This is a genomic window from Spiroplasma endosymbiont of Danaus chrysippus (genome assembly GCF_902809815.1).
In the GTDB taxonomy this organism is placed as follows: Bacteria; Bacillota_I; Bacilli_A; order Mycoplasmatales; family VBWQ01; genus Spiroplasma_E.
Map to the genome: position 1 here is coordinate 57,672 of NZ_CADDIL010000004.1, position 57,671 is coordinate 115,342.

Annotated in this window: 71 protein-coding genes and 1 pseudogene (2 of these 72 cut by a window edge); 14 read left to right on the top strand and 58 right to left on the bottom strand. The window is 26.1% G+C overall.

Features of this window, described 5'->3' with window-relative positions:
- The 27 genes and pseudogenes from rpsK to rpsJ form a co-directional block, all read right to left on the bottom strand.
- Nucleotides 1-254, bottom strand: partial view of a 30S ribosomal protein S11 gene (rpsK, locus tag SPIRDC1_RS05465; RefSeq protein WP_174480909.1) — the 5' portion only. Its footprint begins 139 nt before the window's first position; the window shows 254 of its 393 coding nt (coding positions 1-254); the start codon lies at nt 252-254; its stop codon lies beyond the left edge, outside the window.
- A gap of 17 nt (nt 255-271) precedes the next feature.
- Nucleotides 272-670 carry a 30S ribosomal protein S13 gene (gene rpsM, locus SPIRDC1_RS05470; protein WP_174480910.1) on the bottom strand — a complete coding sequence of 133 codons (399 nt, stop codon included), beginning with the start codon at nt 668-670 and terminating at the stop codon, nt 272-274.
- A 24-nt stretch (nt 671-694) separates the two neighbouring features.
- Nucleotides 695-808, bottom strand: coding sequence for a 50S ribosomal protein L36 (gene rpmJ, locus SPIRDC1_RS05475; RefSeq protein WP_174480911.1), 114 nt, complete (start codon nt 806-808; stop codon nt 695-697).
- 21 nt (nt 809-829) lie between these two features.
- The gene (gene infA / locus SPIRDC1_RS10510) at nt 830-1,150 is read right to left on the bottom strand and encodes a translation initiation factor IF-1 (RefSeq protein ID WP_174480912.1); all 321 of its coding nucleotides are present in this window, start codon (nt 1,148-1,150) and stop codon (nt 830-832) included.
- Nucleotides 1,150-1,932 (bottom strand): type I methionyl aminopeptidase, encoded by a 783-nt coding sequence (map, locus tag SPIRDC1_RS05485; RefSeq protein ID WP_174480913.1) that lies wholly within the window; start codon nt 1,930-1,932, stop codon nt 1,150-1,152. The genes infA and map overlap by 1 nt, the downstream gene beginning before the upstream one ends.
- Nucleotides 1,925-2,590, bottom strand: a complete 666-nt coding sequence (locus SPIRDC1_RS05490) for an adenylate kinase (RefSeq protein WP_174480914.1) — start codon at nt 2,588-2,590, stop codon at nt 1,925-1,927. The genes map and SPIRDC1_RS05490 overlap by 8 nt, the downstream gene beginning before the upstream one ends.
- Nucleotides 2,591-2,599: 9 nt before the next feature.
- Nucleotides 2,600-3,958, bottom strand: coding sequence for a preprotein translocase subunit SecY (secY, locus tag SPIRDC1_RS05495; protein ID WP_174480915.1), 1,359 nt, complete (start codon nt 3,956-3,958; stop codon nt 2,600-2,602).
- A complete protein-coding gene (gene rplO / locus SPIRDC1_RS05500; RefSeq protein WP_174480916.1) occupies nt 3,959-4,402 on the bottom strand; it encodes a 50S ribosomal protein L15 in 444 nt (147 codons plus the stop codon).
- Between the two features lie 9 nt (nt 4,403-4,411).
- On the bottom strand, nt 4,412-5,116 hold the full coding sequence (rpsE, locus tag SPIRDC1_RS05505; protein ID WP_174480917.1) for a 30S ribosomal protein S5: 705 nt from the start codon (nt 5,114-5,116) through the stop codon (nt 4,412-4,414).
- 18 nt (nt 5,117-5,134) lie between these two features.
- Nucleotides 5,135-5,485, bottom strand: a complete 351-nt coding sequence (rplR, locus tag SPIRDC1_RS05510; RefSeq protein ID WP_174480918.1) for a 50S ribosomal protein L18 — start codon at nt 5,483-5,485, stop codon at nt 5,135-5,137.
- A gap of 30 nt (nt 5,486-5,515) precedes the next feature.
- A complete protein-coding gene (gene rplF / locus SPIRDC1_RS05515; protein WP_174480919.1) occupies nt 5,516-6,070 on the bottom strand; it encodes a 50S ribosomal protein L6 in 555 nt (184 codons plus the stop codon).
- Nucleotides 6,071-6,082: 12 nt separating this feature from the next.
- Nucleotides 6,083-6,487 (bottom strand): 30S ribosomal protein S8, encoded by a 405-nt coding sequence (rpsH, locus tag SPIRDC1_RS05520; protein ID WP_174480920.1) that lies wholly within the window; start codon nt 6,485-6,487, stop codon nt 6,083-6,085.
- A 13-nt stretch (nt 6,488-6,500) separates the two neighbouring features.
- Nucleotides 6,501-6,686, bottom strand: a complete 186-nt coding sequence (locus tag SPIRDC1_RS05525) for a type Z 30S ribosomal protein S14 (RefSeq protein ID WP_174480921.1) — start codon at nt 6,684-6,686, stop codon at nt 6,501-6,503.
- Nucleotide 6,687: 1 nt separating this feature from the next.
- Nucleotides 6,688-7,245: a 50S ribosomal protein L5 gene (gene rplE, locus SPIRDC1_RS05530; RefSeq protein ID WP_174480922.1), complete on the bottom strand. Its 558-nt coding sequence runs from the start codon at nt 7,243-7,245 to the stop codon at nt 6,688-6,690.
- A gap of 21 nt (nt 7,246-7,266) precedes the next feature.
- Nucleotides 7,267-7,614 (bottom strand): 50S ribosomal protein L24, encoded by a 348-nt coding sequence (gene rplX, locus SPIRDC1_RS05535; RefSeq protein WP_174480923.1) that lies wholly within the window; start codon nt 7,612-7,614, stop codon nt 7,267-7,269.
- A gap of 13 nt (nt 7,615-7,627) precedes the next feature.
- On the bottom strand, nt 7,628-7,996 hold the full coding sequence (rplN, locus tag SPIRDC1_RS05540; RefSeq protein WP_174480924.1) for a 50S ribosomal protein L14: 369 nt from the start codon (nt 7,994-7,996) through the stop codon (nt 7,628-7,630).
- A gap of 21 nt (nt 7,997-8,017) precedes the next feature.
- A complete protein-coding gene (gene rpsQ / locus SPIRDC1_RS05545; protein ID WP_174480925.1) occupies nt 8,018-8,296 on the bottom strand; it encodes a 30S ribosomal protein S17 in 279 nt (92 codons plus the stop codon).
- Entirely contained in the window at nt 8,296-8,790 is a 495-nt protein-coding gene (gene rpmC, locus SPIRDC1_RS05550; RefSeq protein ID WP_174480926.1) for a 50S ribosomal protein L29, read from the bottom strand. Before rpmC ends, rpsQ begins: the two co-directional genes overlap by 1 nt.
- Nucleotides 8,771-9,256 carry a 50S ribosomal protein L16 gene (gene rplP / locus SPIRDC1_RS05555; RefSeq protein ID WP_174480927.1) on the bottom strand — a complete coding sequence of 162 codons (486 nt, stop codon included), beginning with the start codon at nt 9,254-9,256 and terminating at the stop codon, nt 8,771-8,773. The genes rpmC and rplP overlap by 20 nt, the downstream gene beginning before the upstream one ends.
- A 1-nt stretch (nt 9,257) precedes the next feature.
- On the bottom strand, nt 9,258-10,001 hold the full coding sequence (gene rpsC, locus SPIRDC1_RS05560) for a 30S ribosomal protein S3 (protein ID WP_174480928.1): 744 nt from the start codon (nt 9,999-10,001) through the stop codon (nt 9,258-9,260).
- 16 nt (nt 10,002-10,017) lie between these two features.
- Entirely contained in the window at nt 10,018-10,350 is a 333-nt protein-coding gene (rplV, locus tag SPIRDC1_RS05565; protein ID WP_174480929.1) for a 50S ribosomal protein L22, read from the bottom strand.
- Between the two features lie 12 nt (nt 10,351-10,362).
- Nucleotides 10,363-10,635 (bottom strand): 30S ribosomal protein S19, encoded by a 273-nt coding sequence (gene rpsS, locus SPIRDC1_RS05570; RefSeq protein ID WP_174480930.1) that lies wholly within the window; start codon nt 10,633-10,635, stop codon nt 10,363-10,365.
- A gap of 14 nt (nt 10,636-10,649) precedes the next feature.
- The gene (rplB, locus tag SPIRDC1_RS05575) at nt 10,650-11,513 is read right to left on the bottom strand and encodes a 50S ribosomal protein L2 (protein WP_174480931.1); all 864 of its coding nucleotides are present in this window, start codon (nt 11,511-11,513) and stop codon (nt 10,650-10,652) included.
- A 24-nt stretch (nt 11,514-11,537) separates the two neighbouring features.
- Complete coding sequence (gene rplW, locus SPIRDC1_RS05580) at nt 11,538-11,831, bottom strand: 50S ribosomal protein L23 (RefSeq protein ID WP_174480932.1); 294 nt, start codon at nt 11,829-11,831, stop codon at nt 11,538-11,540.
- Between the two features lies 1 nt (nt 11,832).
- Complete coding sequence (gene rplD, locus SPIRDC1_RS05585; protein ID WP_174480933.1) at nt 11,833-12,462, bottom strand: 50S ribosomal protein L4; 630 nt, start codon at nt 12,460-12,462, stop codon at nt 11,833-11,835.
- A gap of 23 nt (nt 12,463-12,485) precedes the next feature.
- Nucleotides 12,486-13,178: a 50S ribosomal protein L3 gene (gene rplC, locus SPIRDC1_RS05590; protein WP_174480934.1), complete on the bottom strand. Its 693-nt coding sequence runs from the start codon at nt 13,176-13,178 to the stop codon at nt 12,486-12,488.
- A gap of 115 nt (nt 13,179-13,293) precedes the next feature.
- A pseudogene (gene rpsJ, locus SPIRDC1_RS05595) lies at nt 13,294-13,596 on the bottom strand (30S ribosomal protein S10); the annotation flags it as partial.
- Nucleotides 13,597-14,073: 477 nt separating this feature from the next.
- Between rpsJ and trmB the strand changes: the two are divergent.
- A complete protein-coding gene (trmB, locus tag SPIRDC1_RS05600; RefSeq protein ID WP_174480935.1) occupies nt 14,074-14,760 on the top strand; it encodes a tRNA (guanosine(46)-N7)-methyltransferase TrmB in 687 nt (228 codons plus the stop codon).
- 108 nt (nt 14,761-14,868) lie between these two features.
- On the opposite strand, the gene SPIRDC1_RS05605 is transcribed toward trmB, so the two are convergent.
- The gene (locus SPIRDC1_RS05605) at nt 14,869-15,747 is read right to left on the bottom strand and encodes an ETX/MTX2 family pore-forming toxin (protein ID WP_174480936.1); all 879 of its coding nucleotides are present in this window, start codon (nt 15,745-15,747) and stop codon (nt 14,869-14,871) included.
- Between the two features lie 388 nt (nt 15,748-16,135).
- On the opposite strand from SPIRDC1_RS05605, the gene SPIRDC1_RS05610 reads away from it, so the two are divergent.
- On the top strand, nt 16,136-17,287 hold the full coding sequence (locus SPIRDC1_RS05610) for a hypothetical protein (protein ID WP_174480937.1): 1,152 nt from the start codon (nt 16,136-16,138) through the stop codon (nt 17,285-17,287).
- A gap of 503 nt (nt 17,288-17,790) precedes the next feature.
- Here the strand turns inward: SPIRDC1_RS05610 and SPIRDC1_RS05615 are convergent.
- On the bottom strand, nt 17,791-19,185 hold the full coding sequence (locus SPIRDC1_RS05615) for a M17 family metallopeptidase (RefSeq protein ID WP_174480938.1): 1,395 nt from the start codon (nt 19,183-19,185) through the stop codon (nt 17,791-17,793).
- A 147-nt stretch (nt 19,186-19,332) separates the two neighbouring features.
- On the opposite strand from SPIRDC1_RS05615, the gene pepF reads away from it, so the two are divergent.
- The 3 genes from pepF to SPIRDC1_RS05630 all read left to right on the top strand — a co-directional run bounded on the left by pepF (nt 19,333) and on the right by SPIRDC1_RS05630 (nt 24,142).
- Complete coding sequence (gene pepF, locus SPIRDC1_RS05620; protein WP_174480939.1) at nt 19,333-21,171, top strand: oligoendopeptidase F; 1,839 nt, start codon at nt 19,333-19,335, stop codon at nt 21,169-21,171.
- 129 nt (nt 21,172-21,300) lie between these two features.
- On the top strand, nt 21,301-22,290 hold the full coding sequence (locus SPIRDC1_RS05625) for a GMP reductase (RefSeq protein ID WP_174480940.1): 990 nt from the start codon (nt 21,301-21,303) through the stop codon (nt 22,288-22,290).
- A gap of 457 nt (nt 22,291-22,747) precedes the next feature.
- Nucleotides 22,748-24,142, top strand: coding sequence for a hypothetical protein (locus tag SPIRDC1_RS05630; protein ID WP_174480941.1), 1,395 nt, complete (start codon nt 22,748-22,750; stop codon nt 24,140-24,142).
- 273 nt (nt 24,143-24,415) lie between these two features.
- On the opposite strand, the gene SPIRDC1_RS05635 is transcribed toward SPIRDC1_RS05630, so the two are convergent.
- Nucleotides 24,416-25,558, bottom strand: a complete 1,143-nt coding sequence (locus tag SPIRDC1_RS05635) for a coiled-coil domain-containing protein (protein WP_174480942.1) — start codon at nt 25,556-25,558, stop codon at nt 24,416-24,418.
- A gap of 291 nt (nt 25,559-25,849) precedes the next feature.
- Here SPIRDC1_RS05635 and SPIRDC1_RS05640 point away from each other — a divergent pair, with 291 nt between their 5' ends.
- The 3 genes from SPIRDC1_RS05640 to SPIRDC1_RS05650 are packed head-to-tail and all read left to right on the top strand — an operon-like array spanning nt 25,850 to nt 27,483.
- On the top strand, nt 25,850-26,053 hold the full coding sequence (locus tag SPIRDC1_RS05640; protein WP_174480943.1) for a hypothetical protein: 204 nt from the start codon (nt 25,850-25,852) through the stop codon (nt 26,051-26,053).
- A 32-nt stretch (nt 26,054-26,085) separates the two neighbouring features.
- A complete protein-coding gene (locus SPIRDC1_RS05645; protein ID WP_368668562.1) occupies nt 26,086-27,171 on the top strand; it encodes an SNF2-related protein in 1,086 nt (361 codons plus the stop codon).
- A 12-nt stretch (nt 27,172-27,183) separates the two neighbouring features.
- Entirely contained in the window at nt 27,184-27,483 is a 300-nt protein-coding gene (locus SPIRDC1_RS05650; RefSeq protein ID WP_368668563.1) for a hypothetical protein, read from the top strand.
- Nucleotides 27,484-27,494: 11 nt separating this feature from the next.
- Here SPIRDC1_RS05650 and SPIRDC1_RS05655 read toward each other — a convergent pair whose 3' ends face one another.
- Nucleotides 27,495-27,824, bottom strand: coding sequence for a hypothetical protein (locus tag SPIRDC1_RS05655; protein ID WP_174480946.1), 330 nt, complete (start codon nt 27,822-27,824; stop codon nt 27,495-27,497).
- Between the two features lie 143 nt (nt 27,825-27,967).
- Here SPIRDC1_RS05655 and SPIRDC1_RS05660 point away from each other — a divergent pair, with 143 nt between their 5' ends.
- Nucleotides 27,968-29,206, top strand: coding sequence for an IS256 family transposase (locus SPIRDC1_RS05660; RefSeq protein WP_174479940.1), 1,239 nt, complete (start codon nt 27,968-27,970; stop codon nt 29,204-29,206).
- Between the two features lie 81 nt (nt 29,207-29,287).
- Here the strand turns inward: SPIRDC1_RS05660 and SPIRDC1_RS05665 are convergent, their stop codons facing one another.
- Nucleotides 29,288-29,908 carry a ribonuclease H1 domain-containing protein gene (locus SPIRDC1_RS05665; RefSeq protein WP_174480947.1) on the bottom strand — a complete coding sequence of 207 codons (621 nt, stop codon included), beginning with the start codon at nt 29,906-29,908 and terminating at the stop codon, nt 29,288-29,290.
- A 159-nt stretch (nt 29,909-30,067) separates the two neighbouring features.
- Complete coding sequence (locus SPIRDC1_RS05670) at nt 30,068-31,111, bottom strand: BspA family leucine-rich repeat surface protein (RefSeq protein WP_174480948.1); 1,044 nt, start codon at nt 31,109-31,111, stop codon at nt 30,068-30,070.
- 534 nt (nt 31,112-31,645) lie between these two features.
- Here SPIRDC1_RS05670 and SPIRDC1_RS05675 point away from each other — a divergent pair.
- Together SPIRDC1_RS05675 and SPIRDC1_RS05680 are read left to right on the top strand one after the other, a co-directional pair.
- A complete protein-coding gene (locus SPIRDC1_RS05675) occupies nt 31,646-31,795 on the top strand; it encodes a hypothetical protein (protein ID WP_174480949.1) in 150 nt (49 codons plus the stop codon).
- 82 nt (nt 31,796-31,877) lie between these two features.
- Entirely contained in the window at nt 31,878-32,876 is a 999-nt protein-coding gene (locus SPIRDC1_RS05680) for a transporter permease (RefSeq protein WP_174480950.1), read from the top strand.
- A 140-nt stretch (nt 32,877-33,016) separates the two neighbouring features.
- On the opposite strand, the gene SPIRDC1_RS05685 is transcribed toward SPIRDC1_RS05680, so the two are convergent.
- Nucleotides 33,017-34,012 (bottom strand): IS3 family transposase, encoded by a 996-nt coding sequence (locus SPIRDC1_RS05685; RefSeq protein WP_174479968.1) that lies wholly within the window; start codon nt 34,010-34,012, stop codon nt 33,017-33,019.
- 206 nt (nt 34,013-34,218) lie between these two features.
- Here SPIRDC1_RS05685 and SPIRDC1_RS10305 point away from each other — a divergent pair, with 206 nt between their 5' ends.
- Both SPIRDC1_RS10305 and SPIRDC1_RS05690 read left to right on the top strand, forming a co-directional pair.
- Nucleotides 34,219-34,350 (top strand): hypothetical protein, encoded by a 132-nt coding sequence (locus SPIRDC1_RS10305; RefSeq protein WP_255495890.1) that lies wholly within the window; start codon nt 34,219-34,221, stop codon nt 34,348-34,350.
- Nucleotides 34,351-34,513: 163 nt separating this feature from the next.
- Nucleotides 34,514-35,509, top strand: coding sequence for an IS3 family transposase (locus SPIRDC1_RS05690; RefSeq protein WP_174479968.1), 996 nt, complete (start codon nt 34,514-34,516; stop codon nt 35,507-35,509).
- A 72-nt stretch (nt 35,510-35,581) separates the two neighbouring features.
- Here the strand turns inward: SPIRDC1_RS05690 and secA are convergent, their stop codons facing one another.
- From secA to upp, 18 genes are all read right to left on the bottom strand, one after another.
- The gene (gene secA, locus SPIRDC1_RS05695; protein WP_199188863.1) at nt 35,582-37,966 is read right to left on the bottom strand and encodes a preprotein translocase subunit SecA; all 2,385 of its coding nucleotides are present in this window, start codon (nt 37,964-37,966) and stop codon (nt 35,582-35,584) included.
- Between the two features lie 434 nt (nt 37,967-38,400).
- Complete coding sequence (locus SPIRDC1_RS05700; RefSeq protein WP_174479968.1) at nt 38,401-39,396, bottom strand: IS3 family transposase; 996 nt, start codon at nt 39,394-39,396, stop codon at nt 38,401-38,403.
- A 267-nt stretch (nt 39,397-39,663) separates the two neighbouring features.
- A complete protein-coding gene (locus tag SPIRDC1_RS05705) occupies nt 39,664-39,867 on the bottom strand; it encodes a hypothetical protein (RefSeq protein ID WP_174480952.1) in 204 nt (67 codons plus the stop codon).
- A 110-nt stretch (nt 39,868-39,977) separates the two neighbouring features.
- Entirely contained in the window at nt 39,978-40,874 is an 897-nt protein-coding gene (locus tag SPIRDC1_RS05710; protein ID WP_174480953.1) for a hypothetical protein, read from the bottom strand.
- A 158-nt stretch (nt 40,875-41,032) separates the two neighbouring features.
- On the bottom strand, nt 41,033-41,713 hold the full coding sequence (locus SPIRDC1_RS05715) for a DNA alkylation repair protein (RefSeq protein WP_174480954.1): 681 nt from the start codon (nt 41,711-41,713) through the stop codon (nt 41,033-41,035).
- Nucleotides 41,714-41,741: 28 nt separating this feature from the next.
- Nucleotides 41,742-42,455: a hypothetical protein gene (locus SPIRDC1_RS05720; RefSeq protein ID WP_174480955.1), complete on the bottom strand. Its 714-nt coding sequence runs from the start codon at nt 42,453-42,455 to the stop codon at nt 41,742-41,744.
- Nucleotides 42,456-42,558: 103 nt separating this feature from the next.
- Complete coding sequence (locus SPIRDC1_RS05725) at nt 42,559-44,616, bottom strand: PTS transporter subunit EIIC (RefSeq protein ID WP_174480956.1); 2,058 nt, start codon at nt 44,614-44,616, stop codon at nt 42,559-42,561.
- Between the two features lie 243 nt (nt 44,617-44,859).
- On the bottom strand, nt 44,860-45,090 hold the full coding sequence (locus SPIRDC1_RS05730) for a hypothetical protein (RefSeq protein ID WP_174480957.1): 231 nt from the start codon (nt 45,088-45,090) through the stop codon (nt 44,860-44,862).
- Nucleotides 45,091-45,095: 5 nt separating this feature from the next.
- On the bottom strand, nt 45,096-45,413 hold the full coding sequence (locus tag SPIRDC1_RS05735; protein ID WP_174480958.1) for a F0F1 ATP synthase subunit epsilon: 318 nt from the start codon (nt 45,411-45,413) through the stop codon (nt 45,096-45,098).
- Nucleotides 45,414-45,427: 14 nt separating this feature from the next.
- Complete coding sequence (gene atpD, locus SPIRDC1_RS05740) at nt 45,428-46,990, bottom strand: F0F1 ATP synthase subunit beta (protein ID WP_174480959.1); 1,563 nt, start codon at nt 46,988-46,990, stop codon at nt 45,428-45,430.
- Nucleotides 46,991-47,007: 17 nt separating this feature from the next.
- Entirely contained in the window at nt 47,008-47,859 is an 852-nt protein-coding gene (gene atpG, locus SPIRDC1_RS05745) for an ATP synthase F1 subunit gamma (RefSeq protein ID WP_233214990.1), read from the bottom strand.
- Between the two features lie 28 nt (nt 47,860-47,887).
- Entirely contained in the window at nt 47,888-49,471 is a 1,584-nt protein-coding gene (atpA, locus tag SPIRDC1_RS05750; protein WP_174480960.1) for a F0F1 ATP synthase subunit alpha, read from the bottom strand.
- A gap of 11 nt (nt 49,472-49,482) precedes the next feature.
- Nucleotides 49,483-50,025, bottom strand: coding sequence for a F0F1 ATP synthase subunit delta (locus SPIRDC1_RS05755; RefSeq protein WP_174480961.1), 543 nt, complete (start codon nt 50,023-50,025; stop codon nt 49,483-49,485).
- A 12-nt stretch (nt 50,026-50,037) separates the two neighbouring features.
- On the bottom strand, nt 50,038-50,565 hold the full coding sequence (atpF, locus tag SPIRDC1_RS05760; protein WP_174480962.1) for a F0F1 ATP synthase subunit B: 528 nt from the start codon (nt 50,563-50,565) through the stop codon (nt 50,038-50,040).
- Nucleotides 50,566-50,597: 32 nt separating this feature from the next.
- Nucleotides 50,598-50,873: an ATP synthase F0 subunit C gene (gene atpE, locus SPIRDC1_RS05765; RefSeq protein WP_199188864.1), complete on the bottom strand. Its 276-nt coding sequence runs from the start codon at nt 50,871-50,873 to the stop codon at nt 50,598-50,600.
- Between the two features lie 47 nt (nt 50,874-50,920).
- On the bottom strand, nt 50,921-51,727 hold the full coding sequence (locus tag SPIRDC1_RS05770) for a F0F1 ATP synthase subunit A (protein WP_174480964.1): 807 nt from the start codon (nt 51,725-51,727) through the stop codon (nt 50,921-50,923).
- Entirely contained in the window at nt 51,728-52,084 is a 357-nt protein-coding gene (locus tag SPIRDC1_RS05775; RefSeq protein WP_174480965.1) for a hypothetical protein, read from the bottom strand.
- Between the two features lie 53 nt (nt 52,085-52,137).
- Complete coding sequence (gene upp / locus SPIRDC1_RS05780; protein ID WP_304625648.1) at nt 52,138-52,782, bottom strand: uracil phosphoribosyltransferase; 645 nt, start codon at nt 52,780-52,782, stop codon at nt 52,138-52,140.
- A gap of 449 nt (nt 52,783-53,231) precedes the next feature.
- On the opposite strand from upp, the gene SPIRDC1_RS05785 reads away from it, so the two are divergent.
- A complete protein-coding gene (locus SPIRDC1_RS05785) occupies nt 53,232-53,639 on the top strand; it encodes a hypothetical protein (RefSeq protein WP_174480966.1) in 408 nt (135 codons plus the stop codon).
- Nucleotides 53,640-53,708: 69 nt separating this feature from the next.
- On the opposite strand, the gene SPIRDC1_RS05790 is transcribed toward SPIRDC1_RS05785, so the two are convergent.
- The 6 genes from SPIRDC1_RS05790 to SPIRDC1_RS05815 form a co-directional block, all read right to left on the bottom strand.
- Nucleotides 53,709-54,305 carry an SAV1803-related protein gene (locus tag SPIRDC1_RS05790; protein ID WP_174480967.1) on the bottom strand — a complete coding sequence of 199 codons (597 nt, stop codon included), beginning with the start codon at nt 54,303-54,305 and terminating at the stop codon, nt 53,709-53,711.
- Between the two features lie 82 nt (nt 54,306-54,387).
- Nucleotides 54,388-55,086: a hypothetical protein gene (locus SPIRDC1_RS05795; RefSeq protein ID WP_174480968.1), complete on the bottom strand. Its 699-nt coding sequence runs from the start codon at nt 55,084-55,086 to the stop codon at nt 54,388-54,390.
- Nucleotides 55,087-55,146: 60 nt separating this feature from the next.
- Nucleotides 55,147-55,395 (bottom strand): hypothetical protein, encoded by a 249-nt coding sequence (locus SPIRDC1_RS05800; protein WP_174480969.1) that lies wholly within the window; start codon nt 55,393-55,395, stop codon nt 55,147-55,149.
- 83 nt (nt 55,396-55,478) lie between these two features.
- Nucleotides 55,479-56,087 carry a hypothetical protein gene (locus tag SPIRDC1_RS05805; RefSeq protein WP_174480970.1) on the bottom strand — a complete coding sequence of 203 codons (609 nt, stop codon included), beginning with the start codon at nt 56,085-56,087 and terminating at the stop codon, nt 55,479-55,481.
- 36 nt (nt 56,088-56,123) lie between these two features.
- Entirely contained in the window at nt 56,124-56,669 is a 546-nt protein-coding gene (locus tag SPIRDC1_RS05810) for an L-threonylcarbamoyladenylate synthase (RefSeq protein WP_174480971.1), read from the bottom strand.
- A gap of 316 nt (nt 56,670-56,985) precedes the next feature.
- Nucleotides 56,986-57,671: the 3' portion of an IS3 family transposase gene (locus SPIRDC1_RS05815; protein WP_174480972.1), read on the bottom strand. 310 nt of this gene lie beyond the right edge of the window; only the last 686 of its 996 coding nucleotides appear in the window; its start codon lies off the right edge, out of view; the stop codon is at nt 56,986-56,988.

Sequence of the window (57,671 nt, forward strand, 5' to 3'; positions counted from 1 at the left end):
ACACTTAAAATTTTAACTCCGTGTTCCATAGCAGTTTTACCTGCAGCTTCAGCTGCTAACTGTGCTGAGTGAGGAGTTGATTTACGAGTTCCTTTAAAACCTACTGCTCCAGCACTTGATCAAGCAATAACATTACCATTAAGATCACTAATAGTAACAATAGTATTATTAAAACTTGCTTTAATAAATGCTTTTGCTTTAATAAAATTAGGATTAACTTTAATTTTTTTCTTTACTGTTGTTTTTATATTCATTATTTTTTTCCTCCTAATTAACTTGCTTTTTTCTTGTTAGCAACCGTTTTACGTGGTCCCTTGCAAGTTCTTGCATTAGTTTTTGTTGATTGTCCTCTGGCTGGTAATCCTTTACGATGACGAATACCACGATAACATCCAATTTCCATTAATCTCTTAATATTTAAAGACACTTCACGTCTTAATTCACCTTCAGTTTTATATTTCTTTTCAATTAATTGACTAATTGAACTTAATTCTTTTTCTGTTAATTCATTAATTTTTTTAGTTTCTTCAATTTTTAGTTCTTTTAATATTTCTGAAGATTTGCTGCGACCAATTCCATAAATTCTTGTTAAACCAATTACTGTATGTTGATTTCCAGGAATATTTACTTGCGCAATTCTTCGACTTGCATTGTTAGTATTTGATGTCATATTTATTTTTCCTCCTTAATATTTCTATCCTTGACGTTGCTTATGTTTAGGATTTTCACAAATGATTACATTACGTTTTTTACGTTTGATTGGTTGACATTTGTCACAAATTTTTTTAACTGATGCTTGTACTTTCATCATTTTCCTCCTGTTAAAATATTAGTTTTCTTTGTTTTCATCATCTTTATTTATCGGTAAATGTGTAGTAGCCATTCTGTTACGAAAAGTAATTCGTCCTTCAGTTAAATTATAAGTTGATAATTCAACTTTTACATTATCACCTTTGATAATTTTAATTTTATGTGTTTGCATACGACCCGATGGTCTTACAATAGGAGTAAAGTCATATTCATTCAACTTTACTTTAAATCTAGCATTAGGTAAGACTTCTATTACTATACCTTCACATTCAATAGTACTATCATTAGTTTTTTTTACTTTTTGAACTTTGGGTTTAACTACTTGTTTTGGTTTAGCCATTAATTACATTCCTCATTATTTTTTTGATTTTCATTAAGTATTGTTAGTACTTCACATCCATCATTAGTTACTAGGATAGTGTGTTCAAAGTGAGCAGTTTGCTGTTTATCAGCAGCAACTACTGTTCACTTATCACTTAAAACCAGAATTTTATCAGTTGTTGTTTGAATCATTGGTTCAATACAAATTGTCATTCCTGACTGCAATTTTATTCCAGTGTTGGGCTTACCAACATTAGGAATAGCTGGGTCTTCGTGGAGTTTTTTACCAATACCATGCCCAGTATATGATGTTGGTAAATAAAAGCCTTCGCTTTCTACATAAGTTTGAATGGCATTACTAATATCACCAATTCTAACTCCTGGTGCAATAATTGCTATTGCTTTATTTAATGATTCTTTAGTCACATTAATAAGTTTTGCTTGTTCTGGTGTTGGTTTCCCACCAACACACATTGTAAAGGAAGCATCTGCATGATAACCATTAACAGCAGCACCAGCATCAATTTTCACAATATCATTCATTTTAAAAGGTTTATCATTAGGAATGCCATGAATTAATTGTTCATTAACTGAAACACAAATTGTGGCAGGAAACCCATGATAATTTAAAAAAGAAGGTACAGCATTATTTTCTTTAATAATTTGTGCTGCCACTTTATCAAGTATTTTACCCGTTATCCCAACTTTTATTATCTTTGCTAACTCTTTATGAATAAGTGCTACAACTTGACTAGCGGCTTTGATATTTTGAATTTCACTTTGACTTTTAATGCTAACCATTATTTTTATTTCCTTTTAATGATGATAAATATGATTTAATTTGTTCTTTAATATCACTATTATCTTGGTTGGCATCCACTGTTCTTAACAGTCCACGTTCTTGATAAGAATCTACCAATGGTGCCGTTGCTACTTTGTAAGTTTTTAAACGATTGATAATTGTCTTTTCATCACTATCATCAATTCGCTTAATTAATTTTACCCCATCATTATCACAAATACCAGTAATCTTTGGTGGTAGGAAATTAAGATTATAAATTGCTTTACATTGAGGACAAGTAACTCTTGAAGACAAACGTTTAATAACTGTTTCTTCATTAATATCTAGATACAATACCATTGAAAGCGTTTTATTCAAACTTGTTAATACTTTATCTAATGATGCTACTTGTGAGATTGTTCTTGGATAACCATCAAGAATAAAATTATGTTTAATATTTTTTAAAGTATTACTAATAATCTCATTTGTAATCTCATCAGGAACATATTGACCCTTATTAACATAAGTTTGAGCTTTTTTACCTACTGGTGATTGTTTTGTGATTTCATCACGAAACAAATCACCAGTTGATAAATGCATTAAATTATATTGTTCTTTCAGAAACTGTGACTGTGTCCCTTTCCCTGATCCTGGTGGACCTAAAATAATTAAATTCATCGTTACCCCCTAATACCATAAGTGTTCTTTAGCATCTTTGTTGTCCTTATAATTTAAGAATGAATGTTGAGTAATTCGTCCCTTAATTTGTTTTGTTGTATCTAATGCTACTCCAACCATAATTATTAATCCAGTTCCACCAACTGCTAATGAAGAAGGTAGATTAGTAAATTTAGAAATCAAAAATGGAGTTACTGCAACAGCAGTTAAGAAAAAGGAACCAATCGTACTTAAACGATTTAACATTCTTTTAATATAAATTTCTGTTTCCTTTCCTGGCTGAACACCAGGAATATAAGTTCCTGATTTTTGAAAATTCTTAGCCATTTGTTCGGGATTAATTTGCACTTGTGCATATAAGAAAGTAAACATAATCGTCATTATAGCAAAAATACTAATTCCCGGCCACGACTGTAAAGATAAATAATTTTTAGCAAAATTAGCAAAACCACTATTTTGATCAACAATTTGTGCCACTGTCATTGGAGCAGTAATTAGTGCCGAAGAAAAAATAACAGGAATTACTCCGGCTGAGTTAACTTTTAAAGGTAAATAAGAACTTTTATCACCCTTTAAAGTTAAACCACTACCAGTTTGTTGAATTGGTAAGTGTCGCTCTGATTCACTAAAGAATACAACAACAAGAATAATCAGTAGGAAGGCTGCAAAATAAAGAGCAAATTTTAAAGCCCCTTGAAAAATAACACCGTTATTAGTATCTGGTCCTACTCAATACTTAAAAGTTGAAGCTAAGTTAAATGGTAAATTAGCAGCAATTCCACCAAAAATAATTAGTGAAATTCCATTACCAATACCATGATTAGTAATCTGATCAGCGATTCATAATGATAACATTGTCCCTGCTAGTAAAATAGCTGGAATTAATACATAATAGAAAACTTCTGGTCCGGCTGCTCCCGATCCCGAACTTCAATAAACACTAATAATATGTTGAGATTGTAAGCCAAAGATAGTGGCAAAACCTTGCATAATAGCAAAGGGAACAGTTAATACTCGATTCATTAACTCTAATTTTTTCTTACCTTTTTCGCCTGATTTAGCCCATCTTGTTAAAGTAGGAACAACATCAGTTGATAATAACTGCACAATAATTGATGCAGTAATGTAAGGTGATACTCCAAGTGCAAAAACAGAAAATCTGCTAATAGCACCACCACCTAACATTGAAATTAAATTAAAGAATTCAATACCACTACTATTACTGCTACTTAAATCTTCATTCAAAGTTACTCCTGGAACTGTAATAAATGCTCCAACACGAAAGATAAATAAAATAAAAATGGTAAATAAAATTCTAATTATAACTTCTTTATACTTTTTTATTAATTCACGGGTTGTTGTGAACACTTAGATCACCTGCGCTTTTCCTCCGGCTTGTTCAATAGCAGTAATTGCTGATTTTGAAAATTTATGAGCTTTAATTGTTTTTGGTGTTGTTAATTTACCTTTACCAAGAACTTTAATACCATCTTTTTTACTTCTAATCAATTTTAATTGAAATAAAAGTTCAGGTGTTATTTCATGCTCTTTAATTAAATCAATTTGTTCTAAGTTAATAATACTATAATTGGTTGTAGTAAAGTTAGTAAACCCTCGTTTTGAAATACGACGGTACAGTGGTGTTTGTCCTCCTTCAAATCCGGGTCTTGTTCCACCACCGGTACGGGCATTTTGTCCTTTTGTCCCTTTACCAGCCGTTTTACCTTTTCCAGATGAAGTTCCTCTACCTAAACGTTTAATGTCTTTACGAGAACCTGGTGTTGGTTTTAAGTTATGTAATGTTGTTTCCATAATCCACCTCTAACCATTACTACGCTTAGTAGTAAGATTTTTATTTTTTATAAAATATTCTGCTGGTTTAACATTGCCAAGACCTGCAATTGTTGCTCTAGCTAAATTAATTTTATTTCTAGATCTAAATGCTTTTGAATAAATATTATGAATACCAGCTAATTCTAAAATATCACGAGCAGATCCACCAGCTTTAATTCCGATTCCTTCTTTAGCTGGTTTTAATAAAATTTCACTTCCACAATATTTACCTTTAACTTCATGAACAATAGAATTATTGTTTTTAGTTATCGTAATTGTTGTTAAATTTTTGTGAGCAGCTTCAATTGCCTTTTTAATTGCATCAGGAACTTCATTGGCTTTAGATATACCAAAACCAACTACTCCTTTACCATTACCAATAGCAACAGCAGCAGAGAAACGCAATCTTCTTCCCCCAGTTGTTACTTTGTTAATTTTTCTGATTCAAATCACTTTTTCAATAAATTCACTTGGAGTTTTTGGTTTACGTTCAAAATTTTTACGTGGTTCACGAACTTTATTTTCTTTTTTATCGTGGCTATTTCTTGGTTGTGATGAATTAGTATGTCTAATTTTATTTTCATTACCAGCAGGATTTTTTACTTCTGCTTTAACAGAAGGTTTTGCTACTGATTTTTGAACTTCAGTATTTTCTTTATCATCAATAATTATTTTTTTATTTTCTAAACTCATACTTTTAATTCTCCTTTTTTAGAATTCTAATCCAGCACTACGCGCCGCTTCTGCGAATGCTTTCACTTTACCATGATATAAATATCCACCACGATCAAAAACCACTTTTTTAATTTTTTTCTTAATAGCTAAATTAGCAATTGTTTCTCCAAGTTTAGTAGCAGCATCTATATTGCTTTTTGATGCTAAATCTTTAAATGTTAATGTTGATACACCAATAATTGTATTTGAAGCAGTATCGTCAATAATTTGAGCATAAAAACTATTATTAGATTTAAAGATATTTAAGCGTGGTCTTTCACTAGTACCCATAATTTTACTACGAATACGATAATGACGAACTTTACGAGCTTGTTGTTTATTAATCATTTTCTATTCTCCTTAAGTGCCAGTATAAGATTATTTACCTTTACCAGCAGCTTTTCCTTCCTTACGACGAATGTGTTCATTTTTATATTTAATTCCTTTACCTTTATATGGTTCTGGTTTACGGAATTTACGAATTTTGGCTGCAACTTCTCCAATTAATTGTTTATCAATACCACTAATTTGTAATACTGTTGGTTTAGGAGCAACAATGCTAATTCCTTGCGGAATTTCAAACTTAATAGGATGAGAATATCCTAATGTTAAATTTAAGACATTAGCTTGAACAGCAGCACGATATCCAACACCATTTATTTCTAATTCTTTCATGAAACCTGTTGATACACCAACTAACATTCCATTAATTAATGAATTAGTTGTTCCGTGAAGTTGTTTATTTTTTTTGTTATCATCAGGTCTTGTTGTAGTAATTGTTTTTTTCTCTTCATCAAGGTTAATTTTAATAACATTTGGCAATAGTTTTTTTAAAGAACCTTTTGCTCCTGTAACAGTTAACAAGTTACTTGCATCTAGCGTTATTGAAGTATTTACTGGAATGGTAAGAATACGGTTACCAATACGTGACATATAGTTTCCTCCTTATCATACATAAGCAAGAACTTCGCCACCAAGACCAAGTTTTTTTGCTTGTTTATTTGTCATAATACCTTTTGATGTAGAAATGATTGCAATTCCATAACCATTTAACACACTTGGTAAGTCTTCACATTTTGCATACATTCTTAATCCTGGTTTAGATATTCTTTTTAAACCAAGAATTGGACTTTTACCAGTATGAACTAATAAAAGTTCTAATTTAGGTTTGCTAGGATTTTCTTTAGTAACACGATATTTTTCAATATAACCATTTTTTTGCAAGATATCGGCTATCTTAACTAGTTGTTTTGAAGAAGGTACACTAACTACTCGATGTTTACTGCTATCCGCAGCGCTAATAGCATTACGAATAACTGTTAAAATATTACTTATTGGATCTGTCATCATAATTATATACCTCCTATCATGATGCTTTTCTAATACCAGGAATTTGTCCTTGGTATACTAAACCGCGAAAACAAATACGGCATAACATAAATTTACGAATAACCGCATGAGGACGGCCACACTTTTGACAGCGTGTATATGCTTGCGTACTAAACTTTGATTTACGGGCTTGTCTTACTTTTAATGAAGTTTTTGCCATCTTATGCCACCTGCTTTCCTTGTTTTTTAAACGGTAATCCTATTTTTTTTAATAACAATAATGCTGTTGCATTATTTGATGTTGTGGTAATAATTGAGATTTCCATACCACGAACTTTATCTACTTCTTCATAATTAATTTCAGGGAAAATAATTTGTTCTTTAATACCAACAGTGTAATTACCATTTTGATCAAATGCTTTAACTGATAAGCCTTGAAAATCACGAATTCTTGGTAAAGAAATTGAGATAAATTTATCAAGGAAATCATACATTTTTTCGCCACGTAATGTAACTTTACAACCAATTGGCATTCCTGCTCTTAATTTAAAGCCGGCAATTGATTTTTTTGCTTTAGTGATAATTGGTTTTTGACCAGTAATTTTTGATAATTCAGATACTGATTTATCAATGGCTTTTGGATTACTACTTGCATCTCCAACGCCAATATTAATAACAACTTTTTCAATTTTGGGTACTTGCATTATTGATGTAAAATTTAATTCTTTTTGCAATTGGGGAATAATAGTTTTATTATATTTTTCTTGTAAACGATTCATTTTTATGCTGTTACTCCTTTATTATCGTAATTCTGTTTCAGATCTTCGTGCAATACGAATTTTTTTGCCATCTTTATCAATTTTGTACCCAATTTTTGTTACTTTTTTATCTTTTTTACCATCAAGGATCATTACATTAGAAATGTGAACACTAGTTTTTACTTCCACAATTCCACCTTCTTTATCATTTTGGGTAGGTTTTTTATTTTTCTTAGCAGTAATACCTTCAATAATAACACGATTTTTTTCACGAAGTACTTGGATAATTGGTCCGGTATGACCTTTATGCTTTCCTGCAATGATTTTAATTTGGTCGCCTCTTTTTAATTTAGTATCAAGACTAATAACTGGTTTCTTTTTGCTTGCCATTTATTTCATCCTCCTAAACAATTTCTTCTGCTAAAGAAGCAATTTTATTATAACCACGCTCTTTAACTTCACGAGCCAAGACACCAAATACTCTAGTACCACGTGGCGTTTTATCTTCTTTAATAATTACTACTGCATTATCATCAAATTTTACACAAGAACCATCATTACGTTTTACACCAAATTTACTACGTACGACAACTGCTTTAACAACTTGTCCTTTTTTCATTGCACTATTAGGTGTTACTGATTTTGCTGAACAAACAACAATATCACCGATTTTAGCAAATTTTTTAGTACTACCACCCAAAACTCTAATAACCATAACTTCTTTAATACCAGTGTTGTCAGCCACATTGGCTCACGATAGATTTTGTAACATCTTTCTTATCCTCCTGGTTAATTAAGCTTTTTTATTTGTTTTAGATTCAATAATCTTTAACAAACGGAAGCGTTTTAGAGCTGAAAGTGGACGAGTTGAAATGATTTCAACCTTGTCACCAATTTTAGCTTGGTTAGTTTCATCATGGGCATGATACTTTTTAGTTGACTTAAAACTTTTATGGTACATTGGATGTCGTTTTGAAGTTTCAACAACAACAGTAATTGTTTTATCATTTTTGTCAGAACTTACAATTCCAACAAAAGTTTTACGTTGTTTGCTTGGAATAATATTTGTCATTATTCTTTGTCCTCCTTAGCTGGTGTCACAGTTTTCTTAACTGTAGGTTTTTTAGATGGTTTTTCTACTTTAGTAGTAGTAACTTTTTTAACTTCTTTGTTTGATGATTTTGCTTTAGTTGTTTTTTCAGTAACTTCTTTTTTAGCAATTTTATCTCATTCTTTAATAACTTCTGATTTAGTTATTGTTTTAACTTTAATATCTTTTTTATCATCAACTTTAGCAACTTTTTTAGTTTTTTTGCTTTCTTTATTTTCTTCTGGTAATACCATTTTATTAATATGTAATGGTTTGATTTTTTCACCATTATTAATTCTGATAGTTAATTCAGTTTTAATACGAGCAATATCCTTACGAAGATTATTTATCATATGCGCAGTTTCTAGTTTACCTAACGAACTTTGAATTCGTAAAGCAAACAATTGCGCACGAAGAGTTTCTTCATGTTGTTGTAATTCTAAAGTTGATTTATTTTTAATTACTTGCATTTCCATTTGCTTCACCCAATTCTGTTGTTAAATTTTTAGCAACCTTTACTTCTTCTGTTGGTTTTATTTCTCTAGTAACAATTTTACATTTGATTGGCAACTTGTGCATTGCAAGACGCAATGCTTCACGTGCTGTTGCTTCATTAGGATATGATACTTCAAACATAACTGTTTTTGCTTTTACTACTGAAACTCAATGATCAATTGAACCTTTTCCTGAACCCATACGTACTTCCGCTGGTTTTCTACTAATTGGTAAATGTGGAAAGATTCTAATTCAAACTTTTCCACCACGTTTCATGTAACGTGTCATTGCTACTCTGGCTGCTTCAATTTGTCTTTCAGTAATGTAAGAACCTTCTTCAGCACGAAGTCCGTAAGTTCCAAAAGCAACTGTTTTACAACCTTTTGCAGTTCCTTCATAACTTAAACGGTGGACGCAAGAGTGTTTATATCTCTTAGGTATAGCCATCTTACTTTACCTCCTTACGTGGTTGTTGTGAGTAATTATTTCGGCGATTGTTATTATTTCTTTGATTATATTTTGAAATAATTTCAGGTTGAGTTGAGTCAGTTCCTGATAAAATTTCACCTTTATATACTCAAACTTTAATACCAATTTGACCAAAAGTTGTTTTTGCCTCAGCAGTAGCATAATCAATATTACTACGTAATGTTGCTAAAGGAACACTACTTTCTGAATAACCTTCAACACGTGCCATATCCGCTTCACCAAGTCTTCCTGAAACACGAGTTTTAATTCCCTTTGCTCCAGCACGAAGTGCTTTACGAATTGCTAATTTTTGTGTTGTACGATGTGACATACGATTGCTTATTTGTTGTGCTAATGTATTAGCAATTGTTTGCGCATCAATATCAGGATTTTTAATTTCAACAACATTAATTCTAATACCTATTTTACGATTTTTAATTGTTTTACGAACTAGTGTTGTTAATACTTCAATCTTTGAACCGCCTTGCCCTAAAACTGAACCAACACGAACACAGTGGATAAATAAGGTAATTTGTGATTTAGTTCTTTCAATTTCAATTTTAGAAACACCAGAAGTTTTTAAATGTGCAAATAGTGCTTTTCTAATTTTGTGGTCTTCTAAAATTCATTTTGCTAAATCTTCGTTACTAGTTGCATATCAACGTGATTGTCAATCTTTATTGATACCATATCTTAATCCATTTGGACTAACTTTGTGACCCATATTACTTATTTACCTCCTAATTATCGCTAACCACGATAGTGATTTTGCTTGTTCTTTTTAAGATTTGATATGCTCTACCATGAGCACGGGGCATAAATCTTTTCATAGTTGGACCTTCATTTACAAATATTTCCTTAATACGTAATTTGTTGGCTTCCATTCCATAGTTATTAGCAGCATTAGCAACTGCTGAATTAATTAATTTTATAATTGGCTGTGCTGCGCGTTTTTTTTCATGAGCTAGAATTACTAGAGCTTTGGCAACAGCATTATCACGAACTAAATCGGCTACTAAACGCACTTTTCTTGGACTAATGCGTAATTTATCTAAATGAGCTTTTGCTTCCATAATTTCTATCTCCTAACGCTTTTTCTTGTCAGAACCGTGACCACCAAACTTACGTGTGGGTGCGAATTCTCCTAATTTATGACCAACCATATCTTCTGTTACATATACAGGTAAATGTGTTTTGCCATTATGTACACCGAATGTATGTCCAACAAATTGTGGGAAAATTGTTGAACGACGAGATCAAGTTTGAATAATTTTTTTTGATTTATTTTTATTTTGAGTTTCCACTTTGTTTAATAAATGACTATCAGCAAAGGGTCCTTTTTTTAAAGATCTTGACATATATTACTTTCCTCCTACTTTGTTGCATTTCTTCTTCGTACAATTAATTTATTTGATGCTTTTTTACTATCACGAGTTTTTAAACCTAATGTTTTTTTACCTCATGGTGTTACTGGAGCTTTTCTTCCGATTGGAGCTTTACCTTCTCCTCCACCATGTGGGTGATCATTTGGATTCATAACACTACCACGAACAGTAGGTCTAATTCCTTTTCAACGATTTCTTCCCGCTTTACCAATGTTTACTAAATTATGATCATCATTTCCAACTGTACCAATTGTAGCTCGACAATTACTTAATACTTTTCTAACTTCACCTGATGTTAATTTTAATAATGTATACTTAGCTGTTTCATCACGACCAAGAATTTGAACACTACCACCAGCACTTCGTGCCATTTGTCCACCTTTACCTGGTTTTAATTCAACATTATGAACAACTGTTCCTTGTGGAATCTGTGATAATGGTAAACAGTTACCAACAGTAATATCAATTTTAACAGTATCACTGTTTTCACCACTTAATAACTTATCTCCTACTTTGATTCCTTTTGGTGCTAAGATATAACGCTTTTCACCATCAAGATAAAAAATAAGACAAATGTTAGCATTACGATTTGGATCGTATTCAATTGTTTTAACTGTTCCAACTACATTGTCTTTGTTACGTTTAAAATCAATAATACGGTATTTAACCTTATGACCATTACCTTGATGTCTTACTGTAATTTTACCTTGATTATTTCTACCAGCTTGTTTAACTAAATTTACTAATAAAGATTTTTCAGGGCTATTACCAATAGTTAAGTTCTGTTTGTAATCCAGAACGGTCATATTACGTCTTCCTGCAGTAGTGGGATTAATTTTTCTAATTGCCATTGTTTTTTTCTCCTTCCAATCTCATTAGCTTTGTTCTTCAGAACTAAACAAACTTAATTGTTCACCAGGAGCTAATTTAATAAGAACTTTTTTTACTGCCGATGTTTTTCCAACAAATCTACCAACAGTTTTAGTTTTTGGTTTACTATTAATAATATTAACGTCTGCTACTTTAACTTCAAAAATCTGTTCAAAGGCTTTTTTAACGTGACTTTTATTAGCTTTACGGTTAACAGTAAATGTATAAATACCTTCAGCCATTTGTTTATAAGTTTTCTCAGTTAATACTGGTTTTACTATAACTTCACTTAAATGCATATTAAATTAAAGCCTCCTCAACGATTTTAATTGCCTCAGTAGTAAACAATACTTTTTTAGCATTTAATAAATCGTAAATATTAATACTATTAGCAGCGATTGTTGTTGTTCTAGGTAAATTACGACCTGATTTAATAACTGTTTCTTTATTGCTAATTCCTGAAACAATTAGTGTTTTATTGTTTGCTAATTCTAAAACTTTTAAAGTTTCTAACATAATTTTAGTTGAAGGTTTTTCAAAGTTTAATTCATCAATTACAACTATGTTTTTATTTTGGAATTTGGCAGCCAATGCTGATTTTATTGCCAATCTTCTTACTTTTTTTGGTAATCTAATTAAATAATTACGATCAGTATTTGGTCCAAAAACAATCCCGCCACCTTTTCATTGTGGTGAACGAATTGAGCCTTGACGCGCATTCCCTGTTCCTTTTTGTTTTCATGGTTTTCTACCACCGCCAGCAACTTCAGCACGACTTTTAACAGCGTGTGTTCCTTGACGTTTTGTAGCATTATAACTTAATAAACTATCAAACTGCGCTTGCTTGTGGGGTTCAATTCCTCAAATTTTTTCGTTTAAAGTTAATTCGCTAACTTTTGTTCCAGCGTTGTTAACAACATTAATTTTCATTTCGCTATCCTCCATAATTAACTTTATTGACCATCAGTAACTTCGGTTGTAGTATTTTGATTTCTAACAACTAATGATACTGGGGTTTTGAGAATTGGTTTTTTAACTGCTTGTTTAATAACAAGAAAGCCTTGTTTTGGTCCTGGAACTGAACCTTTTACTAAAAGATAATTATTTTCTTTATCTACTTTAATAACTTCTAAGTTAGCAACACTACGTTTAACATTTCCCATTTGCCCTGGCATTGGTTGTGATTTAAACACACGGTTAGCATTAATAGAACCTGTTGAACCCATTTGACGATGTAAACCTGATCCATGACCCATTGGACCACGTGATTGATTATGACGTTTAATACGTCCTGTAAATCCTTTACCTTTAGAAGTTCCTTGGACATCAACGAATTCACCTGCTGTGAATACGTCAGCAACATTAATAAGATCTTTATGATTAAATCCGTTCATGTTACGAATTTCTTTCACGAAGCGCTTAGGTTGACTATCGGCTTTTTTAAAGTGTCCGATTGTTGGTTTGTTTGATAAAGTAACGCGAAGATCGAACGTTGCAAGTTGTAAACTACTATATTTGTCTTTTACATTTGTTTTAACTTGACTTACTACATTTGGTTGTACTTCTATAATTGTTACTGGAACTAGTTGTCCGTTGTTTAAGAAAACTTGTGACATTCCTAGTTTCTTACCTAAGATTCCTTTCATAATTTCCTCCTTGGAATATGTTGTAAATAATTAATATTTATCGATTTTAATAATTTTTTTTATTAATCTTTTTTGATACTTGATTTAAAGTTGATTTTTTTTCATCTTTAGATTCGATTATCAAAGAGATACTAACACTATTAGGGATAGTAAGTCCACTTAGAGCATTTAAAGATTTTGGTGATAATTGAGCACCAATAATTCTTTTGTGAGTTCTCTTTTCAAATTGTTCACGTGAATCTTTATGTTTATGCGGTGAACGAAGAATAGTGAAAATTTCTTTATGAGTTGGTAATGGAATTGGACCTACCACTTCAGCACCTTCTTTTTTTAACACATCTTTAATTTTCTGTGCTATTTGGTCAATAGCTGAGTGATCATAACTTTCTAAACGAATTTTTACTTTGTCTCCTATGATTGCCATTGGCTATATCCTCCTTAGAACGATTTTTAATAAAATAAAGAACAAAACATGTGATATAATGACAACTGATATCAGTGTATCAGCATTTATACATAACAATCACGCCTTGTAAGTATAACATAGTGTAATGGTAAAAGGGAATAGCAAAATACAAAAAATACAAAAAAAATAATGGGTTTTTTGTTCATAATCTTTTAACTATTAATTTAGTTGTAAAAAATAAAGATTTTTATTAAAAAAATAATAAAATACCATTATTTTTTTATTATTTTCTTACTTTAAAAAAGTAAAAGGTAATATATAATTATAATATTGACAAAATTTATTTAAATAAAAATATTACATGATATAAATATAATAATGAAATTCTTTTAGCAAAAGATATTTAAACTTCAATTTTGATATAATTCTAAAATTAGTAAGTTACACTTTTATAACAACTATGTTGATTAAATTAGAAAAGGAATTACAATGAGAGTAAGAAATAAACCATGAGCAAAAGAATTTATTTTAACACATAATAATTTATGTATTAATGATCCCTATAATTACAAAGGGAAATGAAATAAGAAAATATTTCAAAATAAAAATCCAATCAATATTGAAATTGGAAGTGGCAAAGGAAATTTCATTATAAATCTTGCTAAACAAAATTCAAATCAAAATTATATTGCTATTGAAAAAAACATTTCTATTGTAACTATACTATTAAAAAAATTAATTGAAAATAAATTATGTAATTTAAAAATAATTATAGAAGATGCCATAAATTTAAAAGAACTTTTTGTCAATAATGAAATTAATAAAATTTATTTAAATTTTTCTGATCCATGACCTAAAAAAAGACATTTTAAAAGAAGATTAACATACCAAAAATTTTTAGAAATATACAAAAAAATTTTAATAAAAAATGGACAACTTTACTTTAAAACAGATAATAATAATTTATTTAATTATTCACTTTTGGAATTTCAAAAAAATAAATGAAATTTATTAGAATATACAATTAATCTACATCAAGATAATAATATAATAAAAAATGATGAAGCATTTATTAAAACTGAATATGAAGAAAAATTCATTAAACAAAATAAAAATATTAATTATTTATTAATACAAAAAAAAATAAAATTGAAGTTTAAACTTCAATTTTATTAAAAAAAAGTTAATGATTAAGTAAGATTATATTCATATTAAACTATAAAGATTTTTCATCAAATGTTACATTTAATTTTCCACCCTGTGAATCTCAAGAAATAGGTAAATTTAAAAAAAGAGTTTTTGGATTATCAGGATTATCTGTTGAAATAATTGAATAAGTGTTAGAACCAATTTTTGTTGTTCTTTATAGCCATTATCAACTAAAAGTTTAATCAAATCTTTAATAGTATAGTCACTTTTACTTCATTGACCGGTTTGTGATCAATAATATGAAGAACTAATAGTATCAGTTAAATTTACTGGATAACTAATTTTTCCTTCATTATGATATGTTCCTTGCTTAATAGCATATAAAACTGTTCCTATTGAATGTGATTTTAATTTAAATGATTGACTTGGATTAGTTAATGTTTCACTATCAGTAGTAGTTTTAGTTCCTTGTTGCTCTGAACCAAATTCAGCACTAGTTTCAACATCACTTTTACCAACTCAAGGAATTTTAAATTCAGCTTTAACTTTAACTCCAATTTTTTCTAATGTTTTTCAAGAAAAAGTATTAGTATTAGTAATAGTTTTAGATTGTGATTGAGTTTGATAAATTTGTTCGGTATTAGAACTATTAGTATAAATGTCTTGAAAAGAATCTACTATATTTTCATCTTTAGCAAAAGTCTTTATTGGTTTTAAAGTACCTTCTTTGCCAGTAAAATATTTATCATATTCTTTTTGAATCAAATCCTTCATGGAAATTGGTATTTCATAATTACCATCTGCTACTCATCCATTTTTTGGAATAATTGTATTATTAATATCTTTAATAATATTTTCCATATTATCTGGTTGATATCAAGTAAGTCCATTCTTTTTTGTTTCATGTTTTATAGAAGTATCAGCAAAAGTACAAGCAACTACATTTGTTACTGTTACTGTTGAAAATCCTAAAATAGACATTAATGATAATAATTTCCTCATATTTTTGATCATATATTATTTTCCTCCTAAATATTTATACACACATGTTTTGTGTAACCATCTTAATTAGCAGGACAAATAATGATTTAAAGATAAATGAATCATATACAATAAAATAGTTAAAGTCAAAAAAATTAATGAAATTATTGAAAATTAACATTATATTCAATAAATTTTATTTTTTATTCTTATATAAATAAGTAATAATTAATTATTTAATTTATACAAAAACTTATAATATTGATAATAGTAATCTTATAAATAACATTAAAAGTAAATATTGTATAAAATATTTTATTAGAAATATTACTTTTCTAATAAAATATTATTGATTTTATTTGAATTTATTATAAAGATTAAAAAGAAAAAGAAATATTTTAAGTAATTAAGGAGAATACTAATGCCATTATCATTAATAACTGAAACCACACCTTTATTACCACTATCAAATAATACTAGCACATGAAGACAAACTATTAAAAATTGAACTAATGGATTTTACCAAGAAATTAAAAATTTAGTTTCGGGGTCACTATGAATATCATCAGCTATTATTATAATTGCTAGTTTAAACATTATTAGCACTCAAGTAAATAATGAGAATATAGATTTTAAAAAGGCATTTACTACTTTAATTAAATGAGAAGTACTTGGCAATACTACTGTTTCACTCTTTGTTTCATTTCTAAAGAAATGTTTAACAAATTTCGGTAATAGTCAATTAGAAAAAACTTTATTTTATAAAATATGAAATAAAATAAAAGATAAAGTATTTACTAATACTATTGAAACACCTAACCTTAATTTTGAGGAAATAAAAACTAAAATTAATGTTCTTGAAGCAAATAAAAATACATTAGTAACACAAATAAAAGAGTTTTCAAACTTATGTCAACAATTAGTTACAAAGTTTAAAACTCTTTTAAATAATAATACTGAAAATGATATTATATTAACCATTGAAGAAAACATTAATAACAATCTTAAAGCATATTCAATAATTACTAATGAATTAATAAAAATTATTGCTACTTTCGCAGTTTTTACTAGCGGAGTAGCTTTTGCTAGTTCTATAAGTATTATAAAAAACGATATAGCCAATGATTTACCTTTAAATCCAACATCCTTTGTTAAAACTTTTACTGCTCTTGAAACTATTATTGTGTCCTTTTTAGCATTAATAATTTTTAAATTAAAATTTAATCTATTTGAAAATGGATTAAAAAATATTAAACGCTCATTATTATGACAATGCATTAAAAAAGTTATTAATAAACCTACTATTAGTGAAACTGATATTGAATTAAAATATGAAAAAATAACTGCTTTAAAAAGATGATATGATTTAAATTTTATTAAACTAGAATTTAATTTAAATGAAATACAAAATATTTTAGAAATACAAACTTTAAATCCTAATAATAACTACAATAGCAATATTTGTAAAAATATTAAATATTTATTTACTTGATTAATATCAATAGTATCTTCAATGACACTTGATAGTTATTTTGGTATTATTACTGCTCAAATAAGTGCTAACAAAAAATAGATTTTATAAAAGATTTAAAACTACTAATAACTAAAGAAAATATAATAGTTGCAATAATAGCCCAAATTGGTTTTTCATTTAAACTTAATATTACTGATTTTTGTTGAGAAAAATTTAAAAATATATATACTTGTCAAGCATTAAGTTATATATGTAATTTTCCTAAAAAATATTATCAGTCTGTTTACTCAAACAATTCAATTTTCCAATTAAATTCAAATATTACTGAAGAAAATTTAGAAAAATTAGTCAAAAATTATTATGAAAAATTTGATAAAAATATTAAAATCTTAGAAAAAATAAATATTAAATTAAATGATACTATTGATACAAGTAATCGACTAAATATTAATAAAATTAATAATTCTCAACTACCACCATTATTAAAAACACTACAAAAAATAGAATCAAATATTTTAAAAAAAGGTGGTGAATATTATGTTAGGTAGATTTTTTAGAAAATAAAAAAGGAATAATTGTTATGATTATTCCTTTTTATAACTTTATTTACTTGTACTATAATTTTTCATATATTGAACTAATGTTTTAATTAATACACCCATACCACGATCATTTTTATAAGCAGTTCCCGCAATATCTAAATGTAAAAATGGTTTATCTTCGCTAAATTCTTTTAAAAATGCAGCAGCATTTGATGAACCACCATATGGATCTTTAGAAAGATTACTTAAATCAGCTATTTTAGATGAACGCATATTTAAAATATTTTGTTGATGAATTGGCATTCTTCAAATTTCTTCATTAGTTTGTTGTGATGATAAATCAAAATCATTAAATAATTTATCATCAGTAGCAAAAGCACCAGTCATATAACTACCTAATGCAACTAGCATTGCACCAGTTAAAGTTGATAATTCAATAATACGATTTGCTTTTCCTTTACGTAAAGCATATGTCATACCATCTGCTAATACCAACCTTCCTTCGGCATCGGTATTATTAATTTCTACAGTTTTACCATTCATTGAAGTAAAGACTGTTTCTACTAAAGTAGCATGACTACCAATCTTATTTTCTGTTAAACAAGCAACAGCTACAAAGTTTATTTTTAATTGTAATTTAGCAGCAGCAATGGCAGCATTACATACACTAGCTGCACCCGACATATCAAATTTCATACCTTTCATTGCTGAAGAAGGTTTTAGTGAATAACCACCACTATCAAAAGTAATTCCTTTACCAACTAATCCTAAAATATCATCGGCATGCTGTGGATCACCTTTATATTCTAAAACAACAACACGAGCATCAAAATTACTTCCGGCATTAACTGCTAATAATAAATTCATATTTAGTTCTGTTATTTCTTTTTGCCCTAAAACCTTTATTGATAAATTTTTAATACCTTTTGCTGCATCTTGAATTTTTTTTGCAAAAACTTCGGGATATAACAAATTAGGTGGCATATCTTGCAAATTACGTGCTAAATTAATACTTTCTCCTTGAATTTCGATTTGTTGTTGTGAAGTATAGTTAGGGAATTTTGCTGTTGAAACAACATTATATTTAACTTTTTTTTCTTCATTGTTTTTACTTTTTAAAGTATATTCTTTAAAAGTACCGAATCATAATGCTTCATATATAGTTTGTAAAAGTATACTTTCATCTAAATTACTCGTAACAAAAGATTTGACATCAATATCCAAATCTTGACTATTATTACTACTAAAATTTACAAAAAAATTATAAACATCATTACGAGTTAAGCCTTTACTATCACCTAAATATAGGTAATAAGTTTTATCTTCAGAAATTAATGTTAATTTATTTTTTTCTTTAGCAATCAATTCATGAGGAACTTTATCAGCAAATACCGCTGTTAATTTTAATTTTAATTCAAGTTTACTACTAACATTAAGTAGAATATTTTTATCCATATTTTCACTCCTAAATGGTAATATTAAAATAATTACAATATATCTGAATTAATATTTTCGAAAATTACAACAAAAATAGATAAGTTAAACAATATTATTGTATTATTATTGTATTGTAATATTATACCATAGAATGGAGCAAAAACTATGAAGCGTTCTGAATTAAATGAAAAAGATAAAAAAAAGTACTGCTGAGATTTTAAGCATTTATTTATTAATAATGAATCTTGAAAAAAAGCTTTACCTGAGTTTGATAAATTTGCCAATCAACTTTTAACTTTTAAAGGAAAATTAAATAATATTGATAACTTTAAAAAATATTTAGCAATTAGCAAAGAAATATCAATGTTAGGGTCTAAAGTTGTGCAATATTTACATTATGGAGATTTAGATCAAACTAACTTAGAATTGCAACAATTATCTAGTTTATTTGCGACTCAACAAAGTAAGTTATCGGAAAAGTTAGCATGAATTGAACCAGAAATCAAAACTATTGGTTTACAAACTATTAAAAACTGAATTAATAATGATCCCTCATTAATGATATATAAACATGATATGGAAGTTTTTTTTAAATTTGAAAAATTTATTTTAAGTGAGCACGATGAAACTTTACTAAGCAAAGTTAGCAAATCAAGAAGTGCTGCTGGTGGTTTATATGATAGTTTGGTTTATGCTGATAAACAAAAAACAATGTTTAATTATCAAAATAAAGAACAAGAATTAACACAAACTTTATATTTAGACATTTTAGAAAATAGTAATCCAGTAAAAGATCAACAATTAAGAATTGATATTTCAAAAAAATTTTATGAAGATATTAAAAATAAAAAACATTCATTAGCACAAGTTTATGAAAGCATTTTAGAAGTAGCTGTTGAAGAAATAAAAATTCGTAACAACGATAAAGAAAAAGATAATAAAAAACATTTAACTACTTTAGAATATAGTTTATTAAGTGATGATGTACCATTAATACTATATGAAAATTTAATAAAAACAGGACAGAAACACGCTATTTTAGTAGAAGAATTTTATAATTTAAAACGTAAATTTTTTAAATTTAAAAAATTTTATAGTACCGATACTAGTTTAAAAATGACAACAATACCAACCAAAAAATTCAGTGTTGAAGAAGGTATTAATTCAGTCAAAGAAATTTTAAGTATCTTAGGTGATGAATATTTAGAGCAATTAAACTTAGCATTATTACCAGGTAGAATTGACTATTATGAAGACACAAATAAACGAACTGGTGCTTATTCAACGGGTGGTAATGGCGTAGAACCCATTATTTTAATGAATTGAGATGATACTATTAATTCACTTAATACACTAGCTCATGAATTGGGTCATTCTGTTCACACCCTATTTTCAGAAAAATATCAAAAATATCCAAATGCTGACTATCCAATTATTTTAGCTGAAGTTGCTTCAACAGTTAATGAACATCTAGCCTTTGATTATTTATATAATAAAGCATCAAATAATCAAGAACGCATTTACTTACTACAAACTCATATTGAAACTGTAATTGGTACTTTTTTTCGTCAAATTCAATTTGCTGAATTTGAATGAGAAGCACATAAATTAGTAGAAAAAAAAGTGCCATTAAACGCCGATATTTTAGCTGATTTATTTGAAAATACAGCTAATAAATATGGACAAAAAGCATTAGATAAATACGAAGAAAAAGCAAAAGGATACTCATGACCACGAATTCTTCATTTTTTCCACTCACCTTATTATGTTTATAAATATGCTACTTCAATTACCGTTTCTTATAAACTTTATGAAGATGTTAAAAATGGCAAAAAAGAAAATTTACTTAACTTTTTAAAAGCCGGTGGCAGCAAATATCCATTAGATATTTTAAAAGATGCGGGTGTTGATTTAACACAAATTGATGTTTATAACCCATTAATTACTAATTTAAAGAAAATGATTAACCAATTATCAGACTTAATTAATAATAAAGATAATTAAATTGCAAAAAAATAATATATAATACTAATGGTGTTTTAGTCCTTTAGCATTTTATTTAAAACGTTATAAAATAATATGTACATATTTTGACTATTACAATTAGTAAAGACTAAGGAGAATAAATAAAAAATGAATGTGAAATTTGATTTTGAAGATATAAATCTAATTGCAAATAAAGGAATAGTTAAATCACGAAAAGAATGTGATACCAGTGTTAAACTAAATGGTTTTACTTTTAAAATTCCAATTATTCCAGCAAATATGAGTGCTGTCATTAACCAAGAATTATGTATTTGATTGGCTAAAAATAATTACTTTTATGTAATGCACCGTTTTAATATCGATCAAATTAAATTTATTAAAAGTATGCATGAACAAAAATTATATGCTTCAATTAGCATTGGTATTAAAAAAGAGGATAAAGAGTTACTTGAACAATTAATCAAACTGAATCTAATTCCGGAATTTATTACTATTGATATTGCTCATGGTCATAGTAATGCTATGGAAGAAATGATTAAATTTATAAAAACTGCTTTTGCTAAAACAAATACTAAACCTTTTATTATTGCTGGTAACGTTATGACAAAAACCGCTGTTAAAGATTTAGAAAAATGAGGCGCTGATGCAATTAAATTTGGTGTTGGTCCAGGAAAAGCTTGTATTACTAAACTAAAAACTGGATTTGGTACAGGTGGTTGACAATTAAATGCTTTACAAGATGTTGCCAATAGCACCACTAAACCATTAATTGCAGATGGTGGTATTAGATGTAATGGTGATATTGCTAAAGCAATAGCTTTTGGTGCCACTATGATTATGGCAGGAAGTATTTTAGCGGGTTATGATGAATCACCTGGCAAAATTGTTACAATAAATGGTCAATCTTACAAAGAATATTTTGGATCAGCAAGTATTTTTAACAAAGCAGAAGCGAAAAATATTGAAGGTAAAAAAATACTTGTTCCATATAAAGGTTCAATTGCTGATACTTATAAAGAAATGGAAGAAGATTTACAATCTGCTATTTCTTATGCTGGTGGTAAAGATTTATCTGCATTAACAAAATGTGATTATGTTATTGTTAAAGGTACTATTAATAATGGTGATGATCGTTAATAACTTTTAATTTTTCTTTAAAAACAATTCTGGGTACCCAGAATTGTTTTTTATTAAAATAGAAGCAAATCAAACTGCCTATGATGATAATTGAATTCACTGTGATAATTGTTTAATGATATTAAAGAATCTAATAATTAAATTATTTTTAATATTTAAACTACTTTGTCTAAAACTTTTTTTCTGATTTTTCTGGCATTTTCTCTCTCCTTTATTATCATTTATAGTGAGCAAAGGCTTTATTAGCTTCTTCCATATTTTTTGCTTTTTAGTTTATATTCAATTATATTTTTAATAAAAAATAAATTAAATAAACTTTATTTAAAATACTAGATAAAAATATATTGTGAAATACGTTTTATTTCTTTATAATAAATATAAAAATTAATATAAGTTTTTTAATCCATTTACTTTCATTTCAAAGTAAATGGTTTTTTATTTTGAAGGGGATGAAAAGATGATTAATACAGAAAAATTACCTTTATTAAAAATAAATGAACATATTAATTATAATGGAATTAATAATTCAAATATGTCAATAAATCATAATGATTCATCTAGTACTGAAAGTATTATAACTTTAGATAATGATCAAATAACAAATGGAAGAGAAAATAATAATTTAAACAATTTATTATTTGATGGTGATTCAGTAAATACTATTGTTAATTTTAGCAATGATTGAAGGGATACTGATGATCGTTATGGTGGAAAAACACAAAAAAGATTAGATATTAATGGTAATTGAGAATATAATACGAAATTTATAACAGGTGATGTTTTAAATGAAAAAATAGCAAATATTAATAATCAATTATATTTAATGAAAGAAATTATATTAAATGATGGTGCAGTTATTTTAGAATTAACAAAATTAAATGAAAATAAAAAAATTGAAACAAAATATAAAATATACAATAATGAAGAAGAAAGAGAATACAATAATAATTTAAATGACTTGGATTTAACTACTTTTTTACCAATAAATAAAGAAAAACCTAATTTTTTAAAAAAATTTTTAAGTTCAAAATATATGTTTTTACCTAATACAATTTTTTTAAATTTTGCTTTCGGATCAGTATTATTATTTGAAGCTAAAAATTATTTTCATAAAGAAAAATTACCTGAAAATCTTTATCATAATTTTTGAGATGTATTAATGAGTGGTATTAGTGGTGTTATAGTAATGAATTTATCTTATTTAAATTACAAACTTATTTCTTTAAAAAATAAATGAAAATACTTATCTTTTTCTTTAGTAATTGGTGGTATTAGTATTTGAGATCAATTTTTATATTTACATGTTAGTGAAGAAAATTTCAACTTCATCTCTTTTATAGAAAGAATAAGTATCTTTTTTACTAGTATTTTAATTGAAGAATTAATTTTTGATAAAATTGCTCAACCTTGCATTGAAAAATTATGACAAAATTTAAAAAATGAAAACTTTTCAAAAATTATTAAATATGGTAGTACTGTTAGTATGCTTCTTTTTGTATCAATTTTTAAAAATATATTAACTGGTCTTTATGGCGAAGAAAAAGAAATAAATTTAGAAAATATTAAAAAAGCACTTCCACTAACACTATTGACAGTAATTCTTGAAAATACTCTTACTTCTTTTTCTTTTTCTTATTTTGATTGATTTTGAACAAAAATTTCAATTGCAAAAGAAATAGCAACCAATAGTATAAAAGGAATAGAAAGATTTGCTAATCAACAAGCACAAAATTATAGTTTTAAAAAATTAATAAAACAATTTAATTTTCAACCATTTAATGCAAACTTAATAAATGAAAGCGAACCGATAGATCATCCAGATTCAAATCAACCGTCTATCCAAGTTATGTAAAAGTAAAATCATTAACTCCTCTTTTGATGAAATATAAAAAAATAACACATTTTAGTTAAAAATATTAACTGAAAAAAAATTTTATAATAATAAAAAAGTGAATTAATAATTCACTTTTTTATTATTACAATTATTTAATATATTAAAACGAAGAAGTAAATCCCCTATCATCGTTATATCCAATTTCATTGAAACAGCGATTGGGATCCATTTCATTTCAAGATACAACATGTCTAGATGTTGAAGGTTGAGATTGCATAGTTGCTTGATTTCTTAATCCAGAAATCTTTTGTTTAATTTCATATAATTTTGCCTTTTTTTGTTGTTTAATTTCATTGCTTCTACTATTATTAAAACGACCACAACTAATAATAACTCAAAATTTATTAGAAAAATTTCGCCCCCTTTATTTGTTTCGGGAATGTTTAGTAATCTGTGTTTCTTTGTTTCTAATTTTTGGATTTCTTTTTCTAATTTTTCTAATTGAGCTTGATATTGATTTAACGTTAATTCATATTTATATTTTTGAAATTGTTTATTCAATCAAATAAAAGGAGATTTTAATAATATTTTTATTTGTGTTTTTATACTTTGTGAATTATAAATTTGTCTTACTGCTGCAAGACAACCATTAATTTCAATATTTTTTTTATTTATACTAAAATTTAATTTTGCAATTTTTTTATCTATTTTTGCAATATCTAAATTTCTTCTACTCATACTACGATTTAAATCACAAATATTTTCCATCTTCAATTTTAATCTTATTTTTAATCTTGCATCTAAAACCTCTTTTTCTAATTTTAGATTTGGACATAATCATCAATTTTCTTGTTTTATTGAAAAAAAATTATTTGCTATTTCAAGTTCATTTCTAGCAATTTTACAAAATATTCTTTTTGTTTTGTATGTTCTTCTTTCTAACTTAACAGTTAATCTTGCTGTTTTTAATTTTAACTTTGATAAAATTAATTTTTTATTTAAATCATGAGCATTAAAATTTTCAATTTGCTGTTCTATATTTGTTCCTTCAACTTCCAATACTCTTATTTCACTATCTAATTTCTCTTCTCGTATCATTTCTTTGGATATCTCTTCATCTAATGCCACTATGTTTTCTTTTCATTTTTTTATCATATATGTTGTTTGTACTTGTTTATTTGGTAATTGATTTTTTAATTTTAATATTTCTTCTCTATTTTTTTCTATTTGTTTTTGTATTTCATAAAGTTCATTAATATTTATAATCTTGTCTATTTTTTTAATTTGTTCAAAATGTTTTTTTCTTTCTTTTTCTAATTTTTGTTTTTCAATCTTTAAAACTATTATTTTGTTTTGTTTTGTTTTTATTACAGTATCTATTTTTTTGATTTCTTCTTTAAAAATTTTTGATTCCTTTCTAATTGTTTCTATCACTAACTTCTTCCTTTCTTTTTTATTTAATATAAAAAAAATCATTACTTTCTTAAAAAAATAATAGATTGAAAACTATATTTAGTTTTTCTTTTACATTGTATATAAATATAATAAATTTACATGATATATACATTAATACTATTTTCTATATACAATTCAATAACTTATAATTCTTTTAAAAATAAATTATTAATAATCTAATATTTACTAACAAAAATAAATTATTTTTTAATTTATATTAATTTTATTATAATATTTAATATCATATACAAACACTAAAGTAGGTTAATAATGTTAGAAATCATAAGTTTTAATAATGAACATATTACAATTAAAGTGAAAAAAAATAAAAAAGAAATTTTAAATGCACTAGGTATTACTGATATCAATAATACTAATGAATTTAAAATATTTAATACTCCGTTTGCTCTTGAAATACTACTTAAATATACAAATAATAATGATAATTTAAAACATATATATAAAGCTCACTAATATCATGAAAAAAAATCCAACAAGAAAGAAACTTAAATGATTATCCAGGTAATCCTAAACTAAGACATTATCAACGTGTTGATGTTGCAATTTTAAAAGCAAATAAAAGATTTGGCTTATTTAATGAAATGCGTACTGGGAAAACACCAACTATTTTAACAGCATTATCAGAAATCAAAACTAATAAAATATTATTTGTTGTTCCTAAGTCAACTATTTTATTAACATGGGTTCCTGAAATTAAAAAATGAACTACCTATAATTGTATTACTATTAAAGATGATATTACTAAAGTGCGAACAGAAAAATATAATCAATTTAAAAATAGTAATAATTGTATTTTAGTAGTTTCTAAAAACACTTTTAAAAATGATATAAAAAATAAATTATTAACTAAATTTGATTTTACATTAGTTATTGATGAAGCACATTTTTTAAGAAACTATAAAACTGCACAAAGTTCAACAATTTTGGAAGTTGCAAATAAAGTATCATCAGTTTATTGTTTAACTGGTACCCCTGCCAATAATCATCCTAGTGATATTTTTGGTATATTAAAAATTATTGATAATAAAGTATATAAAAATATTGATTATTGAGATTTTGTTGCTCGTTATTTTGGAATAATTAGAAAACGTATTACCAATTTTGTAACTATTAATATACCAAAACCAAATGTTAAACCACAACTAGCAGCAGAGTTTGATTATTTAGTTAAAAAAATATCAATTATGCGCAAACAAATTGATGTACGTAATGAAATGCCAAAAATTATTAAAAATGATTTAATTTTAACTATGCCCAAAGCACAAACCGCAATTTATTATGATACTCTTGAAACTATGAAACAAGAATTATTTTATAATAAAAAATCTAAAATAACTTTTTTACAAATATTTACGAAATTAAGAACTATTTGTTCAACACCTATTAATGAAGGAATGAAAGAATTAGGAGCAAAATTTAATTGACTACTAGACTACTTACATGATAATGAAAATGATTCAATTATTATTTATAGTAGTTTTAGTGATAAAGGAATTAACATTTTAAGTAACATTTTAGATAAACATAAATTAAATCATCAATTAATTACTGGTAAAGTAAATCATGAATAAAGGCTTAAAGCTATTAGTGATTTTCAAAGTAAAAAAGTTAAAATTATTTTATGTAATATTAAATCTACTAATGTTGGTATCACATTAGATAAAGGTGATGTTATGATTTTTCTAGATCGTGAATTAAACCCAACCGAAAATGAGCAAGCTGAAAGTCGCTTTTTTCCAACTCAATTAAACGATAATAAAACTAGAGAAATTATTAATTTATATTGTGCTAATACTATCGATTTAAAAATTAGAGACATCCTTAATAATAAAATTGATATTAATAAAATAATTAATGATCAAGGTATTAAATTTTTTCAATAATTTTATTATATTTAATAAACTAAACGAGGATTAAAAACAAGATCTGCATTATTATTAGGAATGAATTGTTCATCATTAATTTCAAGAATATATTCTTGCAATAAAGGCGCAAATTCGTTTGAAGATTGAAAAGAATGAGTGTTATCAATGATTTGTTGACTTTCAAAAAATTCTCTATAATCATCATTATCTTCTTCATCATTTAAACAACAAAAAAGACCTGAAATAAAACCAAAAAGAGCACCAGTAAAACATCCTGAAAGCACTGTTATAGCTGAAGTAATATCAAATTCAAGAATATTTTGTTCTCTTTTTTGATATAGATCAGAAAGAGTAAACAAACTACCTCTAATAATATTTCCTAAACAAGTTGCTAATATTATTTTTTTGGGAATGTTTAGTAATCTGTGTGACTTACAAAAATAACTATGTTTAATTAATTCTAGTAAATATAATTTATATATCTAGAAAGAGTGAGTTACAGATGGCTAAAAAAGATAATCTTAATAACAATGATCCAATATCAAAAGCAGTAGATTTATTATTAGAAAATACTGAGGATTTAACAACAGTTTTTAAAGAGGGAGGCTTATATAAAGAATTAACTAAACGATTGGTAGAAAAAATGTTGAATTCTGAGATGCAAAATTATTTAGGACACGAAAGAAATCAACGCAGTAATAATGACAATGTTCGTAATGGTACAACATCAAAAAAATTAATAACTCAACAAGGTAAAATTGAAATTGATGTACCAAGAGATCGTAATAGTAATTTTGAACCAGTAATAATCACAAAAAGACAGAGAAGATTTGATGGTTTTGATCAACAAGTTCTTTCACTATATGCAAAAGGTATGACTTTATCAGATATTAGAATGCAGTTGCAAGAGTTATATGATGGCGCAGATATTAGCGAAAGCGTAATTAGTCAAATTACTGATGATGTCATTGATGATGTCAAAGCATGGCAAAATCGTCCATTAGATAGTGTTTATCCAATCATTTATTTTGATTGTATCGTAGTTAAAGTACGTCAGGATAAACGTATTATTAACAAATCAGTTTATATAGCTTTAGGAGTTGATTTAGAAGGTAAAAAAGATGTTTTAGGTTTATGAATTAGTGAAAATGAAGGTGCTAAATTCTGATTAAATAATTTTACAGAAATGAAAAATCGAGGCTTAAATGATATTCTTATTGCTTGTAGTGATAATTTAACAGGCATGTCAGAGGCAATACAATCAGTTTATCCTAAAACTGAACATCAATTATGCATAGTTCATCAAATTAGAAATAGCTTAAAATATGTTTCATACAAACATCGAAAGTCTCTAGTTATCGATTTAAAGCCAATTTATACAGCATGTAGTGAAGAACAAGCAATGCAAGCTTTAGAATCATTTGAAAGTAAATGAAATAAACAATATCCACAAATTGCTAAATCTTGATATAAAAATTGAGAAAATTTAATGGTTTTTATTAGTTATCCAGCAGAAATTAAAAGGGTAATTTATACTACAAATGCTATTGAATCTGTTAATAGCCAATTACGAAAAGTTATTAGAAATAAAAAAGTTTTTCCTAATGATATGGCAGTTTTTAAAATTTTTTACTTAGCAATTGAAAATATCACAAAAAAATGAACATTGCCTATTCAAAATTGAAATACAGCAATTGCTCATTTTATGATAAAATTTGAAGACAGAATTAATCTGAACTAGTACTTTGTAAAACAAAGAAACACAGATTACTAAAAAGCCTCATTTTTTTATTAATCATGTTATTTACCACCTTTTTAACATTTAAATTATTGGTTTAGACATTTTTTTTAAATTAAATGCTTTTCAAGCAAGAGCATCTGCTTCATCATTATATATATTACCACTATGACCTTTAACTCATTTAAAATAAACATTAACATCTTTTGCTATTTTATTATAAAATGCTTTATATGCCTTTGTTTCTACTTTAGTAGTTTTTCATTCACCAGTACATCATTTACTAATTCCAACATAATCATGACAAATTAAAATTGATTTTATATTATTTTCCAAAGCTAACTGCATTGCCTTTTGTGCACCCATTATTTCTCCAGCAACATTTCTTAATTTTGCTCAATTTTCATCATCAAATTTTTCATAAAATATATCTTTTTTGCCATTATTTAAGAAAACAAGTCCATAAGAAAATTGATTAATTTCTTCTTTAAAACTACCATCAGTATATGCTATTACTTCATATTTATAGTGATTTTCAGATTTTACTTGAATTTTATCATCTAAATAATCTTGAGCTTCTTTTTTAGTTGCAAATTTTTTATACTGAGCACCAGCATAACCTCTAATTTGTGTTTCACATTCATTCCAGTTTTCAAATATTCCAATTACTCTACCTTTTTTTACTGCATAAAATTTACTTGCCATAATTATGACTCCTCTATTGTTTATTTTAATTTTACAATAATATTAAATTTTATCTAATTAAAATTACAACTAAAAGCAAAAATATTGCTAATGCTAATTAGCAAGTGACTTTACTAATTAAATAAAATGGCACAAAAAAATATTTATTATTTTAAAATTTTAATTTTTAAATTTGGGTCATTTGTTAGGATCATTTTCAAATTCTGAATTTTTAGCAAATCATCCATGTCATAATACTTCATTTACATTTCATTTTGATAAGTTTTTATTAAATAAAGAAGCTTTATAAAACATATAACCCATATCGACCACTTTTGAAGTATCTCACTTTGAAATATCTTGATTAAATAACGAAGCTTTATAAAACATATAACCCATATCCACCACTTTTGAAGTATCTCACTTCGAAATATCTTGATTAAATGCCATTGCTCCAGCAAACATACAACGCATGCTTGTAACATCATTTACAATTCATTTTGAAATATCTTGATTAAATGATAAACAATTTCGAAACATATTATTCATATTTGTTACATTATTATCATAGAGTAAATTTGTAATATTACCATTAAATAACGAAGCACCATAAAACATTGAACTCATATCTCTCACATTAATTATATTTCAAGATAAATTTTGATTAAATGATAAAGCACCATAAAACATTGCATGCATAGTTGTTACATTAACTACATCTCAGTTTGAAATATCTTGATTAAATTTTTTTGCTCCAGCAAACATTGAACTCATATTTGTTACGTGTGCAATATTTCAACTTGATAGATTTTGATTAAATGATGAATCATTACTAAACATATAACTCATATCTACTACATTTGATGTATTTCATTTTGAAATATCTTGATTAAATGCTCTTGCATCCATAAACATATTTTTCAAAGATCTAATTTCTGATGGTAAATGATCAGATACTTTTTCTATTATTACTGGCATTTTAACAACTTGAATTATTCCTTCTCGATTTTGAAAAAATCCAATTTGAATAACTTCTTTGCTATTTATATTTGATAAATCTACTTCACTCGTTTTCACTTGTTTTCCATCTTTGTCAATGTAAATTGTATCTTGCTGAATTTTATTATCTAAAAATTGAATTTTTTGTGAACTTGTATTTAAGATAACATTAGTTAAATTACCCGTAATTGCTAAAATACTTAATGTTGTTAATAATGATTTCATAATTAATCACCCTCCAAGTTTTCTCCAATAACTTCTTAAAATTTAAGAAGATAAATATATTTTAGTATTTTTTAAAAAAATAAATAAACAATAAGTTATAAAAAAACAAAGCATTACAATTATCTTTAAATTTAAATTAAATAAAAAGTTATCAATGTACTTGCAAAATGTTCACCGATCGATAACTAAACTATTTTTTATTATTAAATTAATAAATAAAATAAAATACCGGCACTAATGATATTGCAATTAATAATGATAAATATTTTTTCATAAATTAATCCTCCTCAATTTTTACCAATAACTTCTTAAGTTTAAGAAGATAAATATATTTTACATACTTTTAATTATTTTTTAACACTTTTTTCATAAAATTCTATACTAATAACTTATTAACTAAATCTATTGCACTATTTAAAATAATATAAATTTTAATATATAAAACACTTAAAATATAAAAAAATAATTAATAAAATGATAAAACAGAAATCATGTAAAATGTATAATATAAATTTAAAGGAGGTTAATTAGATTATGCCAATTATTACAACTAAATGCTATATTTCATCATGTGAGAAAGAATATACATTTGACTCTTTATATCGTGATAAATTTATATATTGCAGTGGTAAATGTTATCAACAAGCATTCAATAATATAGTAACAAAATATAGACAAAAATAATAAGTTAGTTTTGGAGAGATATTATGAAAAAAGAAAAATTAATAGAATTGATTAACAATAAAATATTATAAGGTTTTTAAAAATGAAAAAAAAGATATTTAAAGAAACTGTTGATGATAATTATTCAACAAAGAAAAGTATTAACTATTATAATAATTGAATGATTATAATTTTTTCATGATTAACAAGTGTAACTTTACTAATTAGTTGAATTTTATGAATTATTTTCTTTAAAGGAGAAACTACTGATTTATTAATCCTTATTGATAATTTAATCACTAAGAAATTTTTTAAATTCAATTTAACTTTTCCAACTCTGACAATTGCAGTATTGGGTTTTGGTTTCATAATTTTAGGTGTTGTTGCCTTTCCTTTTATTTTTTTAAAAAATAATGATTTTATTTCCTTAATATTAACTAGAATTATATTATGAATATCATTATTTTTTATTATTGGATCAATTTTATTTTTTTCCTTTGGTGGATATGTTGCTTTTTATAAATTTGCTTCTACGATAACTATTCAGAAAAAACTATTTTTCATTATTCCATGAGGATTAGAATTTTTTTATTTTATAGTTTTAATAATTTCTTGTATATGCTTTATTAAAAAGAATAGAAAAAAGAAATATATGTCACTAGAAGCAAAAGCACTATATTCACAAAATGAAATTAATCAAAATATAACTTCTTCAACAAATAATGAAGAAGAAGAAACAATATGAACGCCACAACAAATTGAAGAAGTATGAAATAAAGGAGAAATTATCAATAATTTTAATCCACAATTATACCGTCGAGATTATGCGGGTGCCTTAATGTTTTGACATAGTTTTATTGCACAACCGAAGCTTAATGATCCAATTGAAAGTTTAAATTGAACTATTGTTTATGAACGCCCCACCACAGCAGATGGAACTAATTATATTAAAAATTTAGTACCCATGAATAATAGTAATGCTGTTACTAAAGGTAATAATTTCCCCCATTGAACAACTTCAGTCACTTATGACAGTAAAAAAAATAAAAACATATTTAAAAAGAAGTCATGAAAACATAAAGAAAAAAATCAAATAGAATAAAAAAACATATTTAAAAGGGAGCATACCGATGTTGTCAATAATATTCAAATTTGTCTTAAAATTATAAAGTTAGACGAGAATAATTTTGACTTCAATAGGTAGTTAGCCCTAAATACTGGACCACTTTTGGATAGACAGTTTTAAATTTTTATTTGTGAAATTGGTGGTTTTAGAAATTTAGAATGTATTCTTTCGTAATTATAAAACATAATATATTGGTTTACATCATTTATAGCTTCATTGAGAGAAAAATATTGATTTGAACCTTTAGGTAGTCATTCTTGAGATAAATGAGAAAATCAGTTTTCAGATATTACATTGCCACCAATATCATAAGGTTGTTTTTTGCTTAAAATTATTTGCTTATCAGCAGCTCAATTTGTGATGTCTTGACAATAAAATTCGTTGGCGTTATCTGAGTGTAAAATAACGTTTTTTACTTGGTTTCAAGAGAATTGTTGATTTATTTTTTCAAGTGCAGGAAGGATTAAATCTTGATAGGATTTGTTTGAACATGTATTATAGCTTACAATATTATTTGAATAAAAATCAATAATTACAAAAAGATATAATCAACCTTCTTTAGTATTTATTTGTTTAGTGTCCATTGATCAAATTTGATTTGAAGAGGTTGTACTTTTATAATCTTTGTTTACTTTATCCATTGTAGGTATTCACTTATTTGGATTTTTTTTGTTTTTAGGATAGTTATTTTTAGTTTGTTTTAATCCTTGAAGATTGTGATCTTTCATAATTTTTCGCATTTGTTTTGTTGATAATTCTAGATTTAAAATAATATGTTTGTATTGTTTTAATCATTCTTTAAATGCTGAAAAAATTCGTAAATAGCCATAAATTTGTCCTTTTCTTGTAAAATGAAATTCAAGTAAAAGTTGGCATAATTCTTGATATTTATGTGTACAATTACTAATTTGATTTTTTTCTTTTTTAATAGGGTTTTGTTTGTTTTTTACAAAATAATATGTTGATCGGTTTAGTTGAAGATGTTGGCAAAGATATCTAATTGAATATTGGTTTTTGCTATCATCAATAATTTGAATTTTTTGTTTGATATTTAACTTGTTAATTACTAATGCTATTTGTTTAATTTTATCCATTATTAAAAATCCTTTCATGTCAAAATTAGTGTTAATTGTATAACACAATTGTTTTTCGAATACATTCAAGTTTTTTTTAAATTAATGGTCTAGTAAAAAGGGCTAAGTAGCAAGTAGCAAGTAGCAATTAGCTAACTTGCAACCTATGCATAACTATTGTAATAGTGTTAAGTCTGATGATTAATAAATTTAATATTAATTAATATTTAAAAGGAGGTGAAAATATGACGCAAAGAAAAACAAGTGCTAAAGTTGCTAGTATAGCTTCAAATGTACTTCGTGATGATAGAACATCAGCAAAATCTAAAGCTGCTGCTGGTAGTGCTCTGTCTCAAAGAGCACCTAAAAAAAAGTAATTTTTTAAAAATATATTTTTAAAAAATTACTTAGTATATTCTAATAAGAATTAGGTCAAAATTCTTAATAGCTACTTAGCCCTTTTTACTAGACGATTAATTTAAAAAAAACTTGAATGTATTCGAAAAACAATTGTGTTATACAATTAACACTAATTTTGACATGAAAGGATTTTTAATAATGGATAAAATTAAACAAATAGCATTAGTAATTAACAAGTTAAATATCAAACAAAAAATTCAAATTATTGATGATAGCAAAAACCAATATTCAATTAGATATCTTTGCCAACATCTTCAACTAAACCGATCAACATATTATTTTGTAAAAAACAAACAAAACCCTATTAAAAAAGAAAAAAATCAAATTAGTAATTGTACACATAAATATCAAGAATTATGCCAACTTTTACTTGAATTTCATTTTACAAGAAAAGGACAAATTTATGGCTATTTACGAATTTTTTCAGCATTTAAAGAATGATTAAAACAATACAAACATATTATTTTAAATCTAGAATTATCAACAAAACAAATGCGAAAAATTATGAAAGATCACAATCTTCAAGGATTAAAACAAACTAAAAATAACTATCCTAAAAACAAAAAAAATCCAAATAAGTGAATACCTACAATGGATAAAGTAAACAAAGATTATAAAAGTACAACCTCTTCAAATCAAATTTGATCAATGGACACTAAACAAATAAATACTAAAGAAGGTTGATTATATCTTTTTGTAATTATTGATTTTTATTCAAATAATATTGTAAGCTATAATACATGTTCAAACAAATCCTATCAAGATTTAATTCTTCCTGCACTTGAAAAAATAAATCAACAATTCTCTTGAAACCAAGTAAAAAACGTTATTTTACACTCAGATAACGCCAACGAATTTTATTGTCAAGACATCACAAATTGAGCTGCTGATAAGCAAATAATTTTAAGCAAAAAACAACCTTATGATATTGGTGGCAATGTAATATCTGAAAACTGATTTTCTCATTTATCTCAAGAATGACTACCTAAAGGTTCAAATCAATATTTTTCTCTCAATGAAGCTATAAATGATGTAAACCAATATATTATGTTTTATAATTACGAAAGAATACATTCTAAATTTCTAAAACCACCAATTTCACAAATAAAAATTTAAAACTGTCTATCCAAAAGTGGTCCAGTATTTAGGGCTAACCACCAAATACTTAGTTTTTTAAATAAAGATTAATTATCCAATTTTAGTTTTAGTTTCAACATTACTTGCTAATACTGTATCCAATACATCTTGACCACCACGGACCTGATGTTGTTCTGGATCAATGCTATGTAACATAATAATAACTTGATGAGCAACATTGATTTTCATACGATTAAATAATTTTGAAGCTTCCTCAATATAAGCTTGTAAGGGATTTAACTGCGCATAACCACGCAAATGGATTCCTGCACGCAGTTTACTTAAAGCATCAATGTGATTAGTTCAATATTGATCAAAAGTTTGTAAAATAACACTATTTTCAATTTGTTTTATAATAACATCATTTAATTTTTCTCTTTTTTCAAGATAAAAATTATAAGATTTTTCAACAATTAAATCAATATTTTCTTCAGTACTTAATCGATTTAACTTTTCTGCTATTAAATCATTAGACTTAATTAATTTATTTTCAATACCTTTAACTAATTCATCATAATCAATAAACTGTTCTCTACCAACAACTTTATTAAAAATATTTAGTAAATCACGTGCTACTGTTCTGTGCATATTTTTGATTAAATCTAATAAATCATCAGCAAGTAAAATATTATCACGTTGATGATATGTAGCTTCACGATGCTGAGCAATAACATTATCATAATCTAATAAGTTTTTTCTTGCATCAAAATTCATACCTTCAATTTTTTGTTGTGCTCTAGTAATTGATCTAGTTAACATTTTTGATCTAATATAGTCTTCACCTAAACTTGCAAAAGCTTTTTTTAATTTTTCACCACCAAAACGTAACATCAAATCATCTTCAATCGAAACATAAAATCGTGAAAATCCAGGATCACCTTGTCTTCCGGCTCTTCCACGTAATTGATTATCAATTCTTCGTGCTTCGTTTCTTTCGGTACCTAATACAACAAGGCCACCAAGCTCAATAACACCCTTACCAAGTTTAATATCAGTTCCACGTCCTGCCATATTAGTTGCTAAAGTAATTGATCCTTTTTCACCAGCTCTAGCAATAATATCAGCTTCACGAGCATGATTTTTAGCATTTAAAATCTCATGCTTAATTCCTTCCAAAGTTAACATATTAGCAATTCGTTCTGATACATCAACATTAGCAGTACCAATCAAAATTGGTTGTCCTTTAGTATGTCGTTCTTTAACTTCTGCAATTAAAGATTTAAATTTAGCATTTAATGAAGCAAAAACATGATCGGGTTTATCTTCTCGAATAATTGGTTTATTAGTAGGAATCTTAATTACTCTCATATTATAAATTTTTACAAATTCTTCTTCTTCGGTTTTAGCAGTTCCTGTCATACCACTTAATTTATTATATAAACGGAAAAAGTTTTGATAAGTAATAGTAGCTACTGTTGTTGTTTCTTGTTGAATTGTAACATTTTCTTTAGCCTGTAAAGCTTGATGAAGTCCATCACTATATACTCTACCAGGCATTAATCTACCAGTAAACTGATCAACTAGCACAATTTCACCATCTTTAACAACATATTCTACATCTAATTTGAAAACATGATTAGCACGAAGTGCATTTTGAATATGATGAAATAATTCCGAGTTATCAATATCAAATAAATTTTTTAAATTAAACTGTTTTTGAGCTTTATTAACACCCGTTACTGTTAATGCAATTTGACGTGATTCTCAATCAATTTTATAATCTTCAGGTATTAAAGTTTTTGCAAAAACATCTGATGCTTGATATAAAGGAGTACGATTTTTTGAACCACCAGAAATAATTAAAGGTGTTCTTGATTCATCAATTAAAACAGAGTCCGCCTCATCAATGATAGCATAATTAAGCTGACGTTGAACTTTTTCTGGATAAACCTTAACCATATTATCACGCAAATAATCAAAGCCTAATTCCGAATTAGTTGTATATGTAACATCTTTTAAATACGCTTCACGTTTTTGATTAGTAGACTGATCACGAAGACTAACGCCAATAGTAATTCCCAAAAATTCTAAAATTGGTCGATTTAATTCAGCATCTCTTGCCGCTAAATATTCATTAACAGTAATAACATGAACACCTTTACTACTTAAAGCATTTAGATAAATTGGCATCACAGCAGTTAAAGTTTTTCCTTCACCAGTTCGCATTTCAGCAACATCACCATTATGAAGAACAATACCACCAATTAATTGAACAGGATATGGATGTAATCCACTAATTCTTCTTGCTGCTTCTCTAATTGTCGCAAAAGCTTCAACTAAAATATCATCTAAAGTCTCACCTTCTGCCAATCTGGTTCTGAATTCAACTGTTTTATTTGCTAATTCTTCATCTTTAATTTTTCTCATTGTTTCATCAAGGCTAATTATTGCCTTAACTTGTTTATTAATTTTTCGTAAAATTTTACGATCTCACATAAAGTAAATCACCATTTTTTTCTTTATTATTACTTATACTTATTATTACTTGTAAAGTAATAAAATCTTTATTATTTTAACATAAAAAAACTTAGAAAACTTAGTACCCAAAAAAAAATTGTATTTATATTATATTTTTTTCTTTCTCTTCGAAGTTAGAAAAAATAATTTACTATAATTATTTTAATTACTATAAAAAACTTGATTATTATATGATTTAATATTACTTTTATTAAAAGATTCCTTGTTAATTTCTGATTTTGTAAGTTCAATAAAATTAATTTTAGATTCTAACATTTTATTTAAACTATTTTCATTAAAATTATCTTCTTCTTTTTTTAATTTGATTTTTTTTCTAAGTTGATTTTTATTTTTTTTAAAAATATAAAATGGTGGTTAGCCCTAAATACTGGACCACTTTTGGATAGACAGTTTTAAATTTTTATTTGTGAAATTGGTGGTTTTAGAAATTTAGAATGTATTCTTTCGTAATTATAAAACATAATATATTGGTTTACATCATTTATAGCTTCATTGAGAGAAAAATATTGATTTGAACCTTTAGGTAGTCATTCTTGAGATAAATGAGAAAATCAGTTTTCAGATATTACATTGCCACCAATATCATAAGGTTGTTTTTTGCTTAAAATTATTTGCTTATCAGCAGCTCAATTTGTGATGTCTTGACAATAAAATTCGTTGGCGTTATCTGAGTGTAAAATAACGTTTTTTACTTGGTTTCAAGAGAATTGTTGATTTATTTTTTCAAGTGCAGGAAGGATTAAATCTTGATAGGATTTGTTTGAACATGTATTATAGCTTACAATATTATTTGAATAAAAATCAATAATTACAAAAAGATATAATCAACCTTCTTTAGTATTTATTTGTTTAGTGTCCATTGATCAAATTTGATTTGAAGAGGTTGTACTTTTATAATCTTTGTTTACTTTATCCATTGTAGGTATTCACTTATTTGGATTTTTTTTGTTTTTAGGATAGTTATTTTTAGTTTGTTTTAATCCTTGAAGATTGTGATCTTTCATAATTTTTCGCATTTGTTTTGTTGATAATTCTAGATTTAAAATAATATGTTTGTATTGTTTTAATCATTCTTTAAATGCTGAAAAAATTCGTAAATAGCCATAAATTTGTCCTTTTCTTGTAAAATGAAATTCAAGTAAAAGTTGGCATAATTCTTGATATTTATGTGTACAATTACTAATTTGATTTTTTTCTTTTTTAATAGGGTTTTGTTTGTTTTTTACAAAATAATATGTTGATCGGTTTAGTTGAAGATGTTGGCAAAGATATCTAATTGAATATTGGTTTTTGCTATCATCAATAATTTGAATTTTTTGTTTGATATTTAACTTGTTAATTACTAATGCTATTTGTTTAATTTTATCCATTATTAAAAATCCTTTCATGTCAAAATTAGTGTTAATTGTATAACACAATTGTTTTTCGAATACATTCAAGTTTTTTTTAAATTAATGGTCTAGTAAAAAGGGCTAAGTAGCAAGTAGCCTGGTATAAATAAAGTAATTTGTTCTGGTTTAAAAAATGGAATTTGCAAAGATGTAAATAATTTAATTTGTATAGGCGTAAACGATTTAATTTGATTTTCTATAAATGATGAAATTTGAATAGATGTAAATGATGCAATTTGAATAAATGTAAATGACTGAATCTGACTAGGAGTAAAAAACCGCAATTTGTGATGGCAAAAATGATGAAACTTGTTCTGGTGTAAAATATGAAATTTGCAACGGCAAAAATGATGCAATTTGAATAAATGTAAATGATGCAATTTGAATAGATGTAAATGACTGAATTTGTGATAACGTAAAAAACTGAATCTGCTCTTTTGTAAAGTATGGAATTTGAATTGATGTCAATATTTGAATTTGTCATGACCAAAATGAACTAATTTGTTTTGCTATAAATTTTGGAATTTGTTCTTTTGTAAATGAACTAATTTGTAATGGTGTAAAAGATTGAATTTGTTCTAATGTAAATTCTGGTATTTGTTCTGGTGTAAAATATGGAATTTGTTCTTTTGTAAAAAGTTAATTTGCCATAATCAAAATGACTCAACTTGAATGGGTGTAAAAGTTGCAATTTGAATTGGTAAAAATGATTTAATTTGGTCTTCTGTTAAATGTAAAATTTGTATTTTTGTAAACGCTGGAATTTGATCTTCTGTCAATGACTGAATTTGTCATAATCAAAAAGACTGAATTTGCAACGGCAAAAATGACTCAATCTGGATATCTATGAAAGATGAAATTTGCTCTAATGTAAAAACTTGAATTTGCAACGGCAAAAATGATGCAATTTGATCTGGAGTCAATGCTAAAATTTGCAATGATGTCAGTGAAACTACTTGTTCTTTTGTAAATGACTGAATTTGTTCTTTTGTTAAGGATTGAATTTGTCATGGCATAAATGATGCAATTTGAATAAATGTAAAATATGGAATTTGTGTAACATTAAATGACCTAATTTGTATAGGCGTCAATGCTTGAATTTGAATAGGAGTAAACGCCTTGATTTGATTTTCTGTAAATGATACAACTTGTTCTGGCGTAAATGATGCAATCTGTTTTTTTGTAAATGACTGAATTTGTCATAATCAAAATCATTGAATTTGTTTGGGTCTAAATGATTTAATTTGTTCTGCTGTAAAAAGTGGTATTTGTTCTGGTAGCAATGATTGAATTTGATATTTAGATAAAGCTTTTATTTCATGATCTGTTAAAATTGATATTTTTATTGAAGGTATTATTGAAATCATTGTTGTACTAGATTCTACTTGTAAAGTCTTAAAAATTGAAATATTACTATTAATGATAGGTTCTTCTTGTAAAAGAGGTTTAACAATCAATGAATAATTATTAGGCATGTGCTTTTCCTTTCCAAATAAAAACCCATTTACTTTAAAATAAAGTAAATAGGTCAAAAACTTATATTTATATTTTAATATTTTTCTCTATCTATTAAGTGAATCTTACACTATTTTAAGAATATTATTATAAATATTATTTATAAGCAATTTTAATTTTAATGTTCATTAATAACAATAATTATTTTTTGAGTAACATTGTTAATTTTAATAAAATCATTAATTTTTTGTGAATTAACTCGTTTGGCATTACGCAATGCTCAACCAATAGAACGTATTAGATAAAAATTTGTTGTTAATAACAATGGCTTAATTAATGCAAATAGTAAATTAAAATCAGTATTTTCTTTAAACATTAATTGTGATTGAATTGCTATTCTTTGAATTCAAAAATTACTATCATTTATTAAGTTAAATAAATATTGATCTCTAACACTAATATTATTGTTGCTAAATATAAGAACACCAATAATATTATCAAAATAATCAGTAGTATCTCATCAAATATTATGTTTAATTATCGATAAAAGCCAATCTAAGTCATTAAAACTTAAGTTTTTCTTTCATCAAAGATTTAAAAATTCCATTGCTGTATATTGAAATTCACGATTTTTTTGTAAATATAATGTTTCAAATAACTTTTTTTTATTTACTAACGATAAATTTTTATTTCATTTATTTAAAAATAATTTTACTAATGGTTTTCGTTTACTAGTTAAAATTCCATAAAATTCAAAATTATTGATTAAAAATTTTTCTTGTTTAATTTTAGTGTTGATATTAGCATTATTAATAAAAATTGTCGTTAATATTTTTATTTCTTCATTAAATTTTTCCATATATACCTTTCTATCTATATAAAATATTTTATCTTAAAAATATTGAAGGGAAAGTACTCATTAAAATAATCATTATTATTGCTAAACAACTAAATATGCATAATCTAAGAATATGACGAAAATGTTTTTTATTTAAATAATTAATTGTTTGATTTAAATACATTAAATTTCATTTATTAATTGGCAATTGATAATAATCCAAAATAGCGATTAAAATTGCATGTCGTTTAAATGATTTACATTTTTTATAGTATTTAATATGGAATGAAATTTCATTTCAATGCTTAAAACTAAAAATATTATTAAGATCCATTAGTTCCGAAACAATTTCTTCAGGTGTAAAATCAGCATTTCCTGCATAAAAAGATTTGAATTGTTTATTTTGTTTAATTCAATATTTAATCTCATAAATAATCATAAATAAAGCAATTACTAATACCATTACCACTGTTAAATCTTTAAATATATTTACCGCATACAATAATTTTCGAAGTTCAAAACTAATTTTTTGATCAGTTTTATCAATAACAGTTAATAATATTGAAAGAATTATTGAAAATATTGATAAAAACAATGCTAATATATCCATAATTCTAATTTTTTGTGTACATTTTAATTTAATATATTTAAATAAATCTTTAACAACAATATTAACATCAATTGTTAATGTTAAGTTTTGCATATTTGTTTGTATTTCTTCATACCTAGCTTCTTCTAACTTTTCTTCTTCATCAAAAAACATAGTTTTCCCTCCATCGTATATTATAATTTTAACATTATCCGTAACTAAAACTAAAAAAATGAACAACTCAAAAAGTTGCTCATTTTTATATTTTAGTAATAGTTTATTTTGGAGTTCAAGTTTTTAATAAATCATTTTTAATATTACCTACTTGTGGCCCATAAATTACCTGAATAGCTGTACCTTTTTTAAAGATACCAACTGCACCAGTTGATTTTAAAATATTATCATCAACTTTAGTTTCATCAAAAACTGTAACACGCAATCTTGTAGCACAATTGTCTAATAATTTAACATTACTTCGTCCACCAAGACCTTTGAAGATATTTTCTAACATATCATTATTTTTATCTTTATTAGTATCAGGTGTTAATGTTTGCTTCTTTGCCATTTCTGCTTGTAAAGTTTTATGAATAGACTCTGCACCATCAAGATAAGTAATTTCAACTTTATTGGCAATTACTTTAATATTTTTAGTTCCACTTAATCTTAATAAAGCTTTTGAATAAATATTTGCATCTTTTAAAGTTGCAACTAATACTTTATCTTTAGCATTAACATCAATAATATTTAATGCTCCACCAAGACCAAGTAATAAATTTTCTACTTTTGTTCTACCTTTTTTTGAAGACTTATCTAAAGAACTTTCAACACTTTGTAAAGCTAAATTAGTTGCTAATTCTCCTTCTTCACGACCTAAAGTTTTGTAATTTCTTCACTTAATAATGTAATAGAACCCAAAGAAATAAGCAGGTGCCATAATTAATCCAGTAGCAAATACTCAATAGAATCCTGTTTCTTTTCCAAGAATACTTGGTAATATTCCAAAGAAAGAAAAGTCAATAAATCCAGCAGCAAAACCTTGACCAACAACTATATTTAATAAATACGCCATCATAAAACTAATTCCTGCCATAAATGCATGGAAAACAAAACATAATGGTGCTACAAATAAGAATGAAAACAACAATGGTTCTGTAACTCCTGTTAAGAAAGAAGTTAGAGCAGCAGATCCTAAAATACCACCAACCATTTTTTTATTTTCTGGTCGTGCTAACATTCACATAGCAAGCGCTGCAAATGGATAACCATATTGCATATATGCAAATCGCCCACTCATAAACATTGTTCCTGGTGTTTGATTCATATGTCCTACTGCATTAGAAGCAAATTGTCCAAAGAAAATATTGTACGCTCCTACAAATGTGTCAGATCCATTAGTTCACGTACCACCAATTCCAGTATATCAGAAAGGTGCATATTGAACGTGATGCAATCCTGTTGGTATTAATAAACGTTCAGTAATTCCAAAAAACATTGCAATAAATGCTCCACCAACTGTTGGATGAAAATTATCACCAGTTAACTGTCCATCAGTAAGTTGAGCTGTATTCATACCAGCTGCTAAGCCATTACCAATTTCTCTAAAAGCAATTAATAACATTGGTCAAATAAAGAAAAAAGCTAATCCCATTCCTATTCCAACAAAAACAGCTAAAATTGGCACAAAACGTTCACCACCAAAAAAAGCTAATACTCTTGGCATACGAATATTGTATGAATGATTATGAACAACCGATACTAATCAACCAACAAGAATGCCACCTAAAACTGAAGTATCAAACGTAGGAAATAATCCTAAGACAGAAGAAAATAAACCAGAAGATTTACCACTTTCTGGAGTAATCTTTGCACCTTCACCTAAACCTCATGGATCAAATCCCAACATTCCTGTTTTAGGATTTCAAAAAAACATGCCACTAATAACTGAAGTCATAACAATAAAAGTAATAAATCCAGAAAGAGCAGCTACACCTTTACTAGCTTTTGCAAAACCAAAAGTAATAGAAATAGCAAAAATCAATCCTAAATTAGCAAAAACAACGTTTCCGGCTGATTGCATAATTGAAAAAATATTAATAATACCAACAAGACTATCATGATTAGGTAATTGCTTTAAAGCACTAGCAACACCACCACCAATTCCTAACAATAAACCAGCTATTGGTAATGTAGCTATTGGTAAAACAATGGCTCTTGATAAGTTTTGCATTTTGCCAAACATTTTGCCACCTAATTTATTGAAAGTTCCTTTAAAAGTAAAAGTAGGATTTTTCTTATCCTCAGGAGATGTTTGTTTACTATGAAAAAATTTACTCATTTTCTCACCTCTATTCTATATTGTTTTATACAGATAAAAATATTATATATATATATAATAGTAAAAACAATAATAAAATAAATAAAAATGATTTTTTTACTACTATAATAGTAATTTCGGAGAAATTTTATAATATATATAGGTATTATCAATAACTACTATAAATTTTAATAATATATTGTAATTAAAAAAATAGTAAGTATTTTAAAACACTTACTATTTTTATTTTTTTAATTTTAAGTATTAATTTAAATTAAACCAAATATCTAAACCAATAAATTTAATAATTAACGTACCAATACAATAAGTAAAAACTAAAGTTGTTAACATATATAAAATTCATGATTCTTTTATTCTTTTATGATCAAGAAATTTATTAAAAGGAATTGCTTTTACAGCAAATCCGCTAGCAATAAAACTAAAAAGATAAATACTTATTTCAATTATTCATTTTATTAAATGTGAATCATGCATATTTATTAACCTCCACTAACCCTTTTAATACGCTCATCAAATACCTTTGTTTCTTGCTCTTTTAAAATTGATGTATATTCAACTTTATCACTAATAATACGAACCATATGTAAATCAGTTACCAAAAGTCCACCAGAAATTGTTAAATTACGAATTTTTTCTTTAATTTTAAATGACATTTTCGATATTTGAATATTAGCAATCAAAGGTGTATGCCATTCAAGAATACCAACATATCCTTCAGTTGTTTTAACATTAACTCACTGTACTTCTCCATCGAAAAAAATACCATCAGGAGTAATAATTTTAAGATTTAATGCCATACTATCACCTTCAATTATCTCAATTTCTTTGCCTTTTCAATTGCTTGTTCAATACTTCCTACATATAAAAACGCTTGCTCTGGTAAATGATCACATTCACCATCTAAAATTTGTTTAAAACTATTAACAGTTTGACTAATCGGAATATAAATACCATTTAAACCCGAAAATTTTTCAGCAACATGAAATGGTTGTGAACAAAAATTACGAATTCTTCTTGCTCTAGCTACTATTTTCTTATCTTCTTCACTCAACTCATCCATTCCTAAAATACCAATAATTGGTTCTAATTCAGAAAAACGTTGAATTGTTTCAATAACTCTTTGCGCAACATCATAATGCTCCTGACCAACAATAGCAGGATCTAACATTCTTGATGAAGATTGTAAAGGATGAACAGCAGGATAAAGCCCTAAAGCAGCAATATTACGATCTAAAACAATTTTGGCATCCAAGTGAGTAAATGTTGTCGCAGGAGCTGGATCAGTTAAATCATCAGCTGGTACATATACTGCTTGTACAGATGTAATAGAACCACGTGTTGTTGATACAATACGTTCTTGTAAAGCACCCATTTCTGTCGATAATGTTGGTTGGTACCCTACTGCTGAAGGCATTCTTCCTAATAAAGCTGATACTTCACTACCAGCTTGTGTAAAACGAAATATATTATCAATAAATAATAATACATCTTGTTGTTTTTCATCACGGAAGAATTCAGCAATTGTTAAACCAGTTAATGCAACACGCATTCTAGCACCTGGTGGTTCTGACATTTGACCAAACACTAAAGCAGTTTTACTAATAACACCTGACTCTTGCATTTCATAATATAAATCATTACCCTCACGTGTTCTTTCGCCAACTCCTGAAAAGACAGAAATACCACCATGTTCTTTAGCTATGTTATTAATTAATTCTTGAATTAAAACTGTTTTACCAACTCCAGCTCCACCAAATAAACCAATTTTTCCACCTTTAGCATAAGGTGCTAATAAATCAATAACTTTAATTCCTGTTTCTAAAATTTCAGATTTTGATTGTAATTCATCAAAACTAGGAGGTGTACGATGAATAGGATATTTTAATTTAGTTTTAAGTTCTTTACCATCATCAATGACTTCACCCAATACATTAAAAAGTCTACCCAAAACTTCTTCACCAACAGGAACACTAATTGGTATTTCTAAATCAACTGCTTCAAGACCACGTAGTAATCCTTCAGTTGGAGCCATTGAAATACAACGAACACTATCATCACCAATATGTTTTGCAACTTCAACAATTAATTTTTGACCATTATTTTCAATACTAATAGCATTATTTAAATTAGGTAAACTATTATCATTAAAACGAATATCAATAACTGGACCTAAAATTTGAACAATTTTTCCAATATTTCGTTTAGTTGGTAATTGTTTACTAGTTTTAACACTTTCTTTGCTATTAACTACTTTTTTAGTCACTTTTGCTTTTACTTTAGCAATAACTTTAGTGTTATCTTTTTTTAAAGAGTTTTTATCACTAACATTTTTTTCTTTAATTGTTATAGATTTTTTACTAGTTGCATTTTTCATTTTAGTTTACTCCTTTATTATGATGATTGGGCATCAGCGCCACCAATAATTTCTGAAATTTCTTGGGTAATAGCACCTTGACGGGCACGATTATAACTTACTAATAATTTATCTTTCATTTCTTTGGCATTATTTGAAGCATTTTCCATTGCTAATCTTCGTAATGCTTGCTCTGACACTTGTGATTCTACTAATGCACCATAAACAATGGCACCAACATATAAAGGAATAGCACTATTAATAATAGTATTAGCGTCTGGTTCAAAATCGGTTTGAATTAAATTACTTTCTTGATTAGTTTTAATAGAAACAATTGGTAATAAATCAATAATTGTTGGAATTGTTGTTACCGTATTTACATATTTTGTATATGCAATTTTAATAGCATCAGTTTCTTTATTATTAAACTTAGAAAGTAACAACAAAGATATCTCTTGCGAATCATTATATGATGATTGAATGTTAATTTCAGTATAAGATTGCATAATTTTACAATGATGATTAGTAAAGTATGAAACTCCTTTACTACCAATAACAACTATTTCATCTTGTGGTTGATATTGTTCTAGTACTAATTTATTTAAATTATTATTAAAACCACCACATAATCCTAAATTAGAATTAAAAACGACTCATATTGTTTTATTAATAACTTGATCTTTTGTTTTTAAATAAATTGAATTACTTAATTTAGGTATTAGTTGATTGAATGTATCATAAACTTCAGAATAATAAGGTTTAATCATCTCAATTCTTTTACCTACTTTTTTTAATTTAGCTGTTGATACTAGTTGCATTGCTTTAGTAATTTTATAACTAGCATTAACAGATTTAATTTTTTGTCTAATTTGTTCCATGCTTTGAGCCATGATATTTCACCTTACCTTCCTAAATACATTATTTGAATGTTTTAATTAATGTTTCCCATTCTTCAAAACTACCATATATTTTAGGATTATAGTCATTTAGCTTATTGGTCAAATTATAAACAACCTGCATAATGCCTTGACTAATGCTCACTTGTAACTCTTCACTAAACGCTTGATCTTGCTGTAATTTTAAATAACTTTTTCGTTGTTGTTTTTGAAAATAAGTTATTACTTCCTTTTTAAAAGAATCCATCATTTCTACTGGTAATCATTTAATTGCCTTATTTTTAATTGCTAATAAAATAATTGCTTGATCAATTTGATTTAATGGTTCATTTTGTTTTTGTTTTAAAATTTCAATGGCACGTTTACCATGTTCAATAACAGCTCTAGTATTTTCATCTAAATCAGAACCAAATTGTGAAAAAGCTTGTAATTCACGAAATTGTGCTAATTCTAATTTTAATGTTCCACCTGCTTGTTTTATTGCTTTAATTTGTGCTGATGAACCTACCCGTGAAACTGATAAACCTACATCAACTGCTGGACGAATTCCGGCATTAAATAATTCTGACATTAAAAAAATTTGACCATCAGTAATTGAAATAACATTAGTAGGAATATATGCAGAAATATCACCGGCTTGTGTTTCAATAATAGGTAAGGCAGTAATACTGCCACCACCATGTTTTTCATTTAATTTAGCTGCACGCTCTAATAAACGTGAATGAAGATAAAAAACATCTCCTGGATAAGCTTCTCTTCCTGGTGGTCGTCTTAATAATAAGGAAATAGCACGATAGGCCACTGCATGTTTACTCAAATCATCATAAACAATTAAGACATCTTTACCTTCTTCCATTCATTCTTCGGCAATAGTTACTCCTGTATAAGGAGCAATATATTGCAAAGGAGCAACTTCACTAGCAGTAGCAGCAACAATAGTTGTATACTCCATTGCCCCTAGTTGTGTTAATTTATCAACAATTTGAGCAACAGTTGAAGCTTTTTGACCAATAGCAACATAAACACAAAAGACATTTTTACCCTTTTGATTAATAATAGTATCAATAGCAATCGTTGTTTTTCCAGTTTGACGATCACCAATTATTAACTCTCTTTGACCTTTGCCAATCGGAATCATTGCATCAATTGATAATAATCCTGTTGCTAAAGGTTCTGATACAGATTTTCTAGTCATCACACCCAGCGCTATTCTTTCAATCGGTCTAGTTTTCGTAGTTTTAATTGGACCTTTACCATCAATCTTTTGCCCTAGTGCATTAACAACTCTTCCTAAAAGCATATTACCAACTGGTGTTTCAACAACATTACCTGTTCTACTAACAATATCTCCTTCTTTGATACCTGTGTCATCCCCCATTAAAGTAACACCAACAGCAGTTTCTTCTAAACTAAAAACCATACCATAAATATTACTTTTAGGAAAAAATACTAATTCACCATTAACAGCCTTATCTAAACCATGAATTAGCGCAATTCCATCACCGACAGTAACAACAATGCCTTCCTCATTAGCACTAATTTTTTTACCATAATTTTTAATTTGGCTTTTTATAATTTCTGAAATTTGATTAACCTTTAAGGACATTTGTTTTACCTCTATTCATGACTTAATAATTCTTGTTTTAATTGATCAATTTGACCTTTAACGGAACCATCAAAAACTTGATTCCGTACTTTAACTTTAATGCCACCAATTAATGATTTATCAATCTTGTTAACGACTTTAATCTTATGTTTAATGACTTTCTCAATTTTCAATTTTATTTGATTTATTTGTTGGTTTGAAAGTTCTATTACTGAATAAATAATGCCATAGTTTACATCTTGATATTCATTACATAATTTGCGAAATTCTTTTAAAATGAAACGAACACACTGGAAATGATGTTCATCAATCAACAAAAAGAAAAAATTTAACATATATGGTTCAATATGATTTTTAAAAGTTTCACTAATAATTTCTTTACGTGTTTCAATAGTTATATTACTACTACTAGTAATATCAATAAATTCTGGATAAGTAGTAAAAATATCAATTAATTTATTACTTTCTTCAGCAAATTGAGTAATTTTTTTTATTTCTCTTGCTAATTGAAAAAGACCATTACTTCATTGATTAGCTAATCCTTCATCTATCATTTAACTTCACCACTATTCCAAATTCTTAATAAAATCAGTAATTAATTGTTCATGTTTTTTAGCATTCATTTCAGCACCAATAATTTTTTTAGCTGCTTCTAATGCTACTACTTTGATTTCTTCGTTAATCTTTGCTTCTGCCTCTTTACGAGCACGAACTAAATCACGATTTGATTGATTAGTAATACGCATACTCTCTTCTTGCGCTTTATCAATAATTTGTTTACGCTTATTGTAACCATCATTTTGTGCATTAGCAATAATTTCCTGAGCTTCAATTTTAGCAGCTTTTAATATTTGACTAGCTTTACCACGATCTTGATTAGCTAATGATTGCTTGCAAGCAGCATCATCAAGTTTTTCTTTAATTACTAAATGTCGCGAATGTAAAGCCTTACGAAACGGAGCATAAACTCATCTTCAAAGTACCATTAATAAAATTAATGTTGCAAAAATATGAGCAATAAAAACAGAAAGATTGGGAAATAATTGATTAACAATATCATCACCTGATACTAAATCATTGAAATTAAAATTCATAAAATCACCTACTTTTTAATATTTTTAATACCTTATGATGCTACAAATATTAAAATTAGAGAAACAACTAAACCATAAATAGCACCTGATTCGGCAATAGCTGCACCAATAACAAATTGTGTTCTAATTTTAGATTCTACTTCAGGATTACGAGCAACCGCTTCAACAGCTTTACCAGCAGCAAAACCTTGACCAATTCCACTTCCTGCACAAGAAATAGTTGAAATTCCAGCTCCAACAAACTTTAAACTCACTAAAGAATTAGGATCGGTTGCTAAATGATTAAAAAAATGAAAGACATGTGTCATTACTATTGTTAATAGTTCCATAATAAATAAATTCTCCTTTTTGTGTTTTATTTTTTTTCCATAATTGAACGTTCGGTATAAATTTCTTCTTCATGATTTATTGCTTGTTGTTTACGAAGTTTTTTTGGTAATTTAATAGTAAGTTCTCCCTTATGATAACTTCCTTCTTCCATTTGTAATTTCCAATAAACAAGAGTTAAGGTGCCAAAAATTAAGGCTTGAATACTTCCAGCAAATAAATCAAAATAAATATGTAAGAATGGTCCAATTACACCAATTAATAAATTCATCTGACCAATAATTGGGATATTACTTCAAATATTAGCAGTTACCCCATAAAGCATTGCCAAAATAATACTTCCACCTAAAATATTACCAAATAAACGAAAAGATAAAGAAATCAAAGGTGCAAATTGAGTAATTAATTCTAGAGGGTTAATAATAAATTTTTTAAAAAATAAAAGTTTCTGAAATTTAATAGCAATATAATATATTCCAATAAAAGTAACTAATGCCATTGATAAAGTAACAGTATACATTGATGACTGTGGTTCAAGACCAATAATCGATAATCAATTACCAATTAAAATATAACCCATTACATATAACAAATAAACTGTCAGGTTTTTATACTTTACGCCAAGAACATCAACAACAATTTTTTCAACTGATTTAATTATTAATTCAACAACTAAAACAATACCTCTTGGATCTTCATCAGGCTTCATTCGTTTTACTTTATAATAATAAATATAACTAATAACACTGATAAAGACTGTTGTTATCAAAATTGTTACCAATTGTGGCATAATTTGTAAATAATTCCAACTTTCCAATCCAGCTAAAGTTTCCATTTAAATTCCTTCTTTTAAGTTATTTTTTTGATATACACATAATGTTGCAGTAATAGTAGCAACCATTAATATTGACATTCCGGCAATTATAGTAAAAATATTAGCAAAGTTAAAGAAAATATTCAAAACTATAATTGAACCATAAATTAACATTCTTAATAAGAATCCAAAATATGCTAAGGTTTGTTTTAAATGTATTCCGCTGGTTAATCATTTTGACGATAAATATAAAAAGCATAACCCAATCATACTTCCTATAAAACCAATATTAAATCCAGCAATTAATAACCAATGGTTTGTATTAATTATAACAGTTATAATTAATCCTACATTAATTAATAATCAATAGCATAACATTGTAAAAAGTATTGAAAGAAAAAGGTTATTTCTAATTTTTTCCATTAAAATATTTATTTAGTTCCAAAAATTCGATCACCAGCATCACCCAATCCAGGTACAATATAACCATCATCATTTAATTCTTTATCCAACGCTGCTAAAAAAATCTTAACTTCAGGATGATTATGATTAATTTTCTTAATAGCTACTGGTGCTCCTACAATGGAAACTAAAGTAATATTTTTAAAACCTACTTTTTTTAATTCTTTAATAGCAGCGTCAGCAGTACCACCAGTAGCAAGCATTGGATCTAAGATAAATACTAATGCATCACTTATATTTTTAATATTTTTGGGATATTTAAAAAAATATTTTTGTGGTTTTAAAGTTTCTTCATCACGATAAAGACCAACATGACTAATAATTGCATTAGGTACTACATACTCAAATCCATTTGTCATCCCTAATCCTGCTCTTAAAATCGGAGAAAGAATGATTGTCTTGGTTAATGTTTTACCAATAACTTTAGTAATGGGTGTTTCAACTTCAATTTCATCAAGAGGAATATCTTTAAATACTTCATAAGCCATTAACGTTGCAATTTCGCTTAAATTCTCTTTGAAATCTTTTTTTTGGGTTAAGTGATTTCTAATTCTTGTTAATTTATCTTGTATTAAAGGATGATTAACAATAAACAGATTTTTACTACTTTCCACTAAAAACACTCCTTTATCTTTAATGCGTATATTTTCAATAATTTAAAATATATACTAATATGAAATTTTACGCCTTTTAATTTATAAATCAATAAAATAACAATAAAAATAGCGAAAAAAGATAAAAGATTTATTCAAAAATTATTTTTTTAATTGTTAATAACATTCTTATAGTTCAAAATTAACTAAATAAAAATATAATTTATAAATTTTATTTTAATAACTTTGTTTTTATTTTAAAAAATTATAATCTAAAATATAAATTTAATAAATTTCTTTTATTGATATAGAAAATTATATATTTACAATAAACTATTAATAGTAATTTTTGTCTTATTTTTATCAAAAAAAATCTTATGTTAAAATTAAAAGATAAAACTTCATACAAGTTTTTAAACTATTATTTTAATTTTAAAATAAATAGTTTTTTTATTTTGAAAGGAGAAAAAATGAAAAAAATTCAAAAATACTTTACATATACAGGTGGAATATTAGGTGGTAGTGCAGCACTAAGTGGCATAAGTTATTTTTATTATGATTTAATTTCAAAAAATAAGGAAGCTTTACATGATCCAAAAGCAGGAATGGCACTCTTTGGAATAATGGTTAGTATAACAGGTTCAACTTTTATTGGAGCATTTTTAGGTTCTAAACTAGGGTATGGAATTAGCACTTCCATTTCAAATATTTATGATAAATGTTTTCCAACAAATATTTCTGATATTAATGTTGAAAGTAATAACGAACAACAAATATCTGAAAGAACTCCATTATTAAGAAATAACGATATAACAAGTATTAATGGTGAACAATTACCAATAATTAATCAAAATCATTGTCAATTAACTTTTTCATAAACTTAATAAAAATAAATCTTGGTAATTTACTAACATTTTTTATTTATGATTAAATAACAATAAAAAAAGTTACTGTTTAACACCCATTTTTTTCATTTCTTCATATAACTTATTATTATTTCTATTATTTCATGTACCAAATTGATGATTAAAAGAAGTAAGCAAAGGATAAGAAAATCCAAGTTCTACTAATTTTTTAATACATTTAAAATAATCTTCTTTTAATGGTAAAACAACTTCAGTAACTTTCTGTTTTCATGGTTGTTTATATTGAATACCACTATAAATATCATTTAATTCAGGAACAATAAAAGCATAAATTCCACCAACACCAATTTCCATAAAATTATGTTTATTTGGATGAGGATATTCAAAAATTTTAATATGCAAAACCAAATGTTCTAATAAATTACAATAAACTAATCGATCAGCATATTGATAAGCAAATGGTGACTTTTGAGCTCATTTGGGAGTAGATAACAAAATTGCTTTATCTTCATCAATATGATGAATATATAAACCTTCTTTTCCCCTTGTTATTCCTTGTGATTTCTTAGACATTGTTGCATCTGAAAAATAATTTTTTGAAATACATCCATATTTATTTTTTAAAAAATTACAAACATTTTCATAATTCATTGTTAATAATTTTTCTACTTCTGACATGCTTACCCCATACTATACTACTTTATTTTTATGATAATAATGAAAATCAAGTTTTCTTTTTCATTACCCAAAATAATATAAATTAATCTTTAACAAAAGCTAAGAAAAAACTAAAACTACCATGTAATAAAAAATGATAATCATCTTCAATAGCACTAACATTAATATGAACATCATCAAATGTTTTAATAGATTCTGATAAAGTATGACCTTCTACATTAACAACATAGTCACTATCTTGTTTTGCTGTTGCAACAATAGCATTAATTTTACTTTCAATTAATGATAAACAACGTAAAGCAATTGCTTCACCAAAAGTAGTGGTATTAATTTTAATTTTTTCTTCTTGCTTATCAATATTAACATTACTAATGTCTTTAGCTTTTGGTACTAATTTTACACAAGCATTAAAACTACCTTTTAAAATATTACTATTATTTGAAGCAGATACATTAACAGCAAGTGATTCAAATTTATCAATTTTAGCATACATATCATTATGATTAACTATTTTTATTTTAGAATCGGTTCCATTTTCTGGTTTTTTTCCTTCTGGAACTAATTTATTAATTTCAGTTTGTACTTTAGTTTTAAATTTAATTAAAGCTGTATTATAAATATCTTTATTTAATTCAACAGGAGCATTAGTAACTTCCATATTAATATTACTAATATCAACATATTTTTGATTTGCATCATTTACCTTATCACATGCAATAAGCGGTAAAGAAATAATGCTCGTTAAAAACATCGCTTTAAATACTTTTAATATTTTTCTCATAGTTTTTCACCTATTATTCTCTCGAAAAAACTAATCTTCTTAGTTTTAACTTTATATTTCTTAATTATTTTTGATTATTAACTTATTATTATTTTGTTTTCTTGAATATTTTTTATAACTATTTGTTCCAATAAAAATATAGTAAATTAAAATATTAATAGAACCTATTAATACTGATACTAAACCAAAATATAACAATAGGCTAACTTTAAAAGAAAAAAAAGAAAATATAATTCCTAAAGTAATTAAAAAAAAGCCAGTAAATTGAATAAACTTTCAAGTATTAAATTTAAAGTGTTTTTTTGCCATAATTTTGCTCCTAATAATATATTTTGTATAATTATATCATTTTCACAAAAAAAGCAAAATTTTTAATTATTAAATAATAATTGTTATAAACTAATAACATGAACAGCAAAACTAATTGCTTCTTCATATTTATTAAAAAGAAAAAATAAACGTTTATTTTGAAAATTAATTTCAATACCAATATATTTTTGTTTATTTTTTATATAATTATTTTTTTCTCAAAAAAATGTAATACTTTTAACATTAACTAATGGTATTATTTGTAGTTCAAAAGAATCAATAAAATAAAGATTATTTCGTGAAATTAACAAGTCTATTTGATTTAAAGGTATAAAATCTGATGATTTGATAAGATTAATGTCTTTAATTTTATAACGTAAAAATAATTTTTTGGCATCACTATATTCAGTTTTTAAAAGAATATTTTGGCCAGAAATCTTATTAAGATCTTCATACTTTCCCAAAATGACTTTGTCACTATAATAAATATCTTCTTTAATTTTTTCTATTGAAACTGGTAATTCTTTAATATTTATTTTTTTTAATTTTAAGTATTTATATAAAGTATTTATATCTTTAGTAATTTTTAATATTTTCTTTTGTTTATTTTTTTTAATTAATAAAATTGGTGCAATTAATAAAATCAATATTGTTGTGCATGCAATAATAATTAAAATTATTCATCAATTCATAGTATTATCTCCTTTTTTAATACTGTTATCTAATTATTATCTAATAATTTTATCATTAAAACTATTAAAAATAGTTGATGGTTTATTTGTTAAAATCTTGCCTGCTACTCTATACCTTAAGTTAGGCAAGTTTATATTATGATAATCGTTAATTGGTTGTTCATTACTTAAATTACAACTTGTAGCTACTAAAGGCCCTGTTAATTTAATTAATTTTTGAATAAAATGTGAAGCACTAACTCTAATTGCTATTGTCTTTTTATTTATTCAATATGATGTGTTTAAACTAGGTTGTTTTAAAACTATAATAGTAACTTTACCAGCACTAAAATTATTTATTAAAAATGACTGTAATTGATCGCTAATTATACCAATGCTTTTAGCTTGTTCTCAACTAGCAACTAAAATTGGCAGTTCTTTAGTATAATCACGTTTTTTTATTTGATAAATTTTATTAATAGCTTTGTCATCATTAAATTTACAAACAAGACCATAAATTGTATCTGTTGGTAAAGCAACCACTTCGCCATTAGCAATGATTTGACTAATTTCTTTAATTTGATTTTGTTGTAAAGTTATCATGAAAACACCACTATAAATTTTAACTAAATTATACACCTATTATTTTAAATATAATAGTTGTTTCAAAATAATGAATAAAAAAGTTATAAATGATATTTGTAATTTAAAATAAACCTTAAAATTACTAATTAAAGATTGGAAAATCATTCATTAATGGTTTAATAAACATCCTAATTTAATATAGATTAATATTTATATTAGATTTTTATTAAATTAAATATAGAAGGAGAATCAAAAAATATGCCCAAAAGAAAAATAGGAATACAACATACTGGTGGTTAGCCCTAAATACTGGACCACTTTTGGATAGACAGTTTTAAATTTTTATTTGTGAAATTAGTGGTTTTAGAAATTTAGAATGTATTCTTTCGTAATTATAAAACATAATATATTGGTTTACATCATTTATAGCTTCATTGAGAGAAAAATATTGATTTGAACCTTTAGGTAGTCATTCTTGAGATAAATGAGAAAATCAGTTTTCAGATATTACATTGCCACCAATATCATAAGGTTGTTTTTTGCTTAAAATTATTTGCTTATCAGCAGCTCAATTTGTGATGTCTTGACAATAAAATTCGTTGGCGTTATCTGAGTGTAAAATAACGTTTTTTACTTGGTTTCAAGAGAATTGTTGATTTATTTTTTCAAGTGCAGGAAGGATTAAATCTTGATAGGATTTGTTTGAACATGTATTATAGCTTACAATATTATTTGAATAAAAATCAATAATTACAAAAAGATATAATCAACCTTCTTTAGTATTTATTTGTTTAGTGTCCATTGATCAAATTTGATTTGAAGAGGTTGTACTTTTATAATCTTTGTTTACTTTATCCATTGTAGGTATTCACTTATTTGGATTTTTTTTGTTTTTAGGATAGTTATTTTTAGTTTGTTTTAATCCTTGAAGATTGTGATCTTTCATAATTTTTCGCATTTGTTTTGTTGATAATTCTAGATTTAAAATAATATGTTTGTATTGTTTTAATCATTCTTTAA